51 protein-coding genes (2 of these 51 cut by a window edge) are annotated in these 57,671 nt (G+C 38.4%); 23 read left to right on the forward strand and 28 right to left on the reverse strand.

The genetic code is table 11. The features are described from left to right. Together VB694_RS05130 and VB694_RS05135 are read left to right on the forward strand one after the other, a co-directional pair. Positions 1-252: the final stretch of a diguanylate cyclase domain-containing protein gene (locus VB694_RS05130; RefSeq protein WP_323359236.1), read on the forward strand. 1,275 nt of this gene lie to the left of the window's left edge; the window shows 252 of its 1,527 coding nt (coding positions 1,276-1,527); its start codon lies beyond the left edge, outside the window; its stop codon occupies positions 250-252. 768 nt (positions 253-1,020) lie between these two features. Beyond that, the gene (locus tag VB694_RS05135; RefSeq protein ID WP_323359237.1) at positions 1,021-2,640 is read left to right on the forward strand and encodes an Hsp70 family protein; all 1,620 of its coding nucleotides are present in this window, start codon (positions 1,021-1,023) and stop codon (positions 2,638-2,640) included. Between the two features lie 126 nt (positions 2,641-2,766). Here the strand turns inward: VB694_RS05135 and fba are convergent, their stop codons facing one another. Together fba and VB694_RS05145 are read right to left on the reverse strand one after the other, a co-directional pair. Then, the gene (gene fba, locus VB694_RS05140; RefSeq protein WP_323359238.1) at positions 2,767-3,840 is read right to left on the reverse strand and encodes a class II fructose-bisphosphate aldolase; all 1,074 of its coding nucleotides are present in this window, start codon (positions 3,838-3,840) and stop codon (positions 2,767-2,769) included. Positions 3,841-4,146: 306 nt separating this feature from the next. Beyond that, on the reverse strand, positions 4,147-5,052 hold the full coding sequence (locus VB694_RS05145) for an ABC transporter permease (RefSeq protein WP_323359239.1): 906 nt from the start codon (positions 5,050-5,052) through the stop codon (positions 4,147-4,149). A gap of 231 nt (positions 5,053-5,283) precedes the next feature. On the opposite strand from VB694_RS05145, the gene VB694_RS05150 reads away from it, so the two are divergent. Then, positions 5,284-6,330: a diguanylate cyclase gene (locus VB694_RS05150; RefSeq protein ID WP_323359240.1), complete on the forward strand. Its 1,047-nt coding sequence runs from the start codon at positions 5,284-5,286 to the stop codon at positions 6,328-6,330. Positions 6,331-6,381: 51 nt separating this feature from the next. Here the strand turns inward: VB694_RS05150 and VB694_RS05155 are convergent, their stop codons facing one another. Further along, a complete protein-coding gene (locus tag VB694_RS05155) occupies positions 6,382-8,808 on the reverse strand; it encodes an ATP-binding protein (RefSeq protein WP_323359241.1) in 2,427 nt (808 codons plus the stop codon). A gap of 297 nt (positions 8,809-9,105) precedes the next feature. On the opposite strand from VB694_RS05155, the gene VB694_RS05160 reads away from it, so the two are divergent. Continuing rightward, entirely contained in the window at positions 9,106-9,276 is a 171-nt protein-coding gene (locus VB694_RS05160) for a serine dehydratase (protein ID WP_323359242.1), read from the forward strand. Positions 9,277-9,885: 609 nt separating this feature from the next. On the opposite strand, the gene VB694_RS05165 is transcribed toward VB694_RS05160, so the two are convergent. Then, complete coding sequence (locus VB694_RS05165; RefSeq protein WP_323359243.1) at positions 9,886-10,434, reverse strand: pentapeptide repeat-containing protein; 549 nt, start codon at positions 10,432-10,434, stop codon at positions 9,886-9,888. 228 nt (positions 10,435-10,662) lie between these two features. On the opposite strand from VB694_RS05165, the gene VB694_RS05170 reads away from it, so the two are divergent. Further along, complete coding sequence (locus tag VB694_RS05170) at positions 10,663-11,259, forward strand: hypothetical protein (protein ID WP_323359373.1); 597 nt, start codon at positions 10,663-10,665, stop codon at positions 11,257-11,259. Between the two features lie 87 nt (positions 11,260-11,346). On the opposite strand, the gene VB694_RS05175 is transcribed toward VB694_RS05170, so the two are convergent. Beyond that, a complete protein-coding gene (locus VB694_RS05175; protein WP_323359244.1) occupies positions 11,347-12,276 on the reverse strand; it encodes an SGNH/GDSL hydrolase family protein in 930 nt (309 codons plus the stop codon). Between the two features lie 333 nt (positions 12,277-12,609). On the opposite strand from VB694_RS05175, the gene VB694_RS05180 reads away from it, so the two are divergent. From VB694_RS05180 to cbiE, 3 genes are all read left to right on the forward strand, one after another. Continuing rightward, a complete protein-coding gene (locus VB694_RS05180; protein WP_323359245.1) occupies positions 12,610-12,750 on the forward strand; it encodes a hypothetical protein in 141 nt (46 codons plus the stop codon). A gap of 161 nt (positions 12,751-12,911) precedes the next feature. After that, positions 12,912-15,782: a glycerol-3-phosphate acyltransferase gene (locus VB694_RS05185; protein WP_323359246.1), complete on the forward strand. Its 2,871-nt coding sequence runs from the start codon at positions 12,912-12,914 to the stop codon at positions 15,780-15,782. Positions 15,783-15,928: 146 nt separating this feature from the next. Further along, positions 15,929-17,137 carry a precorrin-6y C5,15-methyltransferase (decarboxylating) subunit CbiE gene (cbiE, locus tag VB694_RS05190; protein WP_323359247.1) on the forward strand — a complete coding sequence of 403 codons (1,209 nt, stop codon included), beginning with the start codon at positions 15,929-15,931 and terminating at the stop codon, positions 17,135-17,137. Positions 17,138-17,445: 308 nt separating this feature from the next. Here the strand turns inward: cbiE and VB694_RS05195 are convergent, their stop codons facing one another. Both VB694_RS05195 and VB694_RS05200 read right to left on the reverse strand, forming a co-directional pair. Then, on the reverse strand, positions 17,446-19,092 hold the full coding sequence (locus VB694_RS05195) for a lipoxygenase family protein (protein WP_323359248.1): 1,647 nt from the start codon (positions 19,090-19,092) through the stop codon (positions 17,446-17,448). 24 nt (positions 19,093-19,116) lie between these two features. Next, positions 19,117-20,487 (reverse strand): cytochrome 450, encoded by a 1,371-nt coding sequence (locus tag VB694_RS05200; RefSeq protein WP_323359249.1) that lies wholly within the window; start codon positions 20,485-20,487, stop codon positions 19,117-19,119. Positions 20,488-20,946: 459 nt separating this feature from the next. Here VB694_RS05200 and VB694_RS05205 point away from each other — a divergent pair, with 459 nt between their 5' ends. Further along, positions 20,947-21,615: an ATP-dependent Zn protease gene (locus VB694_RS05205; protein WP_323359250.1), complete on the forward strand. Its 669-nt coding sequence runs from the start codon at positions 20,947-20,949 to the stop codon at positions 21,613-21,615. 90 nt (positions 21,616-21,705) lie between these two features. Here VB694_RS05205 and VB694_RS05210 read toward each other — a convergent pair whose 3' ends face one another. Continuing rightward, on the reverse strand, positions 21,706-21,912 hold the full coding sequence (locus tag VB694_RS05210; RefSeq protein WP_323359251.1) for a hypothetical protein: 207 nt from the start codon (positions 21,910-21,912) through the stop codon (positions 21,706-21,708). A gap of 7 nt (positions 21,913-21,919) precedes the next feature. After that, positions 21,920-22,294, reverse strand: coding sequence for a GIY-YIG nuclease family protein (locus VB694_RS05215; RefSeq protein WP_323359252.1), 375 nt, complete (start codon positions 22,292-22,294; stop codon positions 21,920-21,922). A gap of 114 nt (positions 22,295-22,408) precedes the next feature. Between VB694_RS05215 and VB694_RS05220 the strand changes: the two genes are divergently transcribed. Both VB694_RS05220 and VB694_RS05225 read left to right on the forward strand, forming a co-directional pair. Beyond that, on the forward strand, positions 22,409-22,537 hold the full coding sequence (locus tag VB694_RS05220; RefSeq protein ID WP_323359253.1) for a hypothetical protein: 129 nt from the start codon (positions 22,409-22,411) through the stop codon (positions 22,535-22,537). A 1-nt stretch (position 22,538) separates the two neighbouring features. Continuing rightward, a complete protein-coding gene (locus VB694_RS05225) occupies positions 22,539-23,753 on the forward strand; it encodes a hypothetical protein (RefSeq protein ID WP_323359254.1) in 1,215 nt (404 codons plus the stop codon). A gap of 35 nt (positions 23,754-23,788) precedes the next feature. Here VB694_RS05225 and VB694_RS05230 read toward each other — a convergent pair whose 3' ends face one another. Beyond that, positions 23,789-24,016 carry a type II toxin-antitoxin system HicB family antitoxin gene (locus VB694_RS05230; protein WP_168633284.1) on the reverse strand — a complete coding sequence of 76 codons (228 nt, stop codon included), beginning with the start codon at positions 24,014-24,016 and terminating at the stop codon, positions 23,789-23,791. Then, positions 24,013-24,237, reverse strand: coding sequence for a type II toxin-antitoxin system HicA family toxin (locus VB694_RS05235; RefSeq protein WP_323359255.1), 225 nt, complete (start codon positions 24,235-24,237; stop codon positions 24,013-24,015). The genes VB694_RS05230 and VB694_RS05235 overlap by 4 nt, the downstream gene beginning before the upstream one ends. 186 nt (positions 24,238-24,423) lie before the next feature. On the opposite strand from VB694_RS05235, the gene alaS reads away from it, so the two are divergent. Continuing rightward, positions 24,424-27,066, forward strand: a complete 2,643-nt coding sequence (gene alaS / locus VB694_RS05240) for an alanine--tRNA ligase (RefSeq protein ID WP_323359256.1) — start codon at positions 24,424-24,426, stop codon at positions 27,064-27,066. A 58-nt stretch (positions 27,067-27,124) separates the two neighbouring features. Here alaS and VB694_RS05245 read toward each other — a convergent pair whose 3' ends face one another. Then, positions 27,125-27,904 (reverse strand): PEP-CTERM sorting domain-containing protein, encoded by a 780-nt coding sequence (locus VB694_RS05245; protein WP_323359257.1) that lies wholly within the window; start codon positions 27,902-27,904, stop codon positions 27,125-27,127. A gap of 433 nt (positions 27,905-28,337) precedes the next feature. Between VB694_RS05245 and VB694_RS05250 the strand changes: the two genes are divergently transcribed. Further along, positions 28,338-28,598 (forward strand): hypothetical protein, encoded by a 261-nt coding sequence (locus VB694_RS05250; RefSeq protein WP_190558658.1) that lies wholly within the window; start codon positions 28,338-28,340, stop codon positions 28,596-28,598. A gap of 114 nt (positions 28,599-28,712) precedes the next feature. Next, positions 28,713-29,096 (forward strand): VanZ family protein, encoded by a 384-nt coding sequence (locus VB694_RS05255; RefSeq protein ID WP_323359258.1) that lies wholly within the window; start codon positions 28,713-28,715, stop codon positions 29,094-29,096. Between the two features lie 9 nt (positions 29,097-29,105). Here VB694_RS05255 and VB694_RS05260 read toward each other — a convergent pair whose 3' ends face one another. The 4 genes from VB694_RS05260 to VB694_RS05275 all read right to left on the reverse strand — a co-directional run bounded on the left by VB694_RS05260 (position 29,106) and on the right by VB694_RS05275 (position 32,993). Continuing rightward, a complete protein-coding gene (locus tag VB694_RS05260; protein ID WP_323359259.1) occupies positions 29,106-29,441 on the reverse strand; it encodes a hypothetical protein in 336 nt (111 codons plus the stop codon). Between the two features lie 91 nt (positions 29,442-29,532). Beyond that, the gene (locus VB694_RS05265) at positions 29,533-30,825 is read right to left on the reverse strand and encodes a lipid-A-disaccharide synthase (protein WP_323359260.1); all 1,293 of its coding nucleotides are present in this window, start codon (positions 30,823-30,825) and stop codon (positions 29,533-29,535) included. Positions 30,826-30,901: 76 nt separating this feature from the next. Next, positions 30,902-31,582, reverse strand: coding sequence for a uracil-DNA glycosylase (locus VB694_RS05270; protein WP_323359261.1), 681 nt, complete (start codon positions 31,580-31,582; stop codon positions 30,902-30,904). Between the two features lie 217 nt (positions 31,583-31,799). Continuing rightward, positions 31,800-32,993 carry a helix-turn-helix domain-containing protein gene (locus tag VB694_RS05275; protein WP_323359262.1) on the reverse strand — a complete coding sequence of 398 codons (1,194 nt, stop codon included), beginning with the start codon at positions 32,991-32,993 and terminating at the stop codon, positions 31,800-31,802. A 398-nt stretch (positions 32,994-33,391) separates the two neighbouring features. Here VB694_RS05275 and VB694_RS05280 point away from each other — a divergent pair, with 398 nt between their 5' ends. Continuing rightward, positions 33,392-34,195, forward strand: coding sequence for a helix-turn-helix domain-containing protein (locus VB694_RS05280; protein ID WP_416233465.1), 804 nt, complete (start codon positions 33,392-33,394; stop codon positions 34,193-34,195). Positions 34,196-34,261: 66 nt separating this feature from the next. On the opposite strand, the gene gatA is transcribed toward VB694_RS05280, so the two are convergent. Both gatA and VB694_RS05290 read right to left on the reverse strand, forming a co-directional pair. After that, complete coding sequence (gene gatA, locus VB694_RS05285) at positions 34,262-35,719, reverse strand: Asp-tRNA(Asn)/Glu-tRNA(Gln) amidotransferase subunit GatA (protein ID WP_323359264.1); 1,458 nt, start codon at positions 35,717-35,719, stop codon at positions 34,262-34,264. 282 nt (positions 35,720-36,001) lie between these two features. Continuing rightward, the gene (locus VB694_RS05290) at positions 36,002-36,952 is read right to left on the reverse strand and encodes a metal ABC transporter substrate-binding protein (protein WP_323359265.1); all 951 of its coding nucleotides are present in this window, start codon (positions 36,950-36,952) and stop codon (positions 36,002-36,004) included. 177 nt (positions 36,953-37,129) lie between these two features. On the opposite strand from VB694_RS05290, the gene VB694_RS05295 reads away from it, so the two are divergent. After that, positions 37,130-37,864: a metal ABC transporter ATP-binding protein gene (locus tag VB694_RS05295; protein WP_416233466.1), complete on the forward strand. Its 735-nt coding sequence runs from the start codon at positions 37,130-37,132 to the stop codon at positions 37,862-37,864. A gap of 164 nt (positions 37,865-38,028) precedes the next feature. Beyond that, positions 38,029-38,889, forward strand: coding sequence for a metal ABC transporter permease (locus tag VB694_RS05300; protein WP_323359267.1), 861 nt, complete (start codon positions 38,029-38,031; stop codon positions 38,887-38,889). A 567-nt stretch (positions 38,890-39,456) separates the two neighbouring features. On the opposite strand, the gene VB694_RS05305 is transcribed toward VB694_RS05300, so the two are convergent. The 6 genes from VB694_RS05305 to VB694_RS05330 all read right to left on the reverse strand — a co-directional run bounded on the left by VB694_RS05305 (position 39,457) and on the right by VB694_RS05330 (position 46,362). Then, positions 39,457-40,047, reverse strand: coding sequence for an exopolysaccharide biosynthesis protein (locus tag VB694_RS05305; RefSeq protein ID WP_323359374.1), 591 nt, complete (start codon positions 40,045-40,047; stop codon positions 39,457-39,459). A 36-nt stretch (positions 40,048-40,083) separates the two neighbouring features. Continuing rightward, the gene (locus tag VB694_RS05310) at positions 40,084-40,959 is read right to left on the reverse strand and encodes a lipid kinase (protein WP_323359268.1); all 876 of its coding nucleotides are present in this window, start codon (positions 40,957-40,959) and stop codon (positions 40,084-40,086) included. Positions 40,960-41,258: 299 nt separating this feature from the next. Then, complete coding sequence (locus tag VB694_RS05315) at positions 41,259-42,935, reverse strand: SulP family inorganic anion transporter (protein ID WP_323359269.1); 1,677 nt, start codon at positions 42,933-42,935, stop codon at positions 41,259-41,261. Positions 42,936-43,775: 840 nt separating this feature from the next. After that, positions 43,776-44,108, reverse strand: a complete 333-nt coding sequence (locus tag VB694_RS05320) for a P-II family nitrogen regulator (protein ID WP_323359270.1) — start codon at positions 44,106-44,108, stop codon at positions 43,776-43,778. A 97-nt stretch (positions 44,109-44,205) separates the two neighbouring features. Beyond that, the gene (locus VB694_RS05325; RefSeq protein WP_323359271.1) at positions 44,206-45,315 is read right to left on the reverse strand and encodes a sodium-dependent bicarbonate transport family permease; all 1,110 of its coding nucleotides are present in this window, start codon (positions 45,313-45,315) and stop codon (positions 44,206-44,208) included. 711 nt (positions 45,316-46,026) lie between these two features. Then, positions 46,027-46,362 (reverse strand): cupin domain-containing protein, encoded by a 336-nt coding sequence (locus VB694_RS05330; protein WP_323359272.1) that lies wholly within the window; start codon positions 46,360-46,362, stop codon positions 46,027-46,029. Between the two features lie 56 nt (positions 46,363-46,418). Here VB694_RS05330 and VB694_RS05335 point away from each other — a divergent pair, with 56 nt between their 5' ends. Further along, on the forward strand, positions 46,419-47,711 hold the full coding sequence (locus VB694_RS05335; protein WP_323359273.1) for a recombinase family protein: 1,293 nt from the start codon (positions 46,419-46,421) through the stop codon (positions 47,709-47,711). A gap of 116 nt (positions 47,712-47,827) precedes the next feature. Here VB694_RS05335 and VB694_RS05340 read toward each other — a convergent pair whose 3' ends face one another. After that, entirely contained in the window at positions 47,828-49,342 is a 1,515-nt protein-coding gene (locus VB694_RS05340; RefSeq protein WP_323359274.1) for a hypothetical protein, read from the reverse strand. Between the two features lie 258 nt (positions 49,343-49,600). Here VB694_RS05340 and VB694_RS05345 point away from each other — a divergent pair, with 258 nt between their 5' ends. Beyond that, on the forward strand, positions 49,601-51,220 hold the full coding sequence (locus VB694_RS05345; RefSeq protein WP_323359275.1) for a glycosyltransferase family 39 protein: 1,620 nt from the start codon (positions 49,601-49,603) through the stop codon (positions 51,218-51,220). Positions 51,221-51,411: 191 nt separating this feature from the next. On the opposite strand, the gene VB694_RS05350 is transcribed toward VB694_RS05345, so the two are convergent. Further along, entirely contained in the window at positions 51,412-51,801 is a 390-nt protein-coding gene (locus VB694_RS05350; protein ID WP_323359276.1) for a hypothetical protein, read from the reverse strand. Positions 51,802-52,393: 592 nt separating this feature from the next. On the opposite strand from VB694_RS05350, the gene VB694_RS05355 reads away from it, so the two are divergent. Further along, complete coding sequence (locus VB694_RS05355; protein WP_323359277.1) at positions 52,394-54,298, forward strand: chloride channel protein; 1,905 nt, start codon at positions 52,394-52,396, stop codon at positions 54,296-54,298. 83 nt (positions 54,299-54,381) lie between these two features. On the opposite strand, the gene VB694_RS05360 is transcribed toward VB694_RS05355, so the two are convergent. Beyond that, positions 54,382-54,798, reverse strand: a complete 417-nt coding sequence (locus VB694_RS05360; RefSeq protein WP_323359278.1) for an AbrB family transcriptional regulator — start codon at positions 54,796-54,798, stop codon at positions 54,382-54,384. Between the two features lie 525 nt (positions 54,799-55,323). Between VB694_RS05360 and VB694_RS05365 the strand changes: the two genes are divergently transcribed. From VB694_RS05365 to pyrR, 3 genes are all read left to right on the forward strand, one after another. Beyond that, positions 55,324-55,767: an Rrf2 family transcriptional regulator gene (locus tag VB694_RS05365; protein WP_323359279.1), complete on the forward strand. Its 444-nt coding sequence runs from the start codon at positions 55,324-55,326 to the stop codon at positions 55,765-55,767. Positions 55,768-55,831: 64 nt separating this feature from the next. Further along, a complete protein-coding gene (cbiB, locus tag VB694_RS05370) occupies positions 55,832-56,794 on the forward strand; it encodes an adenosylcobinamide-phosphate synthase CbiB (RefSeq protein ID WP_323359280.1) in 963 nt (320 codons plus the stop codon). 61 nt (positions 56,795-56,855) lie between these two features. After that, positions 56,856-57,392 (forward strand): bifunctional pyr operon transcriptional regulator/uracil phosphoribosyltransferase PyrR, encoded by a 537-nt coding sequence (pyrR, locus tag VB694_RS05375; protein ID WP_323359281.1) that lies wholly within the window; start codon positions 56,856-56,858, stop codon positions 57,390-57,392. Between the two features lie 69 nt (positions 57,393-57,461). On the opposite strand, the gene VB694_RS05380 is transcribed toward pyrR, so the two are convergent. Next, positions 57,462-57,671, reverse strand: partial view of a response regulator gene (locus VB694_RS05380; RefSeq protein WP_323359282.1) — the end only. Its footprint extends 1,677 nt past the window's final position; only the last 210 of its 1,887 coding nucleotides appear in the window; its start codon lies off the right edge, out of view — the gene reads right to left on this strand; its stop codon occupies positions 57,462-57,464.

Raw genomic sequence — 57,671 nt, forward strand, 5'->3', positions numbered from 1 at the left:
TTGTTACCTAATACCGATTTAGATGGAGCAATTTATATTACTCAACAAATTCAACAAGAAATAGCCAGTATGGCGATTCCTCACCAATGTTCTGATGTCAGTAATCAAGTTACTTTGAGTATTGGTCTTGTCAGTATGATTCCTACTAATGAAACTTCACGAGAAATCATGATTGCCGCAGCAGATAAGGCACTTTATCAGGCTAAAGACCAAGGACGGAACACCTATTGTATTTATCATTCTCAAGAATAGTCTGTGATATGGCTGTGCCTTTGTTTATAACACGTACACAACTGATGGAATTTCAGCGCCAGGTTTTAATCCGCTTTGTCTGGCGCTATTTTTTTTGAAAAAATTACCTCCAGTGAAGGTCAATCACCGGAGGATAGAATCCAAGACATTGGAATGTGGACTAGTCTTGATATCAGCTTATCTTGCTGATCAACCTATTTACTCTATCAGAAGGAAAGGATTTTTGCTAATTGTTAATATGTCAAATGAAGTATTTTTGTAAGAATTCAGGTGAGGCGATCAGATCCCCGACTTCTTTTGTTTATTGTGTTCATAAATGATAAATTGTTACCATTTTCTGCGGTAGATTAAATTTCTGGAAATTCAATTTCTGTAGAATTACCTTAATTGACTGAGGAAAATAATCAAAAAAAAAGACCCTTGGTGATATACCAAGGGATTCTGCAAGTCGGAATTATCGCACAAAGACATTCGCGCATCCAGAATAGCAATGCAACACTGTAATAATCTGCCAAAATGCCATAAATATAAAATCTCAGTATTAACCAATAATATTCAGAGCAAAAAAGCAAAGATTATATACATGATAGGTTGTTATGGAAAGAGATTATACTAATGAGTGTATGGTTCTTTGGTGATGTAGCGTCTTCAGGAAAAACTCATGAGAGCGATCGCCACTGCCAAAGCTATAATCAAAAATACAAATAAGTAGGATATATTAACTTTACTTACGTATTTTCATCCTGGTGCGAAATAATAAATTAAGATATGGCGATAGCAAAGCGCTCCGTAGGAATCGCGATTGATTTTGGTACTAGCAACACAGTCATTACTCGCTGGAACCCCGTTACCCAGCAGTCAGAAACCCTGACTTTGCCCGGTTTATCCATTCAACAAAGTCTCAATCCCCCCATGATTCCCAGCTTAGTCTATGTAGAAGAGGCGAGTCAGGGTAAAATCTTAGTTGGGCAGCAAGTGCGCGATCGCGGTCTGGATCTCAAAGGTGATACCAGATTTTTCCGTAGTTTTAAACGGGGAATAGGCGCGAATATTCAGGGTTTTTTACCCGAACTAGATGGGGAAATGATCACTTTTGAAAAAGTCGGCAAATGGTTTTTAACTAGGATAATCAAAGAATTAGCACCAATGGAAGGGGGTTTAGATTCTTTGGTGTTAACTGTACCTGTAGACAGTTTTGAAGCTTATCGCTACTGGTTAGGCAGAGTTTGTCAAGCCCTACCTGTAAAAGAAGTGCGGATGTTAGATGAACCCACGGCCGCAGCTTTAGGTTATGGTTTAGCAGCACAAGAAAATCTGTTAGTAATTGACTTTGGTGGTGGGACTCTTGATTTGTCCCTAGTGACTTTAGATCAAAATGCCCAAGCTAATCCTAAACCTGTGGGATTTTTGTTGAAGTGGGGTGATAAATCCCTAGCTGAAGACTCAAAACAAAAGGTAAAAACAGCACGTGTATTGGCAAAAGCAGGGCAAAATTTAGGTGGTACAGATATTGATAATTGGATAGTTGATTATTTCGCTAAAACTCAAGGATTGCCGGTAAATGCTGTGATTGCTCGATTAGCAGAACGGGTAAAAATTCAGTTATCTACCCAAAATCAAGCCAGTGAAGTTTATTTTAATGATGAAACTTTTGAAAGTTATGAATTGGATCTTAACCGTCAGACTTTAGAAAATATTCTCAAAGAAAATGGATTTTTTGATAAGTTACATGATGCGATGATGACTTTATTGCAGCAAGCCCGTCGTCAAGCCATAGAATTGGATGATATTAATGCAGTTTTATTAGTGGGCGGATCTGTGCAGTTACCCGCAGTGCAGACATGGGTAAGCCAATATTTTGAACCTGAAAAAATCCGCTGTGAACGTCCTTTTGAAGCGATCGCTCAAGGTGCGTTGCAAATCACACAAGGCTTAGAAATCAAGGACTATCTTTACCATAGCTATGGTGTGCGTTATTGGGATCGTCGTCATCAACGCCACAGTTGGCAACCAATTATTAAAACTGGTCAAGCTTATCCCATGAGTCAACCAGTAGAATTAGTTTTGGGTGCGTCTAGGGAAAATCAACCCAGTATTGAGTTAATTATCGGAGAATTGGGCGCTCAAACTGGAGGTACAGAAGTTTATTTTGATGGCGATCGCCTCATTACGCGTCAATTGGAAAGTTTTGCTACCACAGTTAGACCCCTAAATGATACAGAAAATGGTAAGAAAATTGCTAAACTCAGCCCCCCAGGTTTTCCAGGAAGCGATCGCATTAAAGTTCTGTTTCAAGTTGATGCCCAAGGCTTTTTACGCATTACCATTGAGGATTTGTTAACAAATAATACCCTCGCAGAAAATCAACTTGTCACACAATTGACTTAAACATTGAGGTTCAAATCATTGCAGTGCCGAATGTGGCATCAAAACGAAAAACCGGGGAACTTTAACGCTACCCGGTTTTTTAATCTAGAGTATAGCCTAGCGATACCCAATTGTCATCCTGCTAAATTAAACTTTAGCAGCCGCTCTCATTACCAATTCACCTTTAGCATACTTAGCAGCAAAATCTTCTAAAGAAACTTGCTTAATCTTGCTTGCGTTACCAGCAGTACCAAACTGTACATAACGGTCAGCACAAACCTTTTGCATATACTTAATAGAAGGCTTGAGGAAGTGACGAGGATCAAATTCCTTGGGATTAGAAGCCAAAGCTTCACGGACAGCCGCAGTAATAGCCAAACGGTTATCAGTGTCGATATTTACCTTACGAACACCACTCTTGATACCTTTTTGAATTTCTTCTACAGGTACACCGTAAGTTTCAGGAATAGCACCACCAAATTGGTTAATCAGTGCAATCAAATCTTCGGGTACAGAAGAAGAACCGTGCATTACCAAGTGGGTGTTAGGTAAACGGCGGTGAATTTCTTCAATGCGGCTGATAGCCAAAATTTCACCAGTAGGCTTACGGGTAAACTTGTAAGCACCGTGGCTAGTACCGATAGCAACAGCCAAAGCATCTACTTGAGTTGCTTCTACGAAGTTAACAGCTTCATCGGGGTCGGTTAACAGTTGAGAATGGTCTAGTGTACCTTCAAAACCGTGACCATCTTCAGCTTCACCAGCACCGGTTTCCAGAGAACCTAAGCAACCTAGTTCACCTTCAACGCTGACACCCAAGGAGTGAGCGACGTTGACAACTTCACTAGTAACTTTGACGTTATATTCAAAACTGGCTGGGGTCTTAGCATCAGCTTCCAAAGAACCATCCATCATCACACTAGTGAAATTGTTCTTAATTGCTGAATAGCAGGTAGAAGGAGCATTACCATGATCTTGGTGCATGACAATGGGAATTTGAGGATAGGTTTCTACCGCAGCCAAAATCAGGTGGCGCAAGAAGTTTTCACCGGCATAATTACGAGCGCCGCGAGAAGCTTGTAGAATTACGGGGCTATCTGTGTCAGCCGCCGCTTTCATAATTGCTTGAATTTGTTCTAAGTTGTTAACGTTAAAAGCGGGAATGCCGTAACCGTTTTCAGCAGCGTGATCCAAAAGCAACCGCATTGGTACAAGCGCCATATATAATCCTCCTAATTTGGATATTAGCCAGTCAGTTTAATAGAAGCGTAATATTTATCTTAATGTAATTGTTACGCTAATCTTAAGGTTTTTTTCAACTTACAGGAAATTATAACTAGTCTAGGGTGTTTATGTTGAAAAAGTTTACGGCTGTACTGTATCGACATTAATCTATGATTTGCAGGTACTGTTGTACTGTTAGCTACTGTCAACACTGTTGGCTTAGTAGCTTGATATACAAATAATTGGGAATAGAGAGTAGGTAAAGAATTTTCTCCCCAGTCCCCAGTCCCCAGTCCCCAGTCCCTAATCCCCAGTCCCCAGTCTCCTGACTCTTGCTTCCTGTCCTACTAATGCCAAAATAGCAATCGCATAAGGTAACATCAATAAAAATTGATAGGGAATATTTGCGCCCAAGGCTTGTATTCTCAGTTGCAAAGCTTCCGTTGCACCAAATAACAAACAAGCTAAAGCAGTACCTTGTGGATGCCATCTACCCAATATTAAAGCGGCAATGGCAATAAATCCTTTACCAGCACTCATCCCCTCCGCAAAAAATCTTACCTGTATTAAGCTGAGATTCGCGCCCCCTAAACTCGCCAGACAGCCACTAATAATTACAGCCAAGTAACGCACTGATACTACTGAGACTCCTGCTGTATCCGCCGCTTGGGGATACTCTCCTACAGCCCGTAAGGTTAAGCCAAAGCTGGTGTAAAACAATATATAATTAGTTAATGCAATAAGTAAAAATAGTAAATAAAATAAAATATCTTGCTGAAATAAAAGATTGCCAATCACGGGAATGTTAGCTAAACCGGGAATAATGAACGGTTTAATTTCTGGTAATCTTTGGGTACTATTACCTGAAAATACTAACCGCGCCAAAAATGATGTCATTCCCGATGCGACAAGATTAATTGCTAACCCAGAAACTAACTGATTAACGCCCAAATTCACACATAAGAAAGCGTGCAACATTCCTACCAGTCCGCCAACAATTAAGCTGGCTAAAATACCCAGCCAAGGATTACCAGAGTAAAAACTTGTCACAGCAGCAGTAAAAGCACCAGTAAGTAACATTCCTTCTAAAGCAATATTTAATACTCCTGAACGTTCAGAATATAAGCCTCCCAACGCAGCATAAGCTAGAGGTATAGCTAGATGGAAACTCGCAATGAGATAATCAGAAAAGAAGTTCAGCTTGTTCATAAATTATAGGTAATGGGTAGGCTGGGAAGCTGGCAATAATATAATAAGTTCCACTAATTAGTAAAGATTAGTTGCTTTTTGTTGTTAATTGCTTTTTTCCATTGCAAGCTATCCCTTAGCAGTTGCCAGCCCTAAAAGCACTTATATACAGGTGTATATCTATCGAGCAGCAAAGCTCACAAACGGACATGATATAAATATTTGATTACTAAATTGATTTAAAATTCCTGTATGTCAGTATTTAAACCTGAAGATTGCTTGATTTTAGTCGTCGATGATGTTAAATTAAATTTGCAAGTTGTTGCTAACATCTTAGACAAAGTAGGCTATGAAATCACCTTAGTTTCCAATGGATATCAAGCCTTAGAACGAGTCCAATCTGCTCGTCCAGATTTAATATTATTGGACTTGATGATGCCAGATATAAATGGCTTAGAGGTATGTGAAAAAATCCAAGCTAATCCAGAATTAGCAGATATTCCTATTATTTTTCTGTCCGCGAGTCAAGAGCAAGAACATTTACTGAAAGCCTTTGAAAAAGGTGCAGTTGATTATGTCACTAAACCATTTCATACAGCGGAACTTCTAGCTCGTGTGAGAATGCATTTAGAATTAAAATATTCGCGGCAGAAATTAAAAAAATTACTAGAAGAACAGAAGGAATTAGTCCAAGAATTGGAAAGATTAGCTAATACCGATCCATTAACTGGAATTTGGAATCGCCGTTATCTTTTAATAATAGCCGAGCAAGAAATCAAGCGGAGTCAGCGATATAATTTTGCATTTTCTGTACTCTTAATAGATATTGACCATTTTAAAAAAGTTAACGATACCTATGGACATAATATCGGAGATGAAGCAATTATTTTCATGACAACAACCGTCCTCGATCATTTGCGTCAAGTAGATTGTTTTGGTAGATTTGGCGGTGAAGAATTTATAGTATTATTACCAGAAACAGATATAGACGAAGCTGTAGTGGTTGCTGAACGCATTCGAGAACAGATTAGTAATAAATCCATTTCTATGGAAGATAAAAAAGTTTCAATTACAGTCAGTATTGGTGTGGCCAGTTATAACTTGGGAGATAAAACCATTGATGTTATCATTCAAAGAGCGGATCAAGCAGTTTATCAAGCGAAGAACCAAGGACGCAACCGAGTAATTGCTAATGACAGCAGGGAACAGGGAATAGGGAATAGAGAACAGCACAGTCTTGGGTTTTCCCCTAGTGGAGAGACTGGGGAAGAACAGAGTTCAAATTCTCTTGATAGATAGCTTTCTTCGTAAATTTTGTAACTCATTTATCTGCAATCTGCTGTATATTTATTAAATAGGTATTAGAGTAGCTATTGCTTGTTTTACAGATGGAAACTGCTCAATTATTAAAGGTAACTGTTCCATATCAAAAGCATTTAACTTAGTTTGCAAAGAATCAGCATAATTAACCAATAACTGACACTGATACTCGTGTCCCCATAGCTTTAGACGCTGAATAAATTGCTTTAGCTCACGCATTTTTAGTGTTTTACGTAAACTATCCCATACAATTTCTTCTTCCTGCTGTAACTTGATTAATAATTCTGATAAATTAATGGGATTATTTAATAATTGTGGTTTTTCACTATTGGTGTCAGACCTATCTAATTGCTGCCTCATTTCAACATTAATCACAGTTAGTAAATATTTCTTAAATTCTTGAACAAGTTGGATACAGCTAATAGGTTTAGATAAGAATCCCTCACAGATTTGTTCAAGTTCATATTTTTCTTGAGCTTGAGACGAAGCAGTGAGAATGATGATAGGAATATTTTTGGTTTTTTGATCCTGTTTAAGATGTTGTGCTGTTTCTTTTCCATCCATGCGGGGCATTCTCAGATCCAGTAAAATCAAATCTGGGAGGTGTAATTGAGCTAAATTAATCGCCTGTTGTCCATCTTTTGCCAGTAGAATTAGATGATGAGTTTTATGAAAATATCCCTTGATTAATTCCCGATTTGATGCCACATCATCTACAACTAATATCGTGCTAGGGGTAAACTGGTTTAAATCATCATCTTGAGAGGATTCCACAACTATTTCTTTCAACCCAATGGCAGGTGAAACTGCTGGAAAAACCAAAGTAAAAATACTGCCTTTTCCCAATTCACTTTGGAGTGCGATTATTCCCCCCATCATATTCATCAATCGTTTAGTAATTGCCAATCCTAAACCTGTACCACTATATTTACGATTAGTTTGTGCTGAACTTTGGAAAAATGCTTCAAAAATGCTTTGTTGTTGTTCACGAGCAATACCAATACCTGTATCTTCAACGGCAATTTCCAGCCAAATTTTTTCTTCTGTATTTGTAGAATAGGTTTGAGCGCGGATACATATTTGAATGTATCCTTTTTCTGTGAATTTTAAAGCATTACCAATAACATTGAAAAGGATTTGCCGTAACCGAACTTCATCAATATCAATAACTTGAGGTACTTTATCTTCAATAACTGATTGCAGGATTAAATTTTTATCGGTTGCATTGGGGCTAAATATTTGTAATACTTCTTTGATTAGTTCTCGTAAATCAACAGGTTCATAGTAAAGTTCTAACTTACCTGCTTCAATTTTAGATAGATCAAGAATATCATTAATCAATGCCAGTAGAGTTCTACCACTAGAGGCAATGGCTTGAACATAAGAGGCGATTAGAGGTTCTTTCACCTCGGATTGCAATAAATCGGCAAAACCCAAAATAGCATTCATCGGGGTGCGAATTTCGTGACTCATATTAGCCAGAAATTCGCTTTTGGCTTGGTTAGCAGTTTCGGCTTGCCGTTTTGCTTCCTCTAGCGCCAAATTTTTCAGCGTCAGTTCTTTTTCGGCGTGTTTGCGAGCCGTGATATCCATAATCACAGCTAAAAATACTCTTTCTCCCCATTGTTCCATTAGTTGCAAGTGAACTTCCGCAGGATAGCAACTGCCATCAGCACGACAATGAAGGGACTGAAAGTGAATAATTTTTGTTTGGCCAGTTAATAACGGAGCAATTAAAGATTGAAATTTAGCTGCTGTCATTTCTGGCTTAATATCCAGAGGTGTCATCTGCTGCATCTGTGGGAGAGAGTAGCCTAAATTTTGCAGTCCTCCTTGATTAGCGTATTTAAATCTGAATGTTTCCGCGTCAAAGACATAAATTTCATTCAGACTGGCTTCTAGTAGATTTGACAGGTAAATTTTTTCAGTTTCTGCGGCTTTGCGATCGCTGATATTCTCAACAAGATAGGAAAAACGAGGGCAATTGCTATCAGAAATGCCAATATAAGAAACGGTAACAGATAACCATGTTACATTTCCATCTCCAATGTGCTGATACTCAAACCGTACTGGTTGACTTGTGCGTTGACTTTCTCGATAGTGAGTTATCCAAGTATGAATATCCTCTGGAAGTATCCCCATTTGACTGGCAAGTTGATTGTGCATTGCTTCTGGGGTCGTGCCGAAAAACCGAGCAGTTGCAGAGTTATCAGATAAATGCAAGATGTCATCATCTAGTAATTCCACCACACCCATCATCATTGGTGCAGAATCATAAAAGCTCCGCACAGTTGCCTCTCTTTCTCTAAGAGCGGCTTCGGCTTGTTTAGTGCGGACTAATTCTTGTTGTAAACGCTGATTGGCTGCTTGCAGTTCTAGAGTCCGTTTGGTGACTTTTGCTTCTAGTTCTGCATTAGCTGTTTGGACTTGTTCAAGTGAAGGATTTGCCGATTCCATAATTCAACCCAGAACTTGAGTGTATTAATACTCTTTTATTGTTCCCTAAATATTGCTCTAGCACACCAAACAAGTTATCAATCAAGGATTCTTCTATTTTTAGTAAAAGTAGTGATCTTGATCACATTTATACAATGATATTAATCACTTAACAATATAGATAAAATCACTGACTATCACCTAATAATATCAGCCATAAACTGAACGCATATCACAGATGTACCTTATCTTAGTCACTTTCCAATTCCTAAAAATCAGCGAATATTAATTATATTAAGCCACACATAGAAAATATCCATGCCGTTGATTAATTGTATTTTTAACCAAAATTTTCCGCAAGTTTCTCAGCCTGGAAGTCAAATCAGCACCCAAAGCGATAATGATAATATTTATACGTTAGAAGATTTGATTCAAACTCTGGAAGAAGTAGCTAACTATTTAGGGCTTGCTGAAAAAGTCTTTTCGTGAAGGCTAGGAGTCAGGAGGAAGAATTAGAAGGAGATAAGAATAGTCTCAAATTTCAGAAAGTGATAGGTTTTTAATGGCTTCAATGCTTATTCCTTGCACCTAATTCACTTTTTTAACTCTGCAACTCTTAATATATATAGGTTTTCGGTTTATATGCCTGACGGCACGCTCCGCGAACAGTAAGCCGTAATTAAATATGCGTGGTTTGAAACCCTTGTAGGGACAATTCATGAATTGTCCCTACATTCATTTTCGGAGATGTCTAATAGACATAGGAGTTATACCATTTCTTTATGAGGCTGCGCTGAATTTTGTAACCTTGTCTTTTCCTCCTCTGTGTTCTCTGTGTCTCTGTGGTTCGTTCCTTTCTAAATTTGGCGCATCTTTATACAGAATTGGTATTAGGAGTGAAAATTAAATGTGCGTTTCCTAGAACCCTTGTAGAGACGTTCCATGGAGCGTCTCTAGTACACTGCGGCGTAAGTTAAGGGACTATTCTCAATCGTTCAAAAGCTGATTCCATATTACTTTTGACTTTTGACTTTTGACTTTTGACTTTTGACTTCCGCGAAGCGGTACTAGATTCTTTTCTGGAGATGTCTAATAATATTAACAACTCCCAGCCCAAGTTATCCATGTATGGGATAAGCCTATGAGTAGAACTTCCTTGCTTGTCTCCGGTGGAGTGGTAATTGCATTAGTTAAATCTGCATCATTTAGTTCTGATTCCTCGATATTGCTACCAATCAAATTTGCTTTTTGAAGATTCGCACTACTGAAATCAGCACCACTTGTATCCGCTTCACTGAGATTTGCATCCATTAAATTAGCAAACTTTAAATTTGCGCCACGCAAATCTGCATGACTGAGGTTAGTTTCCTGGAAATTCACCCTCATTAAATCAGCACCAATTAAATTGACTTCACTCAAGTTCGCACCTTGCAAATTTGCGCCATTTAGGTCAGCATTAGTCAAATTTGCACGACTCAAATTACATTTACTCAAGTTGGCTTCACTTAAATCAGCACCACTCAAGTCAGCTTCAGATAAATTGACACCTCTTAAGTCAGCTTTTGTTAACTTTGCTTGATGCAGATTTGCTCCCTTAAAATTCCGTTTTCCTGATGTATATTGGCTCAGGAATCTTTTAGCATCCATAATTTTACCTCTTTTATGTCTATAGGTAAGTTCAACACTCCTCAAACTACACAAAAGACATTTGGGTAATTCTATTGTCCTCAATATTTTGAGATTTTCAATGTTTTCTTCATAGAAAGATACTTAACTTAATACATTATCAAATCCCCTATTTTTCCAAAAAATTCAGAAATTTTCTTGATTAAGGTTAAAATCTACTTAGTGAAAGCAGAAACAAGAAATATTCAGATGACGGCTAATTTGATATCTACCAATATTCCTGATTTTCTCAGTATCTTAACTCAAACAGCGATCGCTTATCGACAGGGAAATAAACTTCCTACTGCGGAGTTAGTAGTGAATGCGTTGTTACAAGCCGAAAAAACTGCCAAGCAGCAACACCTAAATTATCCTTTTGATTCTCTCATCGGTAAATGGCGGCTTTGTTTTGCTACTGGTACTAAAAAAGTGAGAAAGCGGGGGGGAATTATTTTGGGTAAGGGTTTCTATGTGCCAAAATTGGCCGCAGCTTATATTTCTTTTAGTGCTAATAGCGAAATTACTAATCAAGCAAAATTAGGTTCGCTGTTGTTGAAACTCACCGGACCAGCACAATATCCAGGAAAGAAAAATCTCTTAGCTTTTGATTTTACTCAAATGGAAATTAGTTTATTTGGTCGTGTTGTTTATCATCAGCCGATTCGTTCTGGTAAGGTTAAATCTGAGGATTTTTACAGCCAGTCTATAGCTAAATTACCATTTTTTGCCTTCTTTTTAGCAACGGAAGATTTTATTGCCGCCCGTGGTAGAGGTGGGGGTTTGGCTATTTGGATTAAAGAAAGTTAGAACAATTAAACATTAAAAATGAAATAAAAGTTAAAAGATAAGGATAGATCCCCGACTTCTTGAAGAAGTCGGGGATCTGGCACTAATTTATAATAGAGATCGCTCGATCACTTCACTCACTAATTGATTACCTTTAAGGTTAAAATGAATATTATCTTGATATAAGCTTTTGGGATTTTTCATTGTGTTTAATTCTGGGAGAAAATCAATGTAGGTAATTTGCTGTGATTGAGCAAAATCACTGAGACGTTTACGGGCTACAATTTCATAATCACGGGGTCCTGGTTCGCCAATTTCTCTCAATAAAGGAGTCATGGCAAGTATAAACTTACTGTTATTTTCTTGGGCAAAACTGTGAATTTTACCAATCGCTTTTAAATTAATATCTACGCGATCACCCGCTTCTTTTTGAACTGCTTCTAGTTCAGGTATGGGTTTTTGTTTAAATAAGTACCGATTTAAAACTTCTATAATTGCTAAAGGCGGTTTACGATCTGGGTAATTGCGATCGCGTCCCACTGGTAAGGATGTAGGAGCAGTAGCAAATAAATCATCTGTATTAATTAATAACACCATGACTTGAGCTTGAAAACTGCCAAACCGCTGCAAATAAGCTAATTCATTTCTTGGTCCCCAGGAGTTAGCTGAAGCATTTAGCACTTCTACCTGTTGGTAATTACTCTTAACTGCCAAGGAAGTCATCATCAAACTAGAGATGGTATTTTGTTGATCTGTCCACCAACCACCGTTAGCAATAGAATCACCTAACAGCAAAATTCGCAGTGTTGAAGGTTGAGGTAACTTTTGTAATGGCGCACTTCGCATAGAATACTCATTAATTTCAATGCGATTTCCCATTCTGCGGGTGTGTTGATTGGGTGCTAATAAATAACCAATTTGTTCATCACCAATATAAACCAAGGGATTACCAAAACCAAACAGCGATCGCAATCCCAACTCTATCACTGCAAATAACCCCACAAATACTACCAAAATCACCATCAACACTACTTTCACCTGCAATACCTTTCAACATACGTGTTTAATTAGACTAAAATAATTCGTAATTCATAATTCGCAGGGAACAGGGGGGAAATGGGGAAGTAGAGGAGGAAAGGGAAGTTGATAACCCAATCACCAATTACCAATCACCTATTCCCAAAATATGGGGTGAAAGTCCCCCTGCTTCTACAAGCAGCGGGTTTTGTGTCGGGGTAAAATCCCCGTTGCAAAACTTAATTCTACATTCTAAATTCTAAATTCTTCATTCTTTTAACATTATTAGCCCCTAGTAAGGACTACAATCAAAGCGAACAGGATAGTCATGTAACAAAGGAGGCTTACAAAAGTATGTCCGACTTAAATCGCGGAATTATGAAATTTGAAGGTGCAGATTCACCAAAAGTCGTCACAATCTCCACCGTGTTAGTTTTGGGTTCAATCGCAGCACTCATTATCTGGGCGTTGCAATCTGCCTATGCTATAGGCTAAAATCACTGATAAGCGCAGAGGACACTGGCAACAAGGATTGACCTAGCTGTCCAGTGTCCATTAAGCCATCAATTAGACTGTCAAAAAAAATAATTAAAAATTAGATTTGCTATTTGCGATTTTAGATGCAATATAAATCTAAAATTCATAATAAACAATAAATGTTTCAGCTTTGGGGTTTATTAGTTATTTTAATTACCTGTCCACTCTTAGGGGCAATGCCGCTAATTAGTTGGATCACCTACGCTATCAAGCGTCAGCGGTTATCACAAATCGGGACAGGAAATATTAGCGTCTCCGCCGCCTTCTATCACGGTGGTAAACTGGTGGGTATTCTGGCAGTGATGTCAGAAGCTTTGAAAGGAATTGCAGCGGTATCCATCGCCCGTTTTTTCTTTCCAGAAGGTTCATTTTGGGAATTAATTGCGTTAATTTCCCTGGTGACAGGCAGGTATACTTTTGGTAGAGGTGCAGGAACGACAAACGTAGTTTGGGGATTTTTGTTCCACGATCCCCTGATTGCAGCATTTGTCAGTTTAATAGCCGCCATCGGTTTTATTGTTCTGCGTTCCAGACGGACAATTAAATTCGGGGTTTTGATCTTATTTCCCGTCTTGGTGGCGATTCTGCATTTTAATGATTTTCCCAGAATTGTCGCTGCATTTGCGTTAGCAGGTTTACTAGGATGGATTTATACGCAAATCCCCGATGATATGGATCTGCCGGCAGCAGAAGCTGACGCGCAAACGCAACCGATGATGGAATATTTAAGCAGTGGTGAGCCAGCGATTATCACTTTAGATGATGAACTAGAACCAGAGGTATTTGGAGCTAAGGCAGCTACCTTATCCCAAGTTAAACGTTGGGGTTATCCAGTGCCAAAAGGATGGATTCTAGCGCCTTATGATGATCCAGCCCTGTTAATTGATTTTCTCCAACCATCATCACTTTCACCCTTGGTAGTCCGTTCTTCGGCGATTGGGGAAGACTCAGAACAAGCTTCTGCGGCTGGACAATATGAAACAATTTTGAATGTCACCAGTAAACAAGAATTAGAAATAGCGATCGCTCAAGTCCAAGCCTCCTATAATTGTCCTGGTGCTGTTCAATATCGCCGCGATCTCGGTGCTAAGGATGCAGCGATGGCAGTATTAATTCAAGCCCAGGTACAGAGTGTATTTTCTGGTGTCGCCTTTAGCCGTGATCCTATTTCCCAACAAGGTGATGCGGTAATCATTGAAGCTGTATCGGGAAGTCCATCACAGGTGGTTTCGGGAAAAGTTACACCAGAACAATATCGGGTGTTTGTGGTTGGTGAAGAAAAGTTATCTAGCATTCAATTTGAGGGAGAAGGGAAAATTCCCCAACCATTAATTAAACAAGTAGCATACCTAGCCCGACGACTAGAATACCGTTATCATGGCGTTCCCCAAGACGTAGAGTGGAGTTACGATGGACAAACTCTCTGGGTGTTGCAAACCCGACCAATTACCACTTTATTACCTATTTGGACCAGGAAAATCGCCGCTGAAGTCATTCCTGGTGTCATTCATCCCTTAACTTGGTCGATTAATTTACCTTTAACCTGTGGGATGTGGGGCGAACTGTTTACCATAGTTTTAGGCGAAAAAACCCGTGAGTTAGACTTTACCAAAATGGCAACGCTGCACTACTCTAGAGCCTATTTTAATGCTTCCTTTTTAGGGGAAGTCTTTATAGAAATGGGTTTACCGCCAGAAAGTTTGGATTTTTTAACTAGAGGCGCAAAAATGAGTAAACCCCCTCTAGCTTCGACTTGGGAAAATTTACCAGGACTAACGAAATTATTACAGCGGGAAATCAGCTTAGAAAAGGAATTTAAACAAGATTATCGGCGGCGGTTTATTCCGGGTTTGACAAAATTAGCAAATGAACTGATTGAAGAATTATCAGCACCGGAGTTGTTAACCAGAGTTGATTTAATTCTCGATTTACTCAACCAAGGTACTTACTACAGCATTTTATCTCCATTGAGTGCTGCTATCCGTCAAGCGGTTTCTGGGGTGAAAGAAGAGCAAATTGATTATAGTATTACTCCAGAAGTTTCATCCTTGCGATCGCTCCAACTTTTAGCCACAGATGCTAAAGAAATATTACCAGAACCAGACCCTGAGAGAATATTTGAGCAGTTGTCAGAAACTCCAGAAGGTCAAAGAATTTTGGATGATTTTGCCGAAATCATGGAAGATTACGGTTATTTAAGTGAAGTAGGAACTGATATTTCCGTACCCAGATGGAAAGAACAACCTCAACTCGTTCAACAATTGTTTATCCAGTTGATCCAAGGAAATGAACCGAAAAATACGGATGACTCTAAAAAACGTCAGCAAGGTTTTGTCCAAAGTCGCGTGGATCTCAAAGGACGAGTAACAGAGATTTATTCCCGCTTATTAGCCGAATTACGCTGGACATTTTTAGCTTTAGAAAAGATTTGGCTAAAGACTGGTTTATTACAGCAAACTGGGGATATCTTCTTTTTAAGATTGGGTGAAGTGCGACGTTTAGCCGCAGATGCTGATCCAGAATTGAGAAGTAAACTTGCTCAATTATTGCAAAATCGGCGATCGCAATTGATCGCAGATGGCCAAATTACTCAAATTCCTCCTCTAGTTTATGGCAATAATCCCCCCCATCCCATCACCGCACCCATTGATACCTCTGACCATATCCTACTAGGTATTCCCGCCAGTCAAGGACAAGTCTCAGGACAAGTTAAAGTGGTGCGAAATCTACAAGAAGTAGGCGAAATTAATAAGCAGACAATTCTGGTTGTACCTTATACCGATTCCGGTTGGGCTACCATCTTAGTCAGAGCCGGCGGAGTCATAGCCGAAGCAGGTGGTAAACTTTCTCATGGGGCTATTGTCGCTCGTGAGTATGGCATTCCCGCAGTTATGGATGTACGTGGAGCGACCTATCTCCTACAAGATGGTCAACAAGTCCGCATTGATGGCTCTAAGGGCATTGTGGAAATGGAGGAATTTGTCGCTTAAGAGGTGACTGGGGACTGGGGATTGGGGACTGGGGATTAGGGATTGGGTTGTTTACCTCCCCATCTCCCCATCTCCCCATCTCCCCATCTCCCCATCTCCCCATCTCCCTATTCCCTATTCCCTATTCCCTTTAATAATTACGAATTATGAAAAAATGGTTATCAATAATTGGTATCGGTGAAGATGGAATTGAGGGATTAAGTAAAATAGCTGTTTCTGTTCTGAACCAAGCTAAAATCATTATTGGTGGTGAACGTCATTTAGCAATGTTACCCCCAGAAGATATTAGGGAAAAAATTACTTGGAAATCTCCTTTTAATAATTCTATTCAAGAAATTATCAATCGTCGCGGTGAGTCAATTTGCATTTTAGCTAGTGGCGATCCAATGTGTTATGGTGTCGGTACAACTATTATTAAACATATTCCCATTTCGGAAATTACTATTATTCCTGCATCCTCAGCTTTTAGTTTAGCTTGTTCTCGGTTAGGTTGGAATTTCATAGAAGTAGAAACTTTGAGTTTATGCGGTCGTCCGGTTTCCTTACTACAATCTTACATTGATCCCGGTGCGAAATTATTAATTTTAAGTGAAGGAAAAAATACACCCAAAATAGTCGCTGAAATCTTGACAAAACGCAGTTATGGTGATAGTAAAATAACCGTTTTAGAAAGAATGGGAGGTATTCAAGAACGGACTTTAACAGGTGTTGCAGATAGTTGGCAGGAAACAGAAATTGCTGATTTAAATACTATTGCAGTAGAATGTATTGCAGATGTGGGAATAGTTGGTTTATCAAGATTTCCCGGTTTACCTGACAATGCTTTTCACCATGATGGACAATTAACAAAACGGGAAGTAAGAGCAGTGACATTATCAACTTTAGCACCTTTACCGGGGGAGCTACTTTGGGATATTGGTGCGGGTTGTGGTTCTATTTCTATAGAATGGATGCGAAGTAATATTAGATGTCGAGCGATCGCAATTGAACAAAATGCTAATAGACTAAATTATATAGCTGATAATGCTGCCGCTTTAGGTACACCAAACTTACAAATTATCGCCGGTAAAGCGCCAGAAATTATCCAAGACTTACCCACACCTGACGCTATATTTATCGGTGGTGGTGTCACTACAACAGGATTATTTGATATATGTTGGAATGCTTTGCTTCCTGGGGGAAGAATGGTGGCTAATGTTGTGACGTTGGCAGGGGAAAAAACGTTATTTGAATGGTATGAAAAAGTGGGGGGAAATTTCACTAGGATTTCGATTCAACGTGCAGAACCAATTGGTAAATTTTTAGGTTGGAAAGGAATGTCTCAAGTCACGCAGTGGGTAGCGGTAAAATTATGAGAACAACGTATGAAAAGTGAGAGATTTATCGCTCACTGGGAACAAAAATTGTCTCATTCCCATGCAGAGCATGGGAATGAATATTGAAGGCTCTGCCTTATTCCTGAAGTAAGTCAGCTCGAAAAAACCAAGGTATGTAACAAAATGTAAAATCTCTGAAAGTCTCTTGCCTTGCCATAACGACAATTTTCAACGCCTACCTACTTATGTGAGGCAGAGCCTCAAGGATAGCATTCCTAGCCAGAGGCTAGGAACGAGATCAAACGAGATCAAATTCTACACAGTGAGAAGTATGAAACTTAGGTTTTTTAAATGCTGATGCTGTTGAGAACAAGTCTGGGTTGCAGATATTCGTAATTTACTAAACGTCCCTTATTGTTCAACTCAATTTTTCTTTGCACTATATTCAATTCTTGTTGGAATTGATTAACAACATTGTCAGCATTTGGATCTTTAAATTCCTCCTCTTCATAATATCCCAGTCTGTCATAACGATAGTCTGAGAGGATGAATAAAGTTGACAATTGGGTACTTGTTGGCTTCGCCGGTGGTAGAAAATCTATTAGGGCTTTGCGTTCCTTAATCATGCCATTTTCTATAATTGGTTGATAAGCGGCCAAAGGCATATTAGGAACAAAACCCATATATTCATATTGGGGGAAATTAACAGCAGAATGTTGGGGTCCACAAATGTAGATGATAGTAGTAACAATCTTCACTAATTGTTCTAAGGTATCAATGCGATCGCTCATACCCTTGACTCTTCCACCATCTTGAGCAACTAATTCCCGCGCCCAAGCTTGCAGTTCCACATCTTTTTTCAAGTCTTCGGGAGTCTTATAATAAAGCTCCAAATAGTTAAACACAAACTTGTTAATCGCATTCCACAATAACATCCCATCGTCCCGATAGGGATAGTGTGGTAATCTTTCCACATCATCCATACCGCGATTCTTTATTTCTGTTGGTAGAGCAAATTGATCTAAACTCCAATCTTTATAAGCATCGACAACAATTTGCAGCGACTCTTGCAGAGTTCCAGCTAACAATTCATCAACAGCACCGCCCCTACTAACCAGACGTTGACGAGCCAAATCATTGTTAGCCAACATAAACCGGAAATGGGGTTTTAGTAATATTCTCAGAGGATGATTTTCAGCTAGTTGACGAGGAGTAACAACAGCAAAGGGTTCCATTACAAAGTGAGTCCAGCATAAATGGCTTTTCATTTCATGATCATTACCATCAGCAATCTGCACACAGGACTTAGCATAAAACCAGACTAAAGGGTTATCAAAAGGTGTAATTAGTGGGCTTGCTTTCCCTGAATTTGGATTGATTTGGATGGCTATAGGTACGAGTTGACCACGATCATTAAAACCAGAACTACGCCAACAAAAAAATGCTAGAGGTGCTGGTAAATACTTTTTACCTTTGGCATAAGTGCCTCCTTGAACAAATGCTAATGGTCTATAATCAGCTACATATAAATTTCCGGTAGCCAGCTTTTCTATTAAGTTGATAGAATTACCAAATTTAGTTTGCAATTCTTCGATAGTAAATGCAAAGTTAGCTGGCATCTGCTTAATTTGGCGCAAAACTAAAGGATTCACTCCGCAGAGTCTTTGTTCAGCAAAGGAATCATCAGTTTCATAAGTTTTCATCACATCAGGTTTACGCAAAACTGGAAAAAAGTCTTCATAGTCTTGCAATTCATCTAAAGGGTCCCAAAGAGCATGGGTTTTCACAGCCATCATATTTAAAGGAAGTTCTGCTGCTTGTAATGTCCGTTCAGCAATATATTTGGTAGAAAAATTCTCTGCGGAAGGTACATTTTTCAACATTGCCAGAGGAGGCAAAAAATCATACCTAAATTCATACTCTTTGCGTCCTTTCTGTAGGGAAGCTTGGCGTTTTGGTGGGTTTGGATCGTTTTGAGGTAGAAACGGCTTCATGATATTTCCTATATAGACTGTGACTTAGGCATTAACAACTTGGCTCAGGTAAGCGCGGCGAGCTTTCCCAACGGTAATAATAACATCAGTTAACATCTCTAGAGCTAAGTCTTTTCCCGGACAAATGCGTCCAGCATGGCGATCGCCAACGGAATTAAAACCCATGTGAAAAGGGCAAAGATTCTCCCGTTGGGCATTAAATTCATAGGTGGTCGCTCCCCAAAAATCCTCATTCAGCATTCCCAAAAGCATAGGAATCAAAATTTTAGTGCCGGTGGGAAAAGTTCTGGTTTTGCCAGCTACTGTTACCGTAAATGGTTCTGTAGCCACTCGGTGAGAAGCACTGACAGGCAAAAAAAGACGAGCGCATTCTAATAAAAAAAGCTGGATGCTAGGGCGATTATCGAGATCGAGCTTATCCCAATAGCTCTTAACATCAATTGCACTGGTTTGACGACCTTTGTAAGCAGGAAGGGATTGATAACCCATTGCTGTTCTCCCTAAATGAAGTGGACCTTGCAATCCCGCAATACTCATCAAAGACACCATCAGTTTTGCAAGCTCACGGCGCGTCATTTTGTTATATTTGGGGTCATTCTCTTGGAAATTAGCCAGGACTGGAGAATTTTCATAAATCGTGGCTACTTGCTCTACCAGTTCAGGAATTTGACTAAATCCCCATATATTTAACTTCTCTAAAATACTGCTACCTGCTAAATAATAGAATGTTCCTTTTTTGGTGTAATGCAAATTTGTCAGGATACTGATTGTTTCTTGATCATCAGGATTAATTCCCAAAATAATATAGTGAAGATATCTAACTAAAAAGCCTTTCCAATCCCGTTGATCGTTTTTGAAAAATTCTTCCAAAGCGTTATTGTTAATCCTATCTACATAATCGGTGGCTAACTGATTCACTAACCTTTGTGCCACTTGATCATGTTGACGAATAAACATCCCTTCATTGAAGAAATAATCATCAACGCACTGACGGAAAAAATCATGATTTCCCCCTCCGGCATCTGCATCTGAGAGCGTAATTAAAAAAACATTACGACCTCCTTTATCAACTCCTGGTCCATGACTAGAACTGAGTATAGAAGTTCCTAATCTCCAATCACGAGCTTGAGGTGAAGTCAGAGCAGTTTCTAGGCTTTTAAAGTCTCCTAAAACTATTTGCCCCGCACAACAAAAAGTTAACCCCAATCCTTGCCGTTTAGCATCAAGGTAAGCTGGGTTGTTAGCAATTATTCCCTCCACCAAACTGATTATGGGTAGAAAAGTACGGCTGACTAGGTTTTGATGATTCTCTATTGCCCAAGCCTGAAAGTGATTGAGGGCTTTATCCAATAGTGATGGCTGCAAATCTATTTCTGGGGTGGTAGTTGGCTGCATTTAATTAGCCTCTTTTTTTCTTAAACATAACCGAATTTAGCCTAAAATTGAGTTTTTATCGCTCTTTTTTAATTTTTAATTTTTAATTCCGCTATGACATTTTCATAAATATCTGCCATTGTCACAGTTAAATTAACTGAATTTAAACGCAATTTATTATCTTTACCCAAAACTTCTGTTAACCAATTTCCTTGATCATCTCGTCGCTAATTTTCTCCTTTAATTTGGTCTTAGTAAACTAAAACATATTCCTTTAAACTATCTATATTTTGATAATTGATTCTGTTCTATCGTTTGTCTATTGTTGTAATTGAATTAGATAAAACTTCAATAATTAAACTCGGTTAAATTTTAAAATACCTGTTTTTATTTTTATAATTTTATTGAGAAAATGTGGTATAATTTGATTATCATAAAATTTGAATCAAAAAAAAATAAACAACTTCTTAAAAAAATCCCATGAGTCAAACCGCTATTAATCTCATTGCTATCTCCATTTTCTTAATGACACTTTCCACTTTGTTGGGACCATTAATTAATCTTTCCCCAACTATCCCAGCTTTAACTATTATGGGATTTCTAGGTATCGCCACTGTAGATAATTTCAGTTTTCAAGGAAAGGGAGGAACAATAGTTTTAGATTGGTTAGCGCGGTTTTCTCCAGAATATAAAGAACGGATTATACACCATGAAGCAGGACATTTTTTAGTTGCTCACTTGTTAGGAATTCCTGTTACTGGTTATACTCTCAGCGCGTGGGAAGCTTGGAAACTAGGACAACCAGGGCAAGGTGGGGTAATTTTGGAAGATAGCGAAATTGCCAAACAGTTGGAAAAAGGCAAGATTACTGTTTCCATGACCGACCGTTATTGTAATATTTGGATGGCGGGAATTGCGGCGGAAATGTTAGTTTTTAAGTCTGCTGAAGGTGGTGGTGATGATAAAGCTAAATTAAATCAATTCTTAGCAGCTTTAGGTTTTGAAGAGAAGGTTTTTGAGCAGAAACAGAGATTTCATTTACTGCAAGCTAAAAATTTGATTCAGGAAAATTGGGATAAATATCAAAGTTTAGTAGATGCGATGAGAAAGGGGGTAGATGTTAAAGAGTGTAAAAAAATGATTGCATAATAGAGTGAGAAGATCCCCGACTTCTTTTAATATCATGTTAATAACTTATAAATTTATGATAGAAGTCGGGGATCTTAGACATAATAATTTTTATTGTCCTCTCCCTGGTTTACAGTCTGCAAAACCTAAAGCTTCTGTATCCAAAAAACTAGCGATCGCCATTTCTAAAACAGCTTCAATAGGATATTCAATTTCTTTTGCATGGTTAATTAAAGCTGTTCTAATTCTTTCTGGTAAACGTTCTAAAATGATAGCTGCATCAGCAGGAGAAAGTTTTTCTAATATTTCTACTTGCATAATTTTATTACTCGCTTGGTATTTGAACGTTATAAGGAGGTTCAGTAGCTCTCAAAATAATGGCTTCTAATTCTAATAATAACCCAGGATTTTCCCAGTAGGAAATTGCTTGTACTGCAATACGCACATCTTCATCACCATACTTATCAAGCCATGCCCATAAAAAAGCTTTATGACCACCACTGAAGCGACTACGCAGATTTTTTGTTTTACCAATGTAAAGTAATCCGTCTGTCTTGTGTCTAATTGCGTAAATTCCCGGAACAGCAGGAATGTTATCAAACTTGCGGTTTAAGGATTGACATTGCTCAAAGGGAGTGAAAGCGATCGCATCTAATATAACTTTAGCCTGGATTTTTAGATCAGATTCTTTTGCGGACATGAAAACAAGAAAGTTTATTCACATGAATTATCCCACAAATTATCGGAAAAATTGTCATATATATATTTGTGGTAAAATTTGGGACAGTAAATTAACCAGGTTTTAGGGTTTGATATGTCCAGTTCCCAAGCACCATATCGTGGAGCAGTACAAGCTCAAGGAGATGATATAACAAAGAAAGGAGGCTACACCTGTTCTTGGGCAGAAGACAAACCTGTTACTGATGAAGAGGGATTATCATAGAATGACAACTACTCTCACTAAAGTACAGCAATTTTTAGACTCCGACGATAGCGACGGAGCGAGAGAAGAAGTTGCCAAAATATCTGTTAACTTTAAAAAAGTAGATGCAACTGTTAGAGATTTTGCTACCTTGCTTGTACTAGGATCACAGCAAATTGTAGAAATAGGTGTGGGCGTTTTGGGACGTGAACTTCTTAAAACAGATATAAAAGAAGTCAATAATGATGTAATTTGGTTATTTATCGCTGCAATATTATCTAGACATCATATAAATTCTGATAGTCCATTAAGGATTAGTATTATTGGTCTTATTTCTTGTGTTAAAAATTGGGAATTACCTATTTTTGCAGTATTAAGTCCTGCACTAGACTCCTTTTTGATGGTTAGTCTTTCTGAAGAAAATCCTCTTATTTCTGAACAAACGGTTGATTTTATCTCTACTTGGGGAGAAAATTATGCAAAAGCTCCTCGGACAAGGAAACAAATTAAACAGTTTCAATCTTTGATTCAGTTAGTTCTGGATAAAGTAGATGATTTAGATATCAAAGATGAGTGGTCTGAAGGAGTAGAGACATTTTTAAAAATAGCAGGGCAAAAGCAATATAATCAATACTCAGATCAACGTATTTGGTCAGATGCTAGTAATTTGCTTAAAAAAATATATAGTCCTGCTGTCTTAAATGCTGATACAGGTGCAAATTATTATAAAGTACAAGACAATATATGGCGATTAATTACTTCATGTCTTGCTTCATGGGGAACAATTGTTTATGGTAATGGCCTATCAATTGCAGTTCGTATCTATAGCCTTGAAAAAACAGAATCTCAGCCAGTTTTCCTTGATGAGTTAGCGCGACCATTTAGAGAAATCGAATATATGGCTGGTCATAATATAAGAAAAATTACACCATTTATATCAACACAGATAATACTAGAATCAGGGATAATCATTTTTTACATGGATCTAAAATCTAATCAATCAAATTTTCTTGCTGAGGAGATTAAATCACTTTATGATGGGAAATATGAAGAAAATAGAGGCAAACTGCGAATAAATGTAGCTATTTCTACTAATGCTCTAAAATTTGATCTTGATAACTCTATCTCTAGAGAAAAGGTTCACGAGTTTGTTGAAAATTCGACTTCGATCACTCTATCTTTACAGAAAATATCACCAACTTTTACGAGTTTAATTCAGTTAATTAATTTGAGATAATATAGTACACTATTAATCACCTGATTATAAATCAATTAAGCCACATTAATCAATTGTTCTAAAGATTTAGCTAAAGGTAAAGGCTTTCCATATTCTTGATATTCAGCAATTAACATTTCTATCACTTCTTGAGCATTTTTAACAGCTTCTTCATAAGTATCACCATGAGTATGATATTTTTGAGTAGGAAATTCAGGTAAATGAACTAAATAACATTTATCTTCACTACTCCATTGAATAATGATAGTATAAGGTAAATTCATTCTTCTGATTCCTCCTCTTGAATTGATTTTAATTTAGCTAATTTTTCGTTAACTTCTTTTTCTATATATAGTTTAGCATCATCTCCATCTTTGCCAGATATGGTAATAGGATCTTCTGGTAATAAAGGATGATACCAACGGGTATGACTTCCTTTTGCTGAACGGTAAATAAAGCCGGCTTTTTTGAGTAAACTTTTTAATTCTCTGATTTTTTTCGGCATTTTTCAACAGAAATATTATTAAGGTATATGAGTTAATGTTAATTTGATACCAATCAGCAATGGGAAACTCTGACGAAAGATACTGAAAGCTAACTATATTTCATATTTCCTCCCATAAGTTATAAATAGTAATGATGCTTTGTGCAGATTTTCCTAAATTAATTAAATTTGATTTCTTAAACACTCATGTCTTCAATTCCTCAGTTTCTTAGCGGTAACGATATTCGCGCTTTATTCCTTGACTTCTACACCCAACGGGGACACCAACCGCTTCCCAGTGCTTCCCTCGTACCGGAAGATCCCACCGTACTGCTAACTATAGCGGGGATGTTACCATTTAAGCCGATATTTCTGGGACAACGGACACCAGAATTTAAACGCGCTACGACTTCGCAAAAGTGTATCCGTACCAATGATATCGAAAATGTGGGACGGACTCAACGCCATCATACATTTTTTGAGATGTTGGGGAATTTTAGCTTTGGTGATTATTTTAAACCACAAGCGATCGCTTGGGGTTGGGAATTATCCACTCAAGTCTTTGGTTTCTCCCCCCAGAATCTCGTTGTCAGTGTGTTTGAAGACGACGATGAAGCTTTTACCATCTGGCGCGATACCATTGGTGTAACGGAAAAACGCATCAAACGCATGGGTGCAGATGATAATTTCTGGGTTTCTGGCGCTACTGGTCCTTGTGGTCCTTGTTCGGAAATTTATTATGATTTCCACCCAGAACGCGGTGAAGATAATATTGATTTAGAAGATGATACCCGATTTATCGAGTTTTATAACTTGGTATTTATGCAATACAATCGGGATGCGTCCGGTAATTTAACCCCGTTACAAAATAAGAATATTGACACGGGAATGGGTTTGGAAAGAATGGCGCAAATCCTGCAAAAGAAGCCGAATAATTATGAAACAGATTTGATTTTCCCGATTATTGAAACTGCGGCAAAAATTGCCAAAATTGATTATTACGAAAGTGATGAAAATACAAAAGTTTCTTTAAAAGTAATTGGTGATCATGTCCGTTCTGTGGTTCACATGATTGCTGATGAAATTCGCGCTTCTAATGTGGGTAGAGGTTACGTTTTACGGCGTTTGATTCGTCGCGTTGTTAGACATGGCAGATTAATCGGAATTTCCGGGGAATTTATTAACCAAGTTGCAGAAACCGCAATTTCTCTTTCGGAATCAATTTACCCAAATTTACGACAAAGAGAAGCTGCAATTAAAGCCGAATTGCAACGGGAAGAAAGTAACTTCTTGAAAACTCTCGATAGAGGAGAAAAGCTGTTAGCTGAAATTATCCAAGAGGTAAAACACCAAGGACAAACTTCTATTAGTGGTGAAAGTGCTTTTACTCTCTATGATACCTATGGTTTCCCATTAGAATTGACCCAAGAAGTTGCTGAAGAAAATAATATTACTGTTGATGTTGATGGTTTCAATGCAGAAATGCAAAAACAAGTAGAACGTGCAAAAGCTGCACACGAAACCATTGATTTAACTGTACAAGGTTCTTTAGATAAACTTGCAGAACATATTCACTCTACACAATTCATTGGTTATACCCAATTAACAACAACTGCAAAAATAGAAGTTTTATTAGTTGCTGGTGTTTCTGAAGAAGCAGCAGAAGCAGGAACAGAAGTGCAAATTGTTTTAAATAAAACTCCTTTTTATGCTGAATCTGGGGGACAAATTGGTGATAAAGGATATATTTCTGGTGATGGTGTTTTAGTCAGAATTGAAGATGTGAAAAAAGAATCTGATTTCTTTATTCATTTTGGACGCATTGAACGGGGAACAATTAGAATTGGTGATGAAATTACCGCACAAATAGATCGGGGTTGTCGTCGTCGTTCTCAAACTAATCATACAGCAACTCATTTATTACAAGCTGCTTTAAAGAAAGTTGTTGATGAGGGAATTTCTCAAGCGGGTTCTTTAGTTTCTTTTGATAGATTGCGGTTTGATTTTAACTGTCCTCGCGCTTTAACAACTGAAGAAGTTATCCAAATTGAAGAATTAGTAAATAGTTGGATTTCTGAAGCGCATTCTGCAAAAATTGAAGTATTACCTTTAGCAGAAGCGAAAGCTAGAGGTGCGGTTGCGATGTTTGGAGAAAAATACGGTGATGAAGTGCGCGTGATTGATTTCCCTGGGGTTTCGATGGAATTATGCGGGGGAACTCATGTTAATAATACTGCGGAAATTGGCGTTTTCAAAATAATTTCCGAAGCGGGAGTTTCTTCTGGTGTCAGAAGAATAGAAGCGGTGTCTGGTGCTGCGGTATTGGATTATTTGAATGTGCGTGATAAAGTGGTTAAAGATTTGAGCGATCGCTTTAAAGTCAAACCCGAAGAAATACCCGACAGAATCACAACTTTACAAACCGAACTCCGCAACAACGAAAAAGAAATTCAAACCCTAAAATCACAGTTAGCAATAGTTAAATCTGACAGTTTATTACAAACTGCGGAAACAGTAGGAGAACATCAAATTATTGTCGCCCAAATGGAAGATGTTGACGCAGAATCATTAAAATCTGCTGCGGAAAGATTACTGCAAAAAATCGGTAATGGTGCGGTGGTTTTAGGTTCTATTCCTGAAGAGGGAAAGGTAAGTATCGTTGCTGCTTTTAGTTCTGAAGTGAATAAGAAAGGTGTACAAGCTGGGAAATTTGTTGGTAATGTAGCTAAGATTTGTGGTGGTGGTGGTGGTGGAAAACCCAATCTCGCACAAGCTGGGGGAAGGGATGCAAGTAAACTACCAGAAGCATTAGAAACCGCGAAAAGTGAATTACAAGCATCTCTAAAATAGCAGTTAATGGGGCAGTCCCAAAAACCTGCCCCTCCGCAAACTTATTAAGAAAAAAGCATCATTGAGCGTTTTTTTGTTTACCTTTGAGAGTTGAACTCACACCAAAAGCACCAAATGCTAATAAACCTAGTATAGAAGTAGGTTCGGGAACAGATTGAGATACACCCTTAACAGCGATCGCATTGACATCAAAACCGTCTCTACCACCTGTATTTTGGGACTTATCAACTAGTTTGACATATCTGTAAAGTGAGTTGGCGATACTACTATCTTTAGACTTAATCGTAGCACCGTACCTATTATTGTAGGCACCATCTGTAATATTCTTAACGTCGCCGATGAGTGTCCAAATTGTGTTATCTTCTAGACGCGTAGTCAGCGCATTTCCTGATAGAGATCCTTGATCAACTGCCACATAAACGTCTACCTGTTCATTGTAATCTGATTGTCTGCTTTTATTACCATCTGTAGTTTCCCACAAAGTAATCTCAGGTAAGAACTGTGTTCCAAAATCAAAAAAGGCTGTTCCACCAACACCCAAACTTAAAAAGTAGGGGTTATTGCTTGAGTCATAAGCAAATTGGGGCGCACCCGTTGCATAGCTCAAGGTTTTTCTTCTATTATCTGTAATACCAGTACCAAAAGGAGCGGTGATCGCTTGAGTTGCGTATACCCAATCTGTTGATTGCATATTGGATACAGTATAGTTTAACTCATCCCGGGTGATACCCTCTGTTGTTACCCAGGTTGGTGTTCCGGCTAGTGAGGGAGTAGCACCAAGAGTTGTGATAGCTACAGAAGCAGGTAATACAAGGGCGGCTATGGCTGACAGTTTCATATTTTTAATACTCGTTAATTCAGTACGAAGACGTAAATAATATCCTTGGCATTAGTTGATTATTTCATACCTAAACTGGATTTCTACCCTGTTACTAGTATCTTATTCATATCTTCAAATACGCGGATTAAGTAAAAATTTGAATAATTAACTCCAAATAAAGCTTGTTAACCCTTTCTATTCAAGGCTTTTACAAGATATTTAGTCAAGTTAAGTTGAGATCAAATAGGGATTTTGTCTACTTAAAATGTAAAGTTACAGTGAATATGAATATAATCTCACGTATGGATATTTTCTGAATTTACAGATGAGAACGATAGCTTAAATCTAGCCTCTATCCCCTGCAAAATTTTATTAGCAGAATTCCTCTCTGCGCCTGGAGCGCCTCTGCGTGAGACTATAATAATGTTAACTACCAAAGGAGTCACTAAAAATGGGACGCATCAACCCTTACACCCTACAAATGCAAATTACCCAAATGTTTGCCCAAGGACAATCATTTTTTGCTTTAACAAAAGTTCAAGATTGGTTAAGAGAACATAATCAAAACCCCCTAGAGTATGACATCATCTTCCATCAAAAACCCGCACCTCCCGGTTCTAAAGAAGTGATAGCAATAGAAATAGAACTCAAACGCAAAGACGGACAACCGGTGGACTCTTGGTTACAAGAACAAGCAAATTTACACGCTTAAAGATCCCCGACTTCTTTAAAAAGTCGGGGATCTAAAAAATCTCAAACTTACCAAATTGCGGAATACTTCTTGATATTCCTGTAGTTAGCAAAAACACCCGTAAAAATTATACAAATGACAACTCATCAACGTTGGGTTTTTGCATTTTGGGTTTATTTGGGAATTTTACTTTCTATCTTTATCTCCGCTTACCTGAGAATTATACCCACAGAACTAGCAATATTTGCCCACTATGATACAGTTATGCACTTTCTTCTACTAGGAATTGCAGCTTATCTCAGTCATCAAGCATTAAAAAAACGTAAGTTGCAAATATTCAATCTTCCTCTACCACTTGCACCATTAATAGTTTTTATATTTTGTATATTTGACGAAATAATTCAATCTTTTGTACCTTATCGCAGTGCTGATATTATGGATTTTACTGCTGATGTTTTAGGTATTATTGTATTTACTTGGTTAGCAGAAATATTTCCCAAATCTTCCCCACATCAATAAATTAAAGACTTACGCAACTGGAATATTGGTAATATTATTTTCACTCACTCCTAATTCCCGTAACAGAATATTTGCAACAGCAAATTCTAAAGAGTCACCATCACGGACACGACCACCGGGAAAGTCTAAAGTTAATTCTCCCACTCCCGGACGATAGCTAGGTGGTGGCAGAATCATATAATTATTGTGAATAGGTAAAATAACAACTGAATCAGCCTTTTCTACCCGCCAGTATTCCAATATATTACCATGATCATCCTCTAACTTTTCACCAATTAATGTTAGCCATTTTGACCGTAATTCTAAAAACCGTTCCTCAACCTGCCAATATTTTGATTTTGTCATCTGATTTTCTCACCATTTCTGAAAATCCTTTATTTAAAACAAACTTCTATTGTTCTCCTCTGCGTCCTCTGCGTCTCTGCGGTTCGTTTCTTCAATTTACAATAATTTCCCTCACCAAACCTGCTAACTTTTGTGCAGCACCACCTTCACCCCTAGCACTGCGTAATTTATCTTTCATTACTGCTAATTTTTCTGGATTTTCTAACAAATCTAAAACCATTTCTCCCACTGCTTGCGGTTGCAATTTACCCACCAATTCCGGTACAATTTCCGCTTGCGCCCAAATATTTGGCCATGCTAATAAACCTTTATTTTTAAAAGCCCACCAATTAATTAATTTAGCAAAAGTTGAACCCACACCCGGTAAATTTGCTAATAGTCCTGGTAAACCATCCCAAGAACGCATTGCATCTAATTGTTGAGTTGGTAATAGGACTAACATAGGTACACCTAAAGCGCCTAATTCTGCGGTATTTGCACCAACAGTAGTTAAACACAGGGAACATTGAGATAATAAATGATAAGCGGGGTTTTCTTGTCGTAATTCCACCGTTAAACCTGTAGAAGTTTTGAGAACATTATCTATTAAAGATGCACCTTGAAAACTAAAAGCTTTGGTAAATTCGTTATTTTCAGGATTAGCAAAACTGGCTAAAGTTGCTAAATCTAAAGTAGGTGCAACAGGAATAAAAAATTTAATTTCTGGTTTTTTAGTATGAATATATTCGGCAATAGCTAAAGTTAAAGGTACACCTTGAGTTAACTTTGCTGCTTTTGAACCTGGTAACATCCCAATTAACTCAATTTTAGATTTTGGATTTTGGATTTTGGATTTTATATCATCTTGTGCTGCTGCTTCTAACATTAAATCACCAACAACGGTAAACTTATGAATATATTTGGGTGAGACATTTTTTATAACTTGCGCTTTCATGACTCCAAAACAGTCTATAAAATTATGCCAACGTGCTTCCCATTCTGCATAAACTACGGTTTTATATCCTAATTTTTTACCAATAATCACGGGAAAAATTTGATCTCCTCCCAGAAATACAACTACACCTTTATTTCTCCAGTCCCAATTTTCGGCTGTTTTTCCTGTTAATAAAAACTGCCAAAAATGCTCAGGTGCTTGGACTCTATCTACTTCAGGATAGGAACTAGCTATACTTGCTTCTTTACCACTAGCATGAGGACAAGGTGATAAAATCACAGAAATTCTCACCTGAAAAATATCATTTCCTAATTGTTCTCTTAATGCTTTGACGACTGGACGCACCCAAGTTGTAACTTCCCCTGGTCCATTGGAAAGAATGAGAATGTCTATCATGTCTTTTTGAATATTTATTATATCTGTTAGGGGTGGTAATTGGTCAGTGAACATCAAGATCCCCGACTTCTGATATCAATTCATAATTTATTTATAAGATCAAAAAAGAAGTCGGGGATCTAAATTCCTCTCACCTGTCACCTCTTATCTCATCATACTTAGCCCTAACAGCTTGTATATCTTGCCACATCAACCATTTTGGTGAACCTTTTTCTTTAGAAGGGTTACGCAACAAATATGAAGGGTGAAAAATAGGCATACATAACCGTTCTTCCCACTCTATCCACTGTCCGCGAATTTTCGTAATTCCTAGTTTATTGCCAGTAATACCTTTAACAGCGGTTGCACCTGTTAATAAAATGATTTTGGGGTCAACTAAGCGAATTTGTTCTAATAAATAAGGTTTACAAGCCGCCATTTCATCGGGTGTAGGTGTGCGGTTTTCTGGTGGACGGCATTTGTTAATATTACCGATGTATATATCATCAGTGGTACTCAAATTTACAGATGCCAAGATTTTTTCTAATAATTGCCCAGACTTACCTACAAATGGTAAACCTGTTTCGTCTTCTTGTTGTCCAGGTGCTTCCCCAATAATCATGATTTTAGCTTGGAGGTTCCCCCGTCCAACTACAGCATGAGTGCGATTTTCACTCAGGCCACAACGATAGCAGTTGTTACAGTGCGCTGCTAAGTCAGCCATATTTGCATAAGTACCGGACGGAATAGGAATTTTCGTGTCTGTGGGAATCAAATCTTTTTGGTTAAAGTTTGATTCGTTAAAAAGGCTAAGTTGGGTATCGCTATTCATAAAAATGGAGGTTTTAGTTAAGCCGTTTGTTTAAAGCAAACTCTTTGTGAATATAGAATATATAGCAATTTTAAATTTATTTTAAATTTATTTTAAATTTAAATTATTTGCGATCGCCCAGCTTAGACTTAACCATACCATAAATCAGATCCCCGAATTTTTAAACGAGTCAGGGATCTGAACATGAAGATTGCTGTTAAAGTTCATTCATTGTCAATTACAATGCTTCTGGTGGGGAAATATCAGATCCGATACAAACACCAATAGTATGAGACTTGATCCCTGATTTCATCTTCGTTTCCGTCTTCTGAGTTGATTCACATAATGATGAAGATGTGGGAATAATCACATGAGAATTCTGCACTGCTTGATTATTCGCTTGCTGAGAAATCAAGGATAATCCTCCCACAGCACCAGCTATAAGGGCTGTGTAGCCTATATATAAATGTATGGGACCAATTTCTAAATTTAATTGTCCAGGAGGAGTTTTGGCTTGATACCAAGACGGTAAAACAGATTTAGATTGATTGAGTACAGGTAAGGAATTAGCTAAAATTGTGCCATTTAGTCCTAAAGAATTAGCCATCACGCGGATAAAACCACGAATCAAGATATCTTCAGGCAATATATCTAAATTAGCATTTTCCACTGCTTCCATTTGATGAGTTGATATATGAGTGTAAATATTTAGTTTTTGCAGCGTTAAACCTTGCGCTTCCCTTGCTTGTTTGAGTTGTTCTCCAATTTGACGCAGACTTTCTAATCGCTGTTCTGCTGCTAATTGGGCTGATCGTTCACGTTGAGAAAGTTTTTGATTTTGCCACACCCATTGTATTGGTGTTTTTGTTTTTGTTTCTTGTTCTTCTATAGTTTTATTTGCTATTACATCTGCTGCTAAATCAGATTTAGGTTCAGATTTAGGTTCAGATTTAAATGTTAATGGCAAATTGCTGGGAGTCGCATCTACTAATCCTGGTTGTGGATTTGATGCCAGACTTTGTAAGTTCAGTGGTAAATTACTAGATTGTTCTAAATTTACATTTGTCAGTTCAATGTCATCTGCCTTTAGATGGATATTTGTAACAGTGTCTTGTTTTTTAGCAAATTGCTTAAACGCTAAACTAATAGCTTCTCTACCAACGGCTTTAAATAAATTTGTGGCTTGTTCATCGGATGAGCCAACTAACTTCTGTACGTTAGCTACCGCAAGGCGATAAACTTTACTACGATGCAGTTCAGATTCTATCTCTCTGAGTAGCGATCGCAATTCATCTTTACTAATTTGAATAGTAGGATTACCAGGAATGTTGAACAAGTACGCAGATGCCATAGTCATGATTTCAGTCTCTCCGGGTGCTAGAGGAAAAAGTGATTTTATCTGTGTAATTTCTTCTATGATTAATTGAGACATCCGGAGTTTCAGGTATCATTTTCGACTGTTAAAAGCAAAAACTCATAATTATTACTAATCTTTTTCTCTCTAGAAATAAAAATAAACTATTCAAGTGAGAAGAAAACCTTGTAACTAATTTTACTTAAAAAATGCCTAAATAGTCCTTATAGTAGATGTAACAAGTTATTTATTTTTTTAAAATATATGTATATCCAGTTTTGTGGCTTTGTAACTAGGAAGAAATATACTAATACTAAGTAAGTATCATTAACTTTGTACACCAGAACCCAATACTAAACTGGGTTTTGATCCTGGAAGTCCTAATTTAGGATAGATTAGATAAAGGTCTTTCTTACCTTGTCAATCTAAACTAATTTTATACAAAACTTTCAGTATTTACTCGTGAGGTGAGGGAATTGACTGTTTTAAATGAATTTCAAGAGGAACGGTTAAAAGACATAACCGCAAATTTACGACAGATCAGACAAGAAAAATCTATCAGCTTAGAACAAATCGCGATGCAGACACATATTCGACTAGCGTTTTTACAAGCTTTAGAAGAATGGCGATTTGAAGAGTTACCTGAGCCTATTTTTGTACAAGGATTTATCCGCCGCTACGCAGATAAATTAGGACTAGATGGTGCTGCTTTAGCAGACAGTTTTGAAGTTCATATTGTACCTCTAGAAAATCATAATTCAAACAAGCAATTAAGTTTATATATACCGCTTTTTGTACCTTATATTTTCTTGCTAATAATTGCTTCTGTTGGACTTTTTTATGTGATTAAATCTGAATTTACAGGTAAGTCACTAGCTAATAAACAAAACTCAATATTAAGCAGTCCCCAACAAACTGCACTATCGCCAACTAAAACATCTACTTCATCTAAAATTACAGATAAGTCACCGACCACCAGACAAAACACCATCTTGAACGTTCCCCAAAAAAATGCCCCATCTCCAACTACCAAACCTGAAATAGATGTTGTAGTTTCCTTAGAACTTACAGGTAACTCATGGCTACAAATAAAAGCTGATGGTAAAACTGAATTTGAGGGGACTTTAACCACGGGAAAACGCAAGAAATGGACAGCAAAAAAGTATTTGACTATTCGTTCTGGTAATGCAGGTGCAGTATTAGTGTCTGTAAATGAACAAGAATCAAAACTATTAGGAAATGAAGGTCAAGTTAAGGAAATTACTTATGAGAGTCAGTAGAGAAGTTCCAGCGGAACATCTCTACATTAGTCAGTGAAAAAGAAACATCAACTGACAACTGATGTATTAAACTATTTTCGCTTTTTGCAAATGCCAAGTAGTTGATTGCTCATAAGCATAAGCTACTTGAAAAAGTTGGTCTTCTCCTAATACTTTACCAATTAACTGTAATCCAATTGGTAGACCTTTGCTATCAAAACCACAAGGTACACTAATACCAGGTAAACCTGCAAGATTGACGGGAATTGTCATCAAGTCATTTAAATACATACTCAAGGGATCGGTAATTTTTTCACCGGCTCGAAATGCTGTAGTTGGTGCAGTGGGAGATACTAAAACATCAACTTGTGCAAAAGCTTTTTCAAAGTCTTCTTTAATCAATGTGCGGACTTTTTGCGCTTTTAAGTAATAGGCATCATAATAACCTGCACTTAAGGCATAAGTACCAATCATAATCCGGCGTTTGACTTCTGTACCAAATCCGCTGGCACGGGTGCGGGTATACATAGAAAGCAGATTATCTGCATCTGGAGAACGTAAACCATATTTAACACCATCGTAACGCGCTAAATTAGCAGAAGCTTCTGATGGAGCGATGATATAGTAACTAGGTACGCCATAACGGAAGCGGGGACAGGAAATATAATGAATTTCTGCACCTAGTGCTTCTAGTTGGGCGATCGCTTGATTGACAGCTGCTTCTACTTCTGGATCTAATCCTTCACCAAAAGTTTCTTTAATTACACCAACTTTGAGTTTTTTACCTTTTAAATCTGGTGTTAAATTAGCAGTGTAATCAGGAATTTCTACTTTTAAGCTGGTGGAGTCTTGAGGATCATAACCTGCGATCGCATTTAATAAAATTGCTGCATCTTCTACACTGCGTCCAAATGGTCCAATTTGATCCAAAGATGACGCATAAGCTACTAACCCATAACGGGAAACTAACCCATAAGTCGGTTTCATCCCCACCACACCGCAAAAAGAAGCCGGTTGACGAATTGAACCCCCCGTATCCGAACCTAGCGATACAACGCATTCTTGTGCCGCTACCGCCGCCGCAGAACCACCAGAAGAACCACCAGGAACTCGTGAAATATCCCAAGGGTTAGCAGTAACTTGATAAGCCGAATTTTCTGTGGAACTACCCATTGCAAACTCGTCTAAGTTGGTTTTCCCAACCATCACACCCCCAGCATCAGCCAGTTTTTGCGTTACCGTTGATTCATAAGGGGGGATAAAATTTTCTAAAATCCTCGAAGCGCAGGTGGTGCGAATACCCTTGGTACACATATTATCTTTGATACCAATGGGAATCCCTGCTAAGATGCCGATTTCTTCCCCAGCAGCGATTTTTGCATCCACAGCACGAGCCTGTTCTAGAGCCTGTTGTGTTGTTACACTTAAGAAACTATGCAGTTTCGGCTCTAAGGCTTGAATGCGGTCTAAAGCTTCTTGGGTAATTTCAACAGCAGAACGTTCTTTTTTTACTAGCTGTGTGTGTAACTCGCGAATGGATGCCATAATTATTCTCTTTAAGGAATCAAGTCACTGATTTTAGCATTTACAGGACTGGGGATTGGCGAATTTGTAAGAATTCAGGTCAACCGATAAGATCCCCGACTTCTTTTATTCATTGTGTCCATAAATGATAAATTGATCGGGTGAAGTCAGGGATCTGGATATGAAAGATTGCTATAGCTGAATACTTACGGGAATTTTTCTCTGAACTCCTGAATTTTGTAGGATTAATGTTAACAGGATTCAGGTTTTTTGTTTTCTGGTTCAATTAGCTGAGAATGGAATTTACTGCTGAGGTAAAAAAGGTGTATATTTTCCCCCCAAAGCTTCAACAATACTGCGGGTGTTAGCTGTCATCATTTTAATATAAGTGTCTCCATCACTTCCCTTTGCGCCAATAGAATCAGAATAAAGTGGATTTGGTGAGAGTTTTACCCCTGCTTCTTGGGCGACAGTTTGAATTAAAGCTGGATTAATTGTAGTTTCAGCAAAAATTGCAGGAACACCTATTTTTTTAATTGTATCAACTAACTGTTTTACTGTTTGGGCGCTGGGTTGTTCTTCGGTACTAATCCCAATTAAAGTCCCCACAATTTCCATTCCATAAGTGTTAGCATAATATTGAAAAGCATCATGGGTGGTGATAAGTTTGCGTTTCTCTGGAGGAATAGTTTGAATTTGTTGTTTAATCCAAATATTTAATTGCTCTAATTCTTTGGTCAATTTTGCAGCATTTTCCGTAAATTTTTCTTTGTCTGCTGGTGATAAATCAATTAATGAATCTCTAATTGCATTTACCATAGAAATAGCATTTTCTGCACTTCCCCAAACATGAGGATCTGGGACAATTTCTCCTTTACTTTTTTCTAACTTTAAAGATATAACAACTTCCCCCACCGCTAACTTACGCGCTTTTCCTCCAGCAGCATTCATTAACTTAATAATTCCTGGTTCTAAATTATAACCGTTATACAAAATTAAATCGGCTTTTTCCAACACCCGACTATCTGCGGGTACAGGTTCATAAACGTGAGGATCTGCACCAGGTTGGAGAATTCCAGTTAAATTTATTTCCTCTCCACCCACCTCCTCAGCCAAATCAGCAATAATAGTGCTAGTTGCTACAACCTGCGGCTTCCCACCTCCCGGAGACTGAGACTCTGAAGGACTACAACCCAATAAGGCCAAAGGTACAAATATGCCCAAACACAACTGAGAAATTTTGGTTTTCTTCATTTATCTAAGTGATTACTCCTCATTATAGATTTTTTCATATTTTTCTCATTTTTATAGTAAGCTCAAAGAGTGAATATTTTAACTACGGTTATGCAAAACATTTCTTTTTACCAAAAATTCAGCTTATTACGTAGACAAGAACAAGAGATACCTGCACAAGCAAGAAAATCTATTGATATGAATTTCCCAGCAACCATTAATATTTCCCATTTAGGGGTAAACTACCGCACACAAGAAGCTTTACGGGATGTTAACTGCATAATTAAACCAGGAAAACTAACGGGAATTTTTGGACCCAATGGTGCTGGTAAAAGTACGCTAATGAAAGCCATTTTGGGATTAGTTCCCCTGAGTAGTGGTAATGTCTTGTACGAAAACAAACCTTTAATGCAGCAACTAGAAAAAGTTGCCTACGTACCACAAAGAAGCCAAATTGACTGGAACTACCCAGCTACAGTTTGGGATGTGGTGATGATGGGGCGGGTTAAAAAAACAGGGTGGTTGCGTAGTTTCTCCACAGTTAGCCGACAAGTAGCAAAAGCAGCCTTAGAACGGGTGGGAATGAGAGAATATTGCGATCGCCCCATTGGTGAACTTTCTGGAGGACAACAACAAAGAGTATTTTTAGCCCGTGCATTAACCCACCAAGCAGACATTTTTTGTTTTGACGAACCCTTTGTAGGAATAGATCAAAAAACCCAAACAATCATTTTTGAAGTCTTCCATGAACTAGCCACAGCTAACAAAATCGTCTTAGTCGTTAACCACGACTTAGGCCAATCAATCACCCATTTTGATGATTTAATTTTACTCAATTGTGAATTAATCGCCACAGGTTCTCGCCAACAAGTTCTCACAGAAGAAAACCTACATCATGCTTATGGTGGAAAAGTCATGTATTTCGCAGCTTAGTCATTAGTCATTAGTCATTAGTCATTAGTCATTAGTTATTAGTTATTAGTTATTGGAAAATAAGGAAACAGGGAATTAATCAAGAATTTTCTTCCCAATCCCCAGTCCCCATTCCCCATTCCCCATTCCCCAGTCCCCAGTCCCCAGTCCCCAGTCCCCAGCTTATGCTTAATCAACTAATAGAACCCTTGCAATATGGCTTTATGCAGCGTTCCTTAATTATCGCCATATTAGTAGGCTTATTATGCGCCGTAGTTGGAAGTTACTTAATGGTACAACGCCTAGCATTACTAGGTGATGCTATCAGTCATTCTGTATTACCAGGACTAGCGATCGCCTTTATGATTGGTGCTAATATTTTTGTTGGGGCGTTTATTGCCGGTATCTTGAGTACCGTCGCCATAACATTTATTAAAACCCGTTCCCCCATCAAAGAAGATGCAGCAATGGGGATAGTGTTCTCAGCATTTTTTGCCCTTGGTATCACCCTAATCACAGTAATTCAAAAAAGTAATAAAATCGACCTTAATCACTTTTTGTTTGGTAACATCTTGGGTGTAACTGTTGATGAAGTGCGGGACACGGCAATCATTGCTGCTATAGTTTTAATAGTAGTTTTTTTATTATACAAAGAACTATTATTTTACACTTTTGATCCATTAGGCGCACAAGCCGCAGGTTTGCCAGTTAATCGCTTAAACTTTGGCTTAATGTTATTGATTTCTTTAACAATTGTGGCCAGCATGAAAGCTGTAGGCGTGATTTTAGTATTATCACTGTTAATTACTCCCGGAGCAACTGCATTTTTATTAGTAAAACGCCTACATGAAGTGATGATTTTAGGAGCGGTAATTGGGGTAATTTCTAGTATTAGCGGAATGTATCTGAGCTACTTTTATAATTTACCTTCTGGTCCAGCAATTGTGTTAGTAGTATCAGGCTTATTTATCTTAGCCTTGTTTTTTAGTCCTAGACATGGAATTTTTGTCTCTAATCGGCTAAAGAAGCAAGAACTGGAAAATTAGCCAGTTTGTTGGCAATAATATTTGTAAAATTGGAGACGTTCAACCTGAACGTCTCTACTGGATCGCTAATTGCTGAGAGATAATTTCCCCAACGAGCGATCGCTTTTCAATAATTCTTCCTGATTTAGTAGACACACAGGCGGAAACATATAAACCTTAATTGATTAACTGCCCTCAGGTGGAACTGGGGGTTTCATTAAAAACATTTTTCGATTATATACAAAAAATATTGGCATAACCGAAACCTTCCGGATCTACCCAGAAACCAGACGGATAAGAAAATAGTAGATGCACCTTAATTAAATCATTTCCCCTGGCTTGTAGCTGGGGGTTTTATTTCAGCAATGTTTAATTGCTTAGTTATGTATTTTTGTGAGCAAAAAAGTTCTCCAACAAGTAGAACCTTTATTGATTGAGAATGACGACGAATCATTACAGATAGGTCAATTATCTTGACTGATTCATCTTCTTCAGCTTTTCAGCCTGGGTACTTAATTATAGCAGATGCCGTATAAGAATGGTATATTTTTTGGGGAAAGATTTTAGATTTCTCTAAATTCTGAACAATTAGAGCCAACTGGGGGCTAACCACACTGCATAACCAATCAACCCAAATAATAAAGTAATTAAAACCGTAATTACATAGCAAATACATATCAGCAAACCGTCAGATTCAAGATTAGCAACGGCAAAAAGTAAAATGCCGACGGTGGGGATAGGATTGGTAAAGGGAACTGGTAAAATTAGTAATATTGTCAGCCACGAGATGCAAAACCCATTGCATCGCCAAGTCAGAGCATGAGAAGCTAGTTTTGTCAAGCGAGGACGAGTAATTTTTTCCAATAGTCTGGTCACTCGACGTAGTTTTGGTAAGATCACCTGAGCAAAAGAGCGCGGAAATTGATAAGCAGCGATTCGTTTGGGTAGCCAGGGCGATCGTCTTCCTAAAAGCATCTGCAAAGACAATAGCAAACAAGCAGCCCCAAAAGGACCTGTTAACCCTGGTGGCATGGGTAACAAAAATGGTAACACCAATAAAGCAATCACCAAACTAAAACCCCTTTCTGAAGTTTCCGCCAGAACATCACCGAGAGTTAGTGGCTGTGTTGCTAAACGTTGCAGTAAAGATTTAATCTCTTGAGAAAATCTCAAATGTATTTTCATGGGATTTTCCAGAATTGCCACTACTCAACATTATACTGGTGGTACCAAAACACTTATAGCCCTGGGTATCACCCGAAACACAGCCGGAGTACAAGTAGTTATTTCTCCATCTGTATTAATAGGATGAGGCTTACGAGTATAAACTTCAATTTCCTGTCCTTGGATAGCGCGAACGCCCTGCCAATGTATATGTCTGCCTTGGCGCATAGATGGAAGTAAGGGTATGATTTGCCACCAATGCTTAATTTCTATACTATAAAGATCCAGCCGTTGATCATCGATTGTAGCATCGTGAAATACAGCCATGCCACCACCATAATAGCGTCCATTGCCTACAGCAATTTGCACAGTTTTAACGCGAAATGATTGGTCTTTAATCCGAATTTCTGCACTAAAAGGACGAGATTTCCAAATTACTTGTAATGCAGTAGCAGCATAAGCAAATATTCCCCAACGGCGTTTTACTTCTCTGGTTAATTTTTGAGTAATATTTACACTCAAACCCAGACTAGCAACGTTAAAAAAATATTTACCATTTACCCAGCCCAAATCAATGCGTCGTAAATCTCCAGCTGCAATAATCTGACAAGCTTCCGGTAAAGTATTGGGAATACCCAAAGTCCTTGCTAAATCATTAGCAGTTCCCAAAGGCAAAATACCTAAAGGTAATTGAGTATCGACTATCGCATCTACAGCGGCATTAAGAGTACCATCACCACCACCAATAATTACCACATCAATTTCTGTTTGGTAGCGCCGGATGACATCAGCCAAATGTTCTGGATTTTCTGTAGACTCTTGAATTAAATGAAACCCAAGCCTTTCTAGACAATTAATAGCCTCTAATAAACTTTGTTGTCCTTGGCGGGAATGACGATTTACTAACAGCAGTGCGCGGAGGTTCATGGGGCGTACCTTTTGTAGTTTTTATTGAAGGATTCTCCATGTCTTTCGACCTTGTTTAAATTTTACATTTAAAACTTGATAAGGTGGCTATATCTAATTGTGGAAAATCGGGTGTTGCTGAATTGAGGTATGAAAACCAAAAAATCTATTTATCAAACTCTTAGCTCTCTACGCCTCTGCGTGAAACAAATAAATTCATACTTGTATTCAGCAACGCCGAAAATCGCTGATACTCAAATACCCAACCTCTTTGAGAAGTCGGGTATCTTTTTGTTCACAACAAATATGAATATTCCTAGTTAAGAAATAGGGGTATTCATCTGTTCAGCCAAACTGTTAACTAAAGCTACGGCTTGTGTCAGTGCTTCCTTACGATCTACCATCAAGTGATGAGGTGGTAATAGGCTTAATACTCCTAAACTTTCCAGGCGTTTCTTAATCTTGCCCGTTGCACCAACAATGATCACTTGACGACCTTTTTCACAAGCTTCTCTGATGGCGCTTTCAATAGTTAAAGAAGCGGTAACGCCCATCATCGGTACATCACTCAAATCAAGGACAATAACATCGCAATCTTTGATGGCGTTATGTTCACGAGAAATCGCCTTAGAAACACCAAAGATCATTGCTCCACTTAAGTAGAATAGCAAAACTCGACCATTGGCTGCATCCAACAAACTCTTTTCTTCTGGAGTTAAATCAATCGCATCATCCGCATCACTAATTGCCTTAACTGTCTCAGACTGCATACTAGAAAGACGTTCAATGGTTAAGATGTTGGCGATAAATATACCCACACCCACAGCAACAATTAAATCTACAAACACAGTCAGGAACAAAACACCATACATGATGATTGAACCCTTGAGAGATACCTTGTGAGAGCGTTTTAAGAAACTCCAATCCAGAATATCAATCCCCACTTTGAGCGCAATACCAGCTAACACAGCCATTGGAATACTCTGAGTTACACCAGCAGCACCCAAAACCACAACCAATAATATCAAAGCACGAGTGAGGCCAGATACCGCAGTTTGCGCCCCAGTTTGGATATTAACAACAGTTCCCATTGTTGCCCCAGCACCAGGTAAACCACCACACAAACCAGATACTACGTTAGCGATACCTTGGCCAATTAATTCTTTATCAGATTTATGTTCAGTGCGGGTTAAGCTATCAGCAACTACAGCAGTTAATAGGGTATCAATACATCCCAACATCCCCAACATTATCCCATCAACTAACATGAGAGTGATGTTTGATAATGTGAAAGTTGGCAGTTGAATCTTTGGTAAACCAGTTTCAATTACACCAATGCGTTTGATATCAGCATCACCGAAAAATACCAAAGAAACCACTGTCACCCCTACTAATGCAATTAACTGAGGTGGGACAATGCGCTTAACTTTCGATGGCGTTAAGTAAATAATTGCTACCGTCATCACACCCAAAATCAAAGCGATGGGGTTGATATTTGCTAAGAGATCAGGTAAGTTTTTGACTATTCCTAAAACTCCACCTTTGGGAGTTGGCTGTCCCAGGAAAGGTGCTGTTTGCAAAATAATTAAAATCACCCCAATTCCTGACATAAAGCCAGAAATTACACTGTAGGGCATGAGGGTGATATATTTTCCTAGCTTAAAGATACCAAAGATAATTTGAAATATCCCTGCTAACATGACTACGGTAAAAGCCATAGCTAAACCGTTTTCTGGGTCTTTTGCTATGAAAGAACTGATAATACCAGTAATGACTACTGTCATGGGACCAGTAGGTTCAGATATTAGAGTTGGTGTACCACCAAATAACGCGGCAAAAAAGCCGACACAAACAGCACCATAAAGACCGGCAACTGGACCTGCACCGGAAGCCACACCGAAGGCTAAAGCTAAAGGTAGAGAGACAATGGCAGCTGTAACACCACCGAAAATATCGCCGCGTAAATTGCGGAAATGAATAGTATTGGTTATTTCCATTAGTGGATGCTCAATGACGACAAAATTGTACGGTTTAGACAGGTTTTTTCTGTCTAATTAAATTCACAATTTTAGCCATATAAAAACATCTAAACTTATCCGTTAGAAACTCAAATAGTGAGGAAAAATTTAATCATGTTATATTGATTTACAGTGATAATTATTTGGTGGCTTTTATAATTCCCATTTTTTGAAAAATTGGGAATATCTAAGCTACCTTTTCTCTCACGTTAAAGGGCTGAGTTCTATCTGATTGTTAGTGTGTATTGTATGGTTGCTAAAATTGCCATAAAACTTGCAATGGCTAGATATATTTTAGCTATCTATGAGATGGGAGCAAAATGATTTTTTAAAAAAATGTCATCATTGTTGGGAATTTGCATTTTAGTCAGTTGAAAATTAAGTGTTATGTCGGGTGAAACTAGATAAACAGATTTTTAAATTACTGGGATATACTGTTACTTAGTTGCGCTTAATCTTTGTTTATTAACGTAAGTACGCAACAATAAACGTAACAGAGTTGAGCCTAGTAACAAAAAACCAGAACCTACTCTAGAAGGAATTTGAATAAAAATAGCATACAGCCTTTAGCACTCAAAATCTTAATTTTTGAATGCAATATTTAAATAATACTATCCCTGATATGGTGTCTTCCCACGTCTGCGGTAAATTTACCACTTTTCCTGTATTTACGGGTATTTTAAAACTTGTTGAGCCTTCTAGTCTAATTGTCAAGACTGATGATACTAAGTACATAATCTAAATCGACTAACGTTTTGAGTAACGACCAGCAAAAAGCCGGGGTCATGCCCCGGCCTTTTAGGTCTGCGTCGTTTCGACTCAACAGCCTTCTGGTCCACAGAAATGTCTTCCGTACAGTACCTCTGCTTCACAGATATAGATAATACCCGCATAATCGGTGAAAAACTTGATTGCGACCTTATCTGCAATATCTTCGGCCATCTCCCGATTTTCGGTGAGTACCTCGAACTTTACATTCGAGTCGGTGTCGGCAGTGCTGGGTTTACCCGTAGAGCGCACGTTACGACTGCCTTTACCGCCAGTATCCACCACCGTATAACCGGTCGCCCCACATTCATCAATGATCTTGGCGACCTTTTTCATCAGAACCTTTTCTGTAACGATGACGAGCTTATTGGCACGCTTAGACATATTAGTTACCTCCTTACTTACGTAAATTGATATTATATACTGAGTTGGTTAGTCTGCCGGTTCAAGGGAGTGCCAACAGACCGCGACCTGTTTGGGATTAGCCGCCGATCGCCTGAGCAAGACCGATAAAGAATGGTATACACACACCAATCGCAATTGGCGTACCAATTGCTGTAGACGCGCCTATATATGCCGATGGATTAGCCGAAGGGATACCTGCTCGCAATGTAGGAGGACCGGAGATGTCTGAACTAGAGGAAGCGATGACAGCCAGTACCACGACACCGCCCATGCTGAAGTTCATTGTGTAGTGGGCAATCAGACCGAGACCGAAGGCGAGCAACCCATGTATAAACGGTGCTATCACACTATAGACAACATACCATTGAGCCACCTTACGCAGTTCACCCACTCTTGACCAAGCTTCCATACCCATGACCAGCATCAAGATCGAAAGCAAGCCACGAAAGGCGGGATCGTAAAAGTTTTTATAGACACTTTCCGGCTGGGTGAAAAGTCCAAGAGCCAGTCCTAACAACATTGCCGATAAGGCAGGACCCCGGAGGCTTTCCTCGATGATCGGCCATATCTTGACCCGATTATCCGCAGGATCTTTCTGTTGGCTGAGATACTCCTGCCTGGTGCTAGGATAATCACCAGCTGCAACAGGCTGCTTGCTGAAAGACTCCTGCATGGCAGATTCGCCTGCTTCTTTAAGCTTCTTCTTGTTGAGATAAATGTTGGCTATCACAATCGCAGTTACAAGCGCGGGGATATCCATAAAGGGATAGAGTGCGCCAGTCCATGCTTCAAATGGAATTTTTTGTTCTTCCAGTACGGTCAGACCGGCGGCCATGGTAGAACCACTCACCGCACCAAACAAACCCCCAGTTGCAATTGCATCCACGGTTCTGACCTTCGGCAGCTTGGCCAATGTATAGCGGGCAATGAATACAACCGCAATACCTGTGACTACAGCAAACAATGCGGGTAAAATCATGTCCGCTAGGTTGGAATTACGGATCGCAATTCCACCGGTCAGACCGATTTTTGTGAGCAGCATGAAGACGATGATCGTACAAATTGACTCTGGAATTACCAATTCACTACCAAGGGCAGCAATGATCATCCCACCAATCAAAAATGCCAGTGTTGGGGACTGCAACTGCTTAACAAAGTCCTGCAAGAAAACGGACAAAAAATCCATTAATACCTCCTTGTGTCTCCTCTAATGAGGAGTATTAAAATAAATGAACTAAATGAACTTTAAAAAAGAGTGATGCGCTTGACTACTACAGCACAGATGCTGCACAAGAACCTGTGGACAGGTCTTACGGTCATTGGTCTGTCCAGTCAATTTACGGTGTCTTGATGATAAAATTCAGACATAAATACATCTCCTGGATTTGTAAATCTATTTTTTAGCCATGAAAATTAAAGCCAGATGAAATTGATTTTTCCATCTGAACTAAAATATATGTAGTCATGCAAAGTTCACATTTTCTGACGGAAAATGGCTAACTCGGCTATGGGAACAAAGTTTCATTACTTTGGCTCACTAAGTGAGATGGGGGTGCATCTCTGACCTAGTGAAACTTAGTGTACAGGTTTTTTATAGAAATTGATCAACATGGAAAGGCAATTATTAAATAAATATTAGATTGGATATATAAGTAAAACTTTATAAGTTGGTCTTAATTTTAAGTCAACTTTCTAATATATATATTGAAACTAATGATGATGATTATGTCTAGATTATGATTTCCGTAGCTATGAGTTAAGTTAATCACATTCACAAGGCATGAAATAGATGATTTTGATGCTAACTATAAGATTAAATCTTCATCTATAGATGAGTCCTATGATGAAGATTTTCTATAACTTATGAATAGGCGTTTAACTGTCAACTAATAACTTATTAAACCCGCAAACCAAAGTAGGTAATAATCAGTACATCTGCGCCTGTATTAACTATTTCGTGAACTTCTCCTACTTCTATGGCGTAGCAGTTTCCTGGTAGCAGGGGGTATTCTTGTTCGTCAATGCGAATTATTCCCGCACCGGATTCGACAAAGAAGACTTCGCACATATCTTGATGAGAATGTGCGGGTGAGATTTGTCCAGATGCAAAATAAGCTTGGGAAAAGTTGGTAAGATGAGGTAAATCGCCAAAGCGCAACATTACCTTTTTCTTGATCTCTGGGTTGTGGGAAACAGAGGTTTGGGGTAAGTCGTTGAGAGAAGTAATAATCATAAATTGGTAATTAAAGAGTTAAGTGTGATTTTCGCCAGTACGTTAAATGAAAACTCATGAAAATTATTGCTTACAGTTATAGTGATCCACTTTTGGAAACGTCTCCTGATCAAGCTAGTTGGGGTTGGGAAGTAGATCAAATTTATCAGGATTTGGGAGAGCGATCTCAACTACAACAATTACTAAATGACTGTGAAACAGAACCTGCAAATTATCTGCTGATTCGGCGTTTAGAAGAATTGGGGGATACATTAGCACAAGTGAGCGATCGCCTGAACCAACTAGAAGTTATGGGCGTAATAGTCATTGCTACAGAACAAAAATATACCTCTGAAGTCTCTAAATTCCGTGTCGAACTCCTAAACTTACTCCAAGAAATTCAACGTCAACAACGCAGTCGCAGCATCCGTCAAGGACACGCCCGAAATCGTCTCGAAGCCTCACCACCACCAGGTAAAGTCCCCTACGGCTATCGCAGAGGTAAAGGAAAATATACTATTGATCGCAGTACATCGCCGATAGTCAAAGATTTTTTTGACAACTTTTTACTTTATGGTTCTTTACGTGGTTCAGTTCGTTATATAGCCAAAAAATACGCTAAAAAAATCTCTGTCACCACAGGAAGACGTTGGTTAACAAATCCCGTTTATCGTGGTGATACCGCTTATCAAAATGGGGAAATTATTTCTGATACTCATACAGGTATTATTTCTAGGGAAGAAGCAGCGCAAGTTGACCGACTTTTACGCAGGAATAGCCGTTTACCTTCTCGTACCGCTAGTGCGCCTCATTCTTTAGCTGGTTTGGTTGTTTGTGAACAGTGTCAGTCGCGGATGATAGTCACTCGTGTTAATCAGCGTTATCAAGAACAGGAGTATTTGTATTTACGCAATACAAATTGTCCCCAAAGTCCTAAATGTCGTGCTATTCCTTACTCAGAAATTTTGGAAAAGACAATTGAAATTGTTTGTCGAGATTTACCTTTAGCCGTAGCAGGAATGAATTTTCCCCAACTAGATACTATTAAAAATAGCTTAAATGATAAAATTAGCAATCAACAAAATATTCTTGAACAATTACCCAAGTTAATAGAAACCGGAGTATTGGATACAGAAACAGCAAAATTAAGAGCCTACAAACTCCGCACAGAAATTTCTCAACTTCAAGCTAAGTTAGCTATTCTCCCTCCTGTAAATTTACGTTCTGTCGCAGAAGCTGTTTCTATTTCTCAGTTTTGGTTAGATTTATCAGAAGTAGAAAGACGGTTTTATTTACGGGAATTCATTCGCAATATAGATATAATTCGTAATGGGAAAGATTGGGATTTACAAGTAGTGTTCATTTTTTAATCGTAAGGGCGAAGCATTCGGTGTAAGGGCGAAGCATTCGGAAGATAAACTGGGGAAAAAACCGATAAATTATCGCCCGAATGCTTCGCCCCTACATTGGTGATCCCAATTCCCAATTAATCTCCAGATGATTTTGGTGATTTACCAGCATTTCTTACATTCATAACTTTACTGAGTAAATCAAACCAAAAAGGCGCTCCCATTGCAATAGCAATACCACTTGTTATCCACCCAGCAAACATAGTTAATAAACCAATAATAGGTAGTTTTTTTGTATTGGGATCATTCCAGTATATTTGCTCTTGTAAGTTATCCTTTGTCCAACCAATTGGTAAATTAAGATCCTCTAAAATCTGTTTAGTATCTAGATCTTTGATATTGCCAGAATTAGACTGTTGAACTATTGTTTGTTCCGCTTTATAAATAATTGTTTCTCGCAATACTGTATCCTTAGATAAGCGATCAATAATATGAAATGTATCAGCATTAGCACCAAAAGCTAAGGCGATACCAATTAAAATTGCTACTCCTTTAGCATTCCGTTTGTAAACACCACCTGCTCGTTGCATAGAACTATCAAAACAGGCTTCAATTTCTCTGCGTAATATTTGAAGACCTTCTTCTGTATTTCTAGCTTTGTATTGTGCTTGCTTGGCTATGCTGACAATATTAGTTTTGATTGCAGATGGTAAACTATCAACTAATTCTTTAATGGTTTGATATGTTGGATCATCCTCATTTTGTAAGGATGTTTGAAGTCCATCACGTACAGCACTACCTGTATACATTAATGTCATAATTTCGTTAATATTAGGCTTTAAACCTTCTATAATAATTGCTTCTTCTACACTTGAAAAAATGTGGTTACGGTAAGATTCTAACCGCTTACAAGTTTCTACTAAAATTACATTTCCATTTTCTAGATTCGCTTGAAAATTATTTATGTATCTATCAAAGCTATCCTTCATCCGACTAACGCTGATATCTATATCAAATGTGTGATTTTTAAAATCATTAACAATGATTGTATAATCTGACCTGAGATTCTCATAATCATCCTTGATATCCTTGGTAATATGATTTGGTAATTCACCGTTTTGTATTTGCTTAAGTGATCTAGTTAAAATTGTTTTTACCTCTTGTAAATGTTTATTTTTAACTTTTTCAAGTCTTGCTTCCGTTATATTATGAATGATTGTTGGTAATTTAAGTTCTTCTAGCAAACTTGCAGCAAAAGTATCAGCAGCAATATAAGATGGTCCGCTATGTTCATTACCAAAAGACTGTGTTTTTGGCGATGCTGTAGACATTTTGTTGCCTATTTTATTAGTCATGTTAGCTACCATCCAAGTAAATTTTCTTGGTAAAGTCGAGAAAAATCCTTTTGCCTCTTGGTTGATACCTTTGATTAAAGGATTGCTATAAATAGCATTCACCAGTTTCATGACTTCTGGTTTTTCCGATTCCTGCGAATTTCCTGATAAAAAAACTTCAATTGATTTCCTTAAGTGTGAGGCACGCCATTGTAGAAGTGTAGCGATTAGTTCTTGAATTTCTGATGCTAACAAACTTAAAATCAAGTAAATAAAAATTAAGCCCAAGGCAACATCTAAAATAAAAGGTAAACGCATTGACAGACTCCTTTAGTGTAATTGACCAATTTAGGTTTGTAATCTTTATATCATTTAACTTGAAAAATACTTGTTAAATTGTTTAAAAAATAACTAAGAAAAATTTTGTTGAAAAAATTATCATTATTCCCGGAAAACTGCGGTAATTTGGGATCTAGCCATTGCTAGTGAAAACAGTTTGTGGCAGTGTGGCAACATTGGAGATTCGCTCTGGTCTCTATGGAATTAAACCAGCGAGTAAAATGATTAGCATAGAATATGCAAGAAGGAAGCTATATTTGGACTCATCTAGAAAAACAGCATCGCGCAGCTGACAAATGGATTGATTGGATATGGCTGATAGTATTGCTGGTGGCAGCAGTGTTACTGTTTAGCATCAATCTGGGAGGACTGCCGCTGCGAGATTGGGATGAAGGCACTGTGGCACAAGTTGCTAGAGAAATTTGGCGCTCCCCAGAAGGTTCAATGCGCTGGCTTTACCCTACTTTGGGAGGTGAACCATACCATAACAAGCCACCCCTTATGCATTGGCTGATTGCTTGGGTTTACTCTCTGGGCGGTGTGAATGAATGGACGACTCGCCTACCTGGTGCAATTCTGACAGCCGTTTCTGTACCTTTACTGTATTGCATTGGCAGAGAGATATTTAGGCAACGTTGGGCTGCTGTTTATAGTGCTTTAATTTATTTGACCATGCTACCAGTAGTGCGTCATGGGCGATTAGCAATGCTAGATGGTATGGTAGTCAGCTTGTTGATGGTCATGTTATTGTGTGTGTTGCGATCGCGCCGAGACTTACGTTATTGTCTGGGTATTGGTATCAGTTTTGGGTTGATTTGCCTAACTAAAGGTATCCTTGGCATATTATTAGGTGCTATTGCTATAGTCTTTCTCTTTTGGGATACACCACGATTACTCACAAATTACTATTTGTGGATAGGAATATTCATCGGTATTCTTCCTGTGTTTGGTTGGTACACTGCCCAACTACTAAGATATGGTTATCCTTTCTCCCAAATAGATTTAGGTAATCAATCCTTCAATCAGACTGCTGCTCATGTTAATGGTCAGCCTCAACCACCTTGGTACTATCTCATAGAAATCATCAAGTGGACATGGCCTTGGCTAGTATTTTTGCCCCACACCGTGCGCTTCACCTGGGAAAATCGGAATCTTAGTTGGGCAAAACTGATCATTGTTTGGAGTAGTATTTATTTACTGCTGATTTCTCTGGTTAGCATTAAACTACCTTGGTATATATTCCCAATTTATCCTAGCTTTGCTTTGGCTTTTGGTTTCTATTTAGTACAGGTCGAGAATTTGCGTTTATTCTCATCCTATCCCCGTGCTTGGGTAACAAGTTTTGCGATATTAGCTGTGATAGCTTCTGCGGGTATTATTTATTTGAGTTGGAGTCATGCAGGAACAACAGACTTACAGATGATTTTGTCCGCAGCAGCTTTGACTATGACCTTAGCAGCTATTTTAACCGAACGAGGTGATAGGCAGTTTTTGAAGATTTTAGTTTGGGGAAGTTATCTTTCCCTGCTGTTGTTAATGAAATCTAATTACTGGGTGTGGGAATTAGGAGAAGCTTATCCAGTCAAACCTGTAGCGGCCATGATAGCCCGTGCTAATCCCACTGTTCGGCAAATTTACACATCTTTTCCCTACCCTCGTTCATCCTTGGATTTTTATAGCGATCGCACCATTACTCCTGCTTCTTTCGGCGATTTGCAATATTATTGGCAGTATAATGGGCAACCCTATTTTCTTGTGAATGCTTCTGCCTTAGAAACTCTTAAACTCCCATCTATCAAAGTAATTGATCAAATAGCAGGTTGGCAATTGATTACAAAAGACAATCATCGCTTGTAAGTAGGTAGGCGTTGAAATTTATCGTTGAGGCAAGGCAAGAGGCAAGAGACTTTAAGGGATTTTACATTTTGTAACATACCTCGTTTTTTTCAAGCCGACTTACTTAATTTGAAAAAAGGAAGTTGTCAAAAGACATAACACCCTGAAAGTTAAAACTTTTTCAGGGTGTAATTTTCAACTTTTTGATTCAATTACTGTAGATTTTCTTTTCCTGGTTCATTACCTTTTTTTATTTCTGGAAACAATTGATGATTGTAGTTTGTATTTTCTTGGGTGATGGCAATAGTAGCCAATAAAATTGCACCTCCCATAGCCAAAGCTAATAAAGGACGTTTCAGAAGCACCAAATCTCTAATCATTCTAGCTAAAGGTCGGCTTTGACGACGTAAAGCTGAAGAGATTACCATTTGTTTCCAAGCAAAGGGATCTCGCACATAGTGACCACTTTTGCAAACTACAAGTTTTTCTTGACAATACGGACAAGTAAATAAGCCAATATAGGTTTTAACAGGTTTTGTCCTGTTGTTTTTTTGGCAAATTGGGCAAGTAACATAATTACTATCAAAAGTGTGTATATTCATTTAGCTCGTCCGCTTAATCCATTTACTCGCTATATAACAATAGGTATATTCACTAGTTAGGAGTTCAAGAGTATGACTAACGCCAAGCTGCGCTATCAGAATTCAGTCAACAGTAAAAGTAAAAAGTAATAACTGATAACTGAATCCATCACTCCATCACCATCACTCACGATTATAACTAGTAACTTGGCTTACTTAGTAGCCTTGACAGTATCGTCTCAACATCAGTAATGCACCATACATTCATTGATCTTGCTATTAATCAGAGCTACATAGCCGTAACATGAGTATAGCCAGATTTGAGTAAGGATAACTCTCTTGTTACTGCTGATTTAAGCTATGTTTACAAAGTCCATAGTGACTTGACTTTGCGGCTCGAGAATCAAATCAGCACTCACTCATAACCATTAACTACTAATTCTCTCCCATTTAAACCCTGATCTTCATAAAAATTTTGATGTCTTGTTCGGGTTTACCAAAACTTTGCAAATTCAAAAAATCAAGCATAGTTGGCTGGTTGCTAAATCATGGCTCACAATGAGAATTAACAGCTAAAAAATTTAATTTTTTCTGACATTTACCCCGGATTTCCATGACTCTCTTGCCTCCTACTCAATTGAGGAAGGTAACTCAACTAGCTGCCTTTCCCATACCTTCTACTCATTTAACTCATCTCATCAATCGTTTTCAACCATCACCAGAAACAGTAGTGCTGTTTTTAGCCATCCTCATTGGTGGTGGTACTGGTATGGGTGTAGTCACTTTTCACTATTTAATCCAGCTGATTCATGATCTGATGCTGGAGAATTTTATGGGACAAATAGGAGTCTGGGGTGCTTGGACTTTAGCTTGTGTACCTACCCTGGGCGGACTAATTGTAGGCTTAATGCGTTGGCGGACTCAAGATTTTGGACCTGGGCTTTCATCTTTAATTGCTGTCTCTCAAGGTAGAGAAGTTAAGCAGCAACTACGACCTGTTACCAAAATGATCGCTGCTGCTGTTTCTTTAGGTAGTGGTGCATCTTTGGGTCCAGAGGGTCCTAGTGTAGAAATTGGTACTAATTTTGGGGTGTTGTTGTCGGATGTGCTGCAAGTTTCTCAAGAGAGACAGCGGTTACTTTTGGGTGCTGGTGCTGCTGCTGGTCTAGCTGCTGGCTTTAATGCTCCCATTGCCGGGGTATTTTTTGCTCTAGAGGTAGTGATGGGAACTACATCTTTTGCTACTTCTGCGGTTAGTGTAGTGTTACTTGCAGCGGTAGTAGCGGCTTTAATTGCTCAAATTGGTTTGGGGACTCAACCTGCTTTTGCCTTACCTGCTTACCAAGTCCGCAGTCCGTTAGAATTACCGCTTTATCTGGGCTTGGGTTTGGGTGCAAGTTTAGTGGCGCTGACTTATACACAATCCATTCGTTTAGTGAAAGCGTTTTTTGCCGGACGGTTGAAAAGGTTTGAATTTTTGGCCAAGATTCCTCAGCCTATTCAACCAATTATCGGTGGTTTAATAGTTGGTCTAGTAGCTTTACAGTATCCACAAATTTTGGGTATTGGTTATGGAACTGTGCAAGCAATGCTGCAAGATCAGGAATTTTCTTTGAACTTGTTAATTGTACTCATGGTGTTGAAAGTGCTGATGACGGCAGTTAGTGCTGCTAGTGGTTTTGTGGGTGGTTTGTTTGCCCCAGCCATGTTTTTAGGGGCATCTTTTGGGTCTGCCTATGCTAAAACTTTGGCTTTAATAGCGCCAGGTATTGGTGAGTATATGGCCGCTCCTCCAGCTTATGCCATGGTGGGTATGGCTGCTGTTTTGGCGGGTAGTGTGAGAGCGCCGTTAACAGCTATTTTAATGTTGTTTGAATTAACCCGTGACTATCGGATTGTTTTACCTTTGATGGCGGCGGTGGGTTTAAGTGTCTGGTTGGTAGAACGAATCAAGCCGACTTTTAATTCTAATTCCAATCTTCAACAAATTGGTCTTGCGGAATTGAAAGACGATCAGGTGGAAATTGTGCAGCAAATTTCTGTAGCAGATGCTATGCACTCCTATCCCAAAAAAATGCCGACAAATTTGGGAGTTTTAGAGGCGGCTATGGAAATGATCCGCGATCGCACAGCCAGTGCTTTAGTCATTGATGCCAATGAACAATTAGTTGGTATTCTTTCTCTGGATGATATTAATCGCACTCTTTCTGTTTGGGAAAATTATCAAAATTCTCCTGGGCAAATTCAGGCTAATTTTTCTAGTCAAACAATTATAGACATTTGTACAACTGACATTCTCTATGCTTGGCAGGATGAACCTTTATCTGAAGCTTTAGACCGGATGGCGCTGCGCGGTTTGCATCAGCTACCAGTGGTAGCCCGAAACAACCCTGACTGCATTTTAGGTTTACTAGAAAAAGAGCAAATTGCTTTAACTTGTAATTTGGCAGCTACACGCAACGCATTACAGCATTATCTACCAATCCTCCCAACAACAGATATAGTCATTGGTCATTAGTTATTGGTTAGTACGCAAAAATCAATAACTGCAAGTCAGGGTTTAGCATTGCTAAACCCCTACAACTGACAATTGACATTTGATTAAGCTGTAGCTTCTACTTCTTCAGCCTCATCTTCTCTGTCTTCTGGCTCTACTTGGCGGAGTCGAATGTGCTTTTTACCTAAAGTGATGATAAATTCATCTCCAGGTTTGAGATTCATCTGTTTTGTATAAGCTGAACCTATGAGCAAGTTGTTGTTAGACTGTACGCTAATTCTATAGCTGGCACTGCGTCCACCACGACCATTGGCACTAGGTGTGCTATCCAACTCAATGCCCTCAGCATCAATTAGGGCATTTAAGAATTTCATCATGTTGACGCGCTCTATACCATTTTTGGTAATGGTATAGTAGCCACACTGTTTAGCTTTATCTTCCTTGCTTTCGTTCTCTAGCTCCTTAACTTTTTTGAGCAGTTCTTCACCAACAAGGGGGTCAATTTTTTTCTGTTTAGGCATCAACTTAGGTCGAAATTGAATGTTTGAAGTGGTTGAATCGATTTTATTTTAACTGATACTGAGCTATTAGGAACGGAATCCTTTATTTTTTTATCTCAGCATAGCCAAGTATATTACACTCACTGGAAAAATTGTTGCACAATTACCAATTTTGTCAAGATTTTTTCTAAAATAAAATTCTGAGAATGCTGATATCTATATATATAGTTTGTGAATTACTGGTAGACTGTATTTTAATACTTGTGGGTTAAAGGGGAAGGGTTCAGGGAGTAAGGGAAAGGAAAAACCTTTAATCTTTTCCTCAACCAAGTGAAAATTTCCAGGCTGAAAACCTAGTGTTGTATTGATATGTCTTTGTTTAAGTTTTTTAAAGTTTCGCAAAAAAGTGGTGCGCTCACCGAAGATGATCCTAAAGTCATTAGTCATTAGTCATTAGTCATTAGTCATTAGTCATTAGCAAAAATATTCTCCCTAATAGCGTCCCTGTTCCCTGTTCCCTGTTCCCTATTCCCTATTCCCTGACAGATGAAACTAACGACTAGAGGACATTATAGTGTGAAGGCATTGCTAGATTTGAGTTTACAGCCAAAATATGGTCCTGTATCTGTAAGAGCGATCGCCAAACGTCAAGATATTCCTGCTCCTTATTTAGAAAAGTTACTGATAGAAATGCGTCGCGCTGGGTTGGTGAAATCAATTCGTGGTAGCATTGGTGGCTATCAATTAGCAAGAGAGCCTGTACAAATTTCTATAGGACAAATTTTAGAGGCAGTTGGGGAAAATATCACCCACTTACCTCTGAACAGCCCAACACCTGCACAAGCTGAAGATTGGGTAACATTTTCCCTTTGGCAAAGACTTAACCAAAAACTAAAAGAAGCTTTGTACAGTATTACTCTGGCAGACCTTTATTATGATGCCCGCAGTTGGCAAGCATCTCTAGGGGAAGAAGCAAGTTTTGTGGTTTAGTCACTTATCAGGGAATGGGGAACAGGGAACAGTCTGTTTACTAATGACTAATAACTAATAACTAATGACTAATAACATTTATATATTAATTATTGCTGCTTTGTTAGATTACCTAATTGGTGATCCTTGGGGTTGGCCGCATCCAGTCAGAGTGATGGGGTGGTTCATTTCTGGTATGAGTAAATTTTTTCTGACACATTGTCAAAATTTTTTTGCACAGCGTCTAGCTGGAATTGTCTTAACTCTGATCTTGATCTTATGTAGTGGTTTGTGTGGCTGGCTAATAATTCAAATGGCTAGATGGTTACATCCATGGTTAGGAATTGCTGTAGAGAGCATTTTTTTAGCCAGTTGTTTTGCTTTTCATAGTTTACGAAAGGCTGCTGTAGATGTTATCCAACCTTTAACAACAGGAAAATTAGAGGAAGCACGACAGATTTTAAGTAATTACGTAGGTCGAGATACCCAAAATCTCTCAGAACCAGAAATTTTGCGAGCAGTTCTAGAAACGGTGACAGAAAATGCTACGGATGGGGTGATGGCTCCTCTGTTCTATGCAATTTTGGGTACATTATTCCCCTTGGTTGGACCAGTACCTTTGGCTCTAGCATATAAAGCTAGTAGTACCCTAGATTCAATGGTGGGTTATCGGGAAGCACCTTATACTTATATTGGCTGGTTTAGTGCTAGGTTAGAAGACGGTTTAACTTGGCTTCCTTGTCGATTAACAGTGATGACTTTGGCGCTATTATCAGGTAAACCTTTAGATGTCTGGCGAATTTGTCGCCGGGATGCTATTCAAGATCCTAGTCCTAATTCGGGTTGGAGCGAGTGCGCCTATGCTGCTATTTTAGGTGTGCAAATGGGAGGCACAAATTGGTATGGTGGAGTAGCTAAACATAAACCACTGCTAGGAAATGCTACTTATCCCATTACCCCAATTTCGATTTACAAAGCTTTGCAATTAACTCGGTATTCTTTTTTATTGTGGTTAGGTATAGGAATATTTTTAATTTTTAATTTATAATTCGTAATTCGTAATTAGACATCTCCAATCCCCAATCCCCAATTCGTAATCCCCAGTAATTATGTCTACTAAAGTAGTTGAAATTCTTTCATCAGAAGAACTGCGTCGTACATTAACCCGTCTTGCTTCTCAAATTATTGAAAGGACGAGAGATTTGTCACAATTGGTACTTTTGGGTATTTATACTAGAGGTGTGCCATTAGCTAATTTATTGGCACGTCAAATAGAGAATCTTGAAAGTATCAGTGTATCCGTAGGAGCATTAGATATTACATTCTATCGTGATGATTTAGACCAAATTGGTTTAAGAACTCCTGCTAAAACTGATATACCTTTTGACTTGACAGGTAAAACGGTAGTTTTGGTAGATGATGTTATTTTCAAAGGCAGGACAATTCGGGCGGCTTTAAATGCAGTCAATGAATATGGTAGACCAGAAGTAATTCGTTTAGCTGTGTTAGTAGATAGGGGTCATCGGGAGTTACCTATTCACCCAGATTTTGTGGGTAAGAAACTGCCTACTGCCCAAGAAGAGATTGTTAAAGTTTACTTGCAAGATGAAGATGGACGGGATGCGGTGGAGTTAATTGGGAATTAAATGAGGGAATGGGGAGAAATAATTAAAAATTAAGAACTTTTGCCTCTTGCCTCTTGCCTTTTCCCACTGTTAAACGTTAACTGTTTTAATGGTTTGTAATAATTGGTTGGTTGTATAAGGTTTACACAGGAAAGCTTTAGCACCTATATCATAAGCTGCGTTAACTTTATCATTGGGAGCTAGTCCGCTAACAGCGATAATTTTGACATTGGGGTTAATTTTTTTGAGGGTACGGATGCTGGTTAGTCCATCCATTGAGGGCATGACTATATCAGTTAA

It is taken from the genome of Anabaena sp. UHCC 0451 (genome assembly GCF_034931405.1).
Taxonomy (GTDB): domain Bacteria; phylum Cyanobacteriota; class Cyanobacteriia; order Cyanobacteriales; family Nostocaceae; genus RDYJ01.

Bases quoted from the DNA above. Each gene is read 5' to 3' on its own strand.
- VB694_RS05135 (WP_323359237.1), top strand. From the start codon at position 1,021: ATGGCGATAGCAAAGCGCTCCGTAGGAATCGCGATTGATTTTGGTACT.
- fba (WP_323359238.1), bottom strand. From the start codon at position 3,840: ATGGCGCTTGTACCAATGCGGTTGCTTTTGGATCACGCTGCTGAAAAC.
- VB694_RS05145 (WP_323359239.1), bottom strand. From the start codon at position 5,052: ATGAACAAGCTGAACTTCTTTTCTGATTATCTCATTGCGAGTTTCCAT.
- VB694_RS05150 (WP_323359240.1), top strand. From the start codon at position 5,284: ATGTCAGTATTTAAACCTGAAGATTGCTTGATTTTAGTCGTCGATGAT.
- VB694_RS05155 (WP_323359241.1), bottom strand. From the start codon at position 8,808: ATGGAATCGGCAAATCCTTCACTTGAACAAGTCCAAACAGCTAATGCA.
- VB694_RS05160 (WP_323359242.1), top strand. From the start codon at position 9,106: ATGCCGTTGATTAATTGTATTTTTAACCAAAATTTTCCGCAAGTTTCT.
- VB694_RS05165 (WP_323359243.1), bottom strand. From the start codon at position 10,434: ATGGATGCTAAAAGATTCCTGAGCCAATATACATCAGGAAAACGGAAT.
- VB694_RS05170 (WP_323359373.1), top strand. From the start codon at position 10,663: ATGACGGCTAATTTGATATCTACCAATATTCCTGATTTTCTCAGTATC.
- VB694_RS05180 (WP_323359245.1), top strand. From the start codon at position 12,610: ATGTCCGACTTAAATCGCGGAATTATGAAATTTGAAGGTGCAGATTCA.
- VB694_RS05185 (WP_323359246.1), top strand. From the start codon at position 12,912: ATGTTTCAGCTTTGGGGTTTATTAGTTATTTTAATTACCTGTCCACTC.
- cbiE (WP_323359247.1), top strand. From the start codon at position 15,929: ATGAAAAAATGGTTATCAATAATTGGTATCGGTGAAGATGGAATTGAG.
- VB694_RS05195 (WP_323359248.1), bottom strand. From the start codon at position 19,092: ATGAAGCCGTTTCTACCTCAAAACGATCCAAACCCACCAAAACGCCAA.
- VB694_RS05200 (WP_323359249.1), bottom strand. From the start codon at position 20,487: ATGCAGCCAACTACCACCCCAGAAATAGATTTGCAGCCATCACTATTG.
- VB694_RS05205 (WP_323359250.1), top strand. From the start codon at position 20,947: ATGAGTCAAACCGCTATTAATCTCATTGCTATCTCCATTTTCTTAATG.
- VB694_RS05210 (WP_323359251.1), bottom strand. From the start codon at position 21,912: ATGCAAGTAGAAATATTAGAAAAACTTTCTCCTGCTGATGCAGCTATC.
- VB694_RS05215 (WP_323359252.1), bottom strand. From the start codon at position 22,294: ATGTCCGCAAAAGAATCTGATCTAAAAATCCAGGCTAAAGTTATATTA.
- VB694_RS05220 (WP_323359253.1), top strand. From the start codon at position 22,409: ATGTCCAGTTCCCAAGCACCATATCGTGGAGCAGTACAAGCTCAAGGA.
- VB694_RS05225 (WP_323359254.1), top strand. From the start codon at position 22,539: ATGACAACTACTCTCACTAAAGTACAGCAATTTTTAGACTCCGACGAT.
- VB694_RS05230 (WP_168633284.1), bottom strand. From the start codon at position 24,016: ATGAATTTACCTTATACTATCATTATTCAATGGAGTAGTGAAGATAAA.
- VB694_RS05235 (WP_323359255.1), bottom strand. From the start codon at position 24,237: ATGCCGAAAAAAATCAGAGAATTAAAAAGTTTACTCAAAAAAGCCGGC.
- alaS (WP_323359256.1), top strand. From the start codon at position 24,424: ATGTCTTCAATTCCTCAGTTTCTTAGCGGTAACGATATTCGCGCTTTA.
- VB694_RS05245 (WP_323359257.1), bottom strand. From the start codon at position 27,904: ATGAAACTGTCAGCCATAGCCGCCCTTGTATTACCTGCTTCTGTAGCT.
- VB694_RS05250 (WP_190558658.1), top strand. From the start codon at position 28,338: ATGGGACGCATCAACCCTTACACCCTACAAATGCAAATTACCCAAATG.
- VB694_RS05255 (WP_323359258.1), top strand. From the start codon at position 28,713: ATGACAACTCATCAACGTTGGGTTTTTGCATTTTGGGTTTATTTGGGA.
- VB694_RS05260 (WP_323359259.1), bottom strand. From the start codon at position 29,441: ATGACAAAATCAAAATATTGGCAGGTTGAGGAACGGTTTTTAGAATTA.
- VB694_RS05265 (WP_323359260.1), bottom strand. From the start codon at position 30,825: ATGTTCACTGACCAATTACCACCCCTAACAGATATAATAAATATTCAA.
- VB694_RS05270 (WP_323359261.1), bottom strand. From the start codon at position 31,582: ATGAATAGCGATACCCAACTTAGCCTTTTTAACGAATCAAACTTTAAC.
- VB694_RS05275 (WP_323359262.1), bottom strand. From the start codon at position 32,993: ATGTCTCAATTAATCATAGAAGAAATTACACAGATAAAATCACTTTTT.
- gatA (WP_323359264.1), bottom strand. From the start codon at position 35,719: ATGGCATCCATTCGCGAGTTACACACACAGCTAGTAAAAAAAGAACGT.
- VB694_RS05290 (WP_323359265.1), bottom strand. From the start codon at position 36,952: ATGAAGAAAACCAAAATTTCTCAGTTGTGTTTGGGCATATTTGTACCT.
- VB694_RS05295 (WP_416233466.1), top strand. From the start codon at position 37,130: ATGAATTTCCCAGCAACCATTAATATTTCCCATTTAGGGGTAAACTAC.
- VB694_RS05300 (WP_323359267.1), top strand. From the start codon at position 38,029: ATGCTTAATCAACTAATAGAACCCTTGCAATATGGCTTTATGCAGCGT.
- VB694_RS05310 (WP_323359268.1), bottom strand. From the start codon at position 40,959: ATGAACCTCCGCGCACTGCTGTTAGTAAATCGTCATTCCCGCCAAGGA.
- VB694_RS05315 (WP_323359269.1), bottom strand. From the start codon at position 42,935: ATGGAAATAACCAATACTATTCATTTCCGCAATTTACGCGGCGATATT.
- VB694_RS05320 (WP_323359270.1), bottom strand. From the start codon at position 44,108: ATGTCTAAGCGTGCCAATAAGCTCGTCATCGTTACAGAAAAGGTTCTG.
- VB694_RS05325 (WP_323359271.1), bottom strand. From the start codon at position 45,315: ATGGATTTTTTGTCCGTTTTCTTGCAGGACTTTGTTAAGCAGTTGCAG.
- VB694_RS05330 (WP_323359272.1), bottom strand. From the start codon at position 46,362: ATGATTATTACTTCTCTCAACGACTTACCCCAAACCTCTGTTTCCCAC.
- VB694_RS05335 (WP_323359273.1), top strand. From the start codon at position 46,419: ATGAAAATTATTGCTTACAGTTATAGTGATCCACTTTTGGAAACGTCT.
- VB694_RS05340 (WP_323359274.1), bottom strand. From the start codon at position 49,342: ATGCGTTTACCTTTTATTTTAGATGTTGCCTTGGGCTTAATTTTTATT.
- VB694_RS05345 (WP_323359275.1), top strand. From the start codon at position 49,601: ATGCAAGAAGGAAGCTATATTTGGACTCATCTAGAAAAACAGCATCGC.
- VB694_RS05350 (WP_323359276.1), bottom strand. From the start codon at position 51,801: ATGAATATACACACTTTTGATAGTAATTATGTTACTTGCCCAATTTGC.
- VB694_RS05355 (WP_323359277.1), top strand. From the start codon at position 52,394: ATGACTCTCTTGCCTCCTACTCAATTGAGGAAGGTAACTCAACTAGCT.
- VB694_RS05360 (WP_323359278.1), bottom strand. From the start codon at position 54,798: ATGCCTAAACAGAAAAAAATTGACCCCCTTGTTGGTGAAGAACTGCTC.
- VB694_RS05365 (WP_323359279.1), top strand. From the start codon at position 55,324: ATGAAACTAACGACTAGAGGACATTATAGTGTGAAGGCATTGCTAGAT.
- cbiB (WP_323359280.1), top strand. From the start codon at position 55,832: ATGACTAATAACATTTATATATTAATTATTGCTGCTTTGTTAGATTAC.
- pyrR (WP_323359281.1), top strand. From the start codon at position 56,856: ATGTCTACTAAAGTAGTTGAAATTCTTTCATCAGAAGAACTGCGTCGT.